The 47578-nt window shown below is 72.6% G+C and carries 25 protein-coding genes (1 of these 25 cut by a window edge); 13 read left to right on the top strand and 12 right to left on the bottom strand.

Translation table 11 applies throughout. From position 1 onward, the window contains the following. A partial coding sequence (locus tag AB0D32_RS14530) for a type I polyketide synthase (protein ID WP_357089496.1) occupies window positions 1-5114 on the bottom strand: 5114 nt, incomplete at its 3' end. Between the two features lie 178 nt (window positions 5115-5292). Here AB0D32_RS14530 and AB0D32_RS14525 point away from each other — a divergent pair. Together AB0D32_RS14525 and AB0D32_RS14520 are read left to right on the top strand one after the other, a co-directional pair. Further along, window positions 5293-6936, top strand: a complete 1644-nt coding sequence (locus tag AB0D32_RS14525; RefSeq protein ID WP_357089493.1) for a fatty acyl-AMP ligase — start codon at window positions 5293-5295, stop codon at window positions 6934-6936. Window positions 6937-6959: 23 nt separating this feature from the next. After that, entirely contained in the window at window positions 6960-9317 is a 2358-nt protein-coding gene (locus tag AB0D32_RS14520; RefSeq protein ID WP_357089489.1) for an acyl-CoA dehydrogenase family protein, read from the top strand. A 93-nt stretch (window positions 9318-9410) separates the two neighbouring features. Here AB0D32_RS14520 and AB0D32_RS14515 read toward each other — a convergent pair whose 3' ends face one another. The 10 genes from AB0D32_RS14515 to AB0D32_RS14470 all read right to left on the bottom strand — a co-directional run bounded on the left by AB0D32_RS14515 (window position 9411) and on the right by AB0D32_RS14470 (window position 21038). Further along, window positions 9411-11564: an MMPL family transporter gene (locus AB0D32_RS14515; RefSeq protein WP_357089486.1), complete on the bottom strand. Its 2154-nt coding sequence runs from the start codon at window positions 11562-11564 to the stop codon at window positions 9411-9413. A gap of 95 nt (window positions 11565-11659) precedes the next feature. After that, a complete protein-coding gene (locus AB0D32_RS14510; protein WP_357089483.1) occupies window positions 11660-13243 on the bottom strand; it encodes a class I adenylate-forming enzyme family protein in 1584 nt (527 codons plus the stop codon). A gap of 455 nt (window positions 13244-13698) precedes the next feature. Further along, on the bottom strand, window positions 13699-14187 hold the full coding sequence (locus AB0D32_RS14505; protein WP_357089480.1) for a hypothetical protein: 489 nt from the start codon (window positions 14185-14187) through the stop codon (window positions 13699-13701). A 178-nt stretch (window positions 14188-14365) separates the two neighbouring features. Further along, window positions 14366-14575, bottom strand: a complete 210-nt coding sequence (locus tag AB0D32_RS14500) for an MbtH family NRPS accessory protein (protein ID WP_357089477.1) — start codon at window positions 14573-14575, stop codon at window positions 14366-14368. A 173-nt stretch (window positions 14576-14748) separates the two neighbouring features. Continuing rightward, window positions 14749-15285 (bottom strand): flavin reductase family protein, encoded by a 537-nt coding sequence (locus AB0D32_RS14495; protein ID WP_357089474.1) that lies wholly within the window; start codon window positions 15283-15285, stop codon window positions 14749-14751. 68 nt (window positions 15286-15353) lie between these two features. Continuing rightward, window positions 15354-16835 (bottom strand): aldehyde dehydrogenase family protein, encoded by a 1482-nt coding sequence (locus AB0D32_RS14490; RefSeq protein WP_357089471.1) that lies wholly within the window; start codon window positions 16833-16835, stop codon window positions 15354-15356. Further along, window positions 16832-18379: a GMC family oxidoreductase N-terminal domain-containing protein gene (locus tag AB0D32_RS14485; protein ID WP_357089469.1), complete on the bottom strand. Its 1548-nt coding sequence runs from the start codon at window positions 18377-18379 to the stop codon at window positions 16832-16834. The genes AB0D32_RS14490 and AB0D32_RS14485 overlap by 4 nt, the downstream gene beginning before the upstream one ends. Window positions 18380-18430: 51 nt before the next feature. Then, the gene (locus tag AB0D32_RS14480; RefSeq protein WP_357089466.1) at window positions 18431-19645 is read right to left on the bottom strand and encodes a beta-ketoacyl-[acyl-carrier-protein] synthase family protein; all 1215 of its coding nucleotides are present in this window, start codon (window positions 19643-19645) and stop codon (window positions 18431-18433) included. Continuing rightward, window positions 19642-19884, bottom strand: a complete 243-nt coding sequence (locus AB0D32_RS14475; protein WP_350927386.1) for a phosphopantetheine-binding protein — start codon at window positions 19882-19884, stop codon at window positions 19642-19644. The genes AB0D32_RS14480 and AB0D32_RS14475 overlap by 4 nt, the downstream gene beginning before the upstream one ends. Before the next feature lie 26 nt (window positions 19885-19910). Continuing rightward, complete coding sequence (locus tag AB0D32_RS14470) at window positions 19911-21038, bottom strand: beta-ketoacyl-ACP synthase III (protein ID WP_357089462.1); 1128 nt, start codon at window positions 21036-21038, stop codon at window positions 19911-19913. A 212-nt stretch (window positions 21039-21250) separates the two neighbouring features. Here AB0D32_RS14470 and AB0D32_RS14465 point away from each other — a divergent pair, with 212 nt between their 5' ends. The 6 genes from AB0D32_RS14465 (at window position 21251) to AB0D32_RS14440 (ending at window position 38883) form a co-directional block, all read left to right on the top strand. Next, window positions 21251-22147 (top strand): DUF5829 family protein, encoded by an 897-nt coding sequence (locus tag AB0D32_RS14465; RefSeq protein WP_357089459.1) that lies wholly within the window; start codon window positions 21251-21253, stop codon window positions 22145-22147. 8 nt (window positions 22148-22155) lie between these two features. Further along, complete coding sequence (locus tag AB0D32_RS14460) at window positions 22156-27282, top strand: amino acid adenylation domain-containing protein (protein WP_357089457.1); 5127 nt, start codon at window positions 22156-22158, stop codon at window positions 27280-27282. Continuing rightward, entirely contained in the window at window positions 27279-31679 is a 4401-nt protein-coding gene (locus AB0D32_RS14455) for a MupA/Atu3671 family FMN-dependent luciferase-like monooxygenase (RefSeq protein WP_357089454.1), read from the top strand. Before AB0D32_RS14460 ends, AB0D32_RS14455 begins: the two co-directional genes overlap by 4 nt. A gap of 6 nt (window positions 31680-31685) precedes the next feature. After that, complete coding sequence (locus AB0D32_RS14450) at window positions 31686-36008, top strand: thioester reductase domain-containing protein (protein ID WP_357089452.1); 4323 nt, start codon at window positions 31686-31688, stop codon at window positions 36006-36008. After that, window positions 36005-37237, top strand: coding sequence for an amidohydrolase family protein (locus tag AB0D32_RS14445; protein WP_357089449.1), 1233 nt, complete (start codon window positions 36005-36007; stop codon window positions 37235-37237). Before AB0D32_RS14450 ends, AB0D32_RS14445 begins: the two co-directional genes overlap by 4 nt. An 86-nt stretch (window positions 37238-37323) precedes the next feature. Further along, complete coding sequence (locus AB0D32_RS14440) at window positions 37324-38883, top strand: acyl-CoA carboxylase subunit beta (protein WP_357089526.1); 1560 nt, start codon at window positions 37324-37326, stop codon at window positions 38881-38883. A 47-nt stretch (window positions 38884-38930) separates the two neighbouring features. Here AB0D32_RS14440 and AB0D32_RS14435 read toward each other — a convergent pair whose 3' ends face one another. Beyond that, window positions 38931-41771: an AAA family ATPase gene (locus tag AB0D32_RS14435; protein ID WP_357089446.1), complete on the bottom strand. Its 2841-nt coding sequence runs from the start codon at window positions 41769-41771 to the stop codon at window positions 38931-38933. A gap of 285 nt (window positions 41772-42056) precedes the next feature. On the opposite strand from AB0D32_RS14435, the gene AB0D32_RS14430 reads away from it, so the two are divergent. The 5 genes from AB0D32_RS14430 to AB0D32_RS14410 all read left to right on the top strand — a co-directional run. Next, entirely contained in the window at window positions 42057-43139 is a 1083-nt protein-coding gene (locus AB0D32_RS14430) for a ferritin-like domain-containing protein (RefSeq protein WP_357089442.1), read from the top strand. Window positions 43140-43177: 38 nt separating this feature from the next. Beyond that, the gene (locus tag AB0D32_RS14425; RefSeq protein WP_357089439.1) at window positions 43178-44740 is read left to right on the top strand and encodes an AMP-binding protein; all 1563 of its coding nucleotides are present in this window, start codon (window positions 43178-43180) and stop codon (window positions 44738-44740) included. A gap of 2 nt (window positions 44741-44742) precedes the next feature. Continuing rightward, window positions 44743-45999, top strand: coding sequence for an MFS transporter (locus AB0D32_RS14420; protein WP_357089436.1), 1257 nt, complete (start codon window positions 44743-44745; stop codon window positions 45997-45999). Between the two features lie 157 nt (window positions 46000-46156). Further along, a complete protein-coding gene (locus AB0D32_RS14415; RefSeq protein WP_357089433.1) occupies window positions 46157-47119 on the top strand; it encodes a GNAT family N-acetyltransferase in 963 nt (320 codons plus the stop codon). 286 nt (window positions 47120-47405) lie between these two features. Next, on the top strand, window positions 47406-47578 hold the 5' end (the start) of the coding sequence (locus AB0D32_RS14410) for an AfsR/SARP family transcriptional regulator (RefSeq protein WP_357089430.1). Its footprint extends 619 nt past the window's final position; 173 of the gene's 792 nt are visible here — the first part of the coding sequence; the start codon lies at window positions 47406-47408; its stop codon lies off the right edge, out of view.

Genomic DNA, 47578 nt, shown 5'->3' with positions numbered 1-47578 from the left:
GAGCCCCCGCGGGTCGCCGGGTCTCCCGCGGCGGTGACCGGCGGCGCCTGGCCGGCGAGGTACGCGCCGGCCAGGCCGTCCGCGGCCATCAGGTCGTGCAGCACCGGCGGCACCGACCGCCGGTCGTGCCCGTCGAGCAGGGTGCCGTCCACGTCGACGAGGACCGGCGTCGCGGCGTCCGAGTCGAGCGCCCGATCCAGCAGGGCCAGTCCGCGTCCCGGCGACAACGGCGTCAGCCCGATCCCGCGCATGCGACGCAGGCCGTTGGCGCTGACCTGCTCGGCCATCCCGTCCGGCAGCTCCCACAGGCCCCACGCCAGCGACTGCCCCGGCAGCCCCTGTGCGCGCCGCTGCTCGGCGAGGGCGTCGAGGTAGGCGTTGGCGGCGGCGTAACCCGACTGTCCGGGCGAGCCGAGCAGGCCGGCGGCGGAGGAGAAGAGCACGAACGCGGCCAGGTCGCACTCGCGGGTCTGCTCGTGCAACTGCCGTGCGCCGTCCGCCTTCGGCCGCAGCACCGCGGCCACCCGCTGCGGGGTCTGCGACTCGACGACCCCGTCGTCCAGCACACCGGCCAAGTGCAGCACGGCGGTGAGCGGATGCTCGGCGGGGATGGACCTCAGCAGGTCGGTCAGGGCCGCCGGGTCGGCGACGTCGCAGGCGACGACGCGCACCGACTCCGCGCCGAGCGCGGACAGCTCGCCGACCAGGTCGGCGGCGCCGGGGGCGTCGGTTCCCCGCCGGGAGGTGAGCACCAGGTGCCGCGTTCCGCGCCGCTCGACCAGGTACCGTGCCACGAGCCGGCCGACGGCGCCGGTCGCACCGGTGACCAGGACGGTGCCCTGCGGAGCCCACGGCCTCGGTCCGCCGGGCACGACGGCCCCGATATCGGTAGGGGGCCCGGCGGCCGACGGATGCAGCCGAGGCACCAGCAGTTGGCCGGCGCGGACGGCGACCTGCGGTTCCCCGGCGACGCCGGCTGCGGGAAGCGCCTGCCGCGACGCGGGGTCGTCGTCCAGATCGATCAGCGCGAACCGGCCGGGGTGCTCGGACTGCGCCGAGCGCAGCAGCCCCCACACCGCCGCCTGAGCCAGGTCCCGCGACTGGTCGCCGACGGCTCGCCGGGTCACCACCGCCAACCGGGCGGCGCCGTACCGCGGGTCGGCCAGCCAGCGGTGTGCCAGGTCGAGCGCGGCGGCGACGGTGGGGTGGGGGTCGTCACCGCCCGGCGGCAGTTCGGTGAAGACGAGGTCGGGAACCTGGTCGCCGGCCGTCAGCTCGTCGAGCCAGGCCACCGGCTGGTCGGAGCGGAGCGGAGCCGCCGGTACCCAGCGCAGCTCGTACCCACCGGCAGACCCGGACGGCCCGAGGGCGAGCCGGTCGGGCGTGATCGGCCGCAGCGCCACGTGCCGGACCGAGGCGACCGGCGCACCGGACGGGTCGGCGAGGACGACGTCGACACCGTCGCCGTCGCGGGTCAGCCGGACCCGCAGCGCCGTGGCGCCTCGGGCGTGCACCTGTAGGCCCGTCCAGGAGAACGGCAGCGCGATCCCGTCGTTTGCGCCGGCGCCGTCGAGCAGGCCGAGCGCGTGCAGCGAAGCGTCGAGCAGCGCCGGGTGCAGCAGGAAGTCCTCGGTCGCGCCGGCGACGTCGGCGGGCAGCGTCACGTCGGCGAAGATCTCGTCGCCCCGCTTCCACGCCCGACCGACGCCCTGGAACACCGGGCCGTAGTCGTAGCCGGCGGCACGCAGGCGGTCGTAGAAGCCGTCCGTGTCCAACGGCGTCGCGCCCGGCGGCGGCCACAGCCTCAACCGGGTGGCGTCGCTGCTCCGCACCGGGGCGACGGTTCCCGTCGCGTGTGGCGTCCACGTTCCGCCGGGTGGGCGCGCGTGGATCGTCAGCGGGCGGGTCGGATCGCCTTCCGTCCCGGCGACGACCACCCGCGTCTGGACGACGCCGGTCTCGGGGAGCACCAGCGGCGCCCGCAGCAGGAGCTCCACCACCTCGGGGCAGCCCGCGTGCGCACCCGCGCGTGCCGCCAACTCCGCCAGCAGCGCTCCCGGTACGACGACCGTTCCGCCCACGCGGTGCTGGGCGAGCCACGGCTGGGCGGCGATCGACAGTTCGCCGGTCGACAGCGCGGCGTCCAGCGTCTCGACCGGCTCGCCGGGCAGCGGCCGGACCGGTGGGGTCAACCAGTACCGCCGGTGCTGGAACGGATAGGTGGGCAGCTCCGCGGGCGGGACGTCCCGGCCGACCAGGGCGGGCCAGTCGACGTCCACGCCGCAGGCGAACAGGCGGGCCACCGCGTCCCAGGCGGAGTTCCGTTCGTCGCGCCCGTCGCGCAGCAGCGGCACGGCGATCATCGTGTCACCCGTGCCGGCGTCCAGGTCGCCGACGGAGTCGAGGACCATGGCCGACAGCACGCCGCCGGGCCCGACCTCCAGGAACCGGCTCACCCCCTGCTCGCGCAGCCGGCGTACGCTCTGCGCGAACCGCACCGGTTGCCGCGCGTGCCGGCTCCAGTGCCCCGGTGTGATCATGTCCACCGGCAGGCCCGTCTCGTTGGAGACCAGCGGGATCTCCGGTGCCCGGTAATCGAGGTCCGCCTCCAGCTTGGCGAGGTCCGCGAGCATCGGCTCCATCAACGGGGAGTGGAACGCGTGGCTGACGCGCAGCCGGGTGGTCCTGCGGCCCCGCGCGGCGAACGCGTCGGCGACGCTCTGCACCGCGTCCTGCGGGCCGGCGATGACGACCGACGTCGGGCCGTTGACGGCGGCGAGCCCGACCTGCGCCGCAGGATCGGCGATCAGCGGCTCGACCTCCTGCGGGGTGGCCTGGATCGCGGCCATCGCGCCGCCGTCGGGCAGCGCCTGCATCAGCCGTCCGCGGGTGACGACGAGGCGGGCGGCGTCGTCCAACGACAGCGCTCCGGCCACGTGGGCGGCGGTGATCTCCCCGATCGAGTGGCCGAGGACGAAGTCCGGCCGGACGCCCCAGTGGCACAGCAGCCGGTAGAGCGCCACCTCCACGGCGAACAGTGCCGGCTGGGTGTATTCGGTCTGGTCCAGCAGGTCCGGGTCGCCGTCGACGACCGCGCGGATGGGACGGTCCAGGTGCCGGTCCAGGGCGGCACAGACCTCGTCCAGGGCGGCGGCGAACCGCGGTTCGGCCGCGGCGAGATCCCGCCCCATCCCGGGCCGCTGCGCCCCCTGCCCGGGGAAGACCAGGGCCAGCCTGCCCTCGCTCGCCGTGCCGGTGACCACCGCCGGGGTGTCCTGCCCGGCGGCGAGCGCCGCGAGGGCGTCGCGGTGGAGCACGACGGCGCGCTGTTCGAACGCCGTACGCCGGGCTGCCGCGACCGCCGCCGCGCGGGCCGGCAGGTCGGGGTGGGCGTCGAGGAAGGCGTCGAGGCGGCGGGCCTGTTCGCGCAGCGCGGGGACGGTCCGCGCGGAGAGCACCAGCGGCGCGGGCGCGACCGGACTGTCGGTCGCGGCAACGGGCTCGTCCTGCGGCGCCTCCTCGACGATGACGTGCGCGTTGGTGCCGCTGATCCCGAACGACGACACCGCCGCGCGGCGCGGCCGGACGCCGGCCGGCCAGGGCTGCTCGTCGGTGAGCAGCCGCAGCGTCCCGGCGGACCAGTCCACGTACGGGGTGGGTTCGTCGACGTGCAGCGTGCGGGGCAGCCGCCCGTGCCGCAGCGCCACCACCATCTTGATGACGCCCGCCACGCCGGCCGCCGCCTGGGCGTGTCCGATGTTCGACTTGACCGATCCGAGCCACAGCGGACGCTGCCGGCCGGAGCCGTACGCGGCGATGAGCGCCTGGGCCTCGATCGGGTCGCCCAGCCGGGTGCCGGTGCCGTGCGCCTCCACCACGTCCACGTCGGATGCGTCGAGTCCCGCGTCGGCGAGCGCGTCGACGATGAGGCGTTGCTGGGACGGACCGTTGGGCGCGGTGAGGCCGTTGGACGCCCCGTCGGAGTTGACCGCGCTGCCCCGCAGGACCGCCAGGACGCGCCGACCGTGGCGGCGTGCGTCGGCGAGCCGTTCGAGGACCAGCACACCGGCGCCCTCGGCCCAGCCGGTGCCGTCGGCGGACGCGGCGAACGACCGGCACCGCCCGTCCGGGGAGAGCCCGCGCTGGCGGCTGAACTCGGTGAACACCAACGGCGTCCCGATCACGGTGACCCCGCCGGCCAGTGCGAGGTCGCACTCGCCGGTACGCAGCGAGCGTGCCGCCAGGTGCAGCGCGACCAGCGACGACGAGCAGGCGGTGTCGACCGACAGCGAGGGCCCTTCCAGGCCCAACGTGTACGACACGCGGCCGGAGACGATGCTGGACGCGTTGCCGGGCATCAGGAAGCCGGCGACCTCCGGCGGGACGGCGCCGAGGCGCGGGGCGTAGTCGCTGGCGATGACGCCGGTGTAGACGCCGGTGCGGCTTCCGCGCAGCGTGCGGGGGTCGATGCCGGCGCGTTCCAGCGCCTCCCAGGAGATCTCGAGCATCAGCCGTTGCTGCGGGTCGGTGGCCAACGCCTCGCGGGGCCCCAGGCCGAAGAACCCGGCGTCGAAGTCGCCGGCGTCGTAGAGGAAGCCCCCGTGGCGGGCGTAGGTGGAGCCGGGGTGCTCGGGGTCGGGGTGGAAGACCTCCGGGTCCCAGCCCCGGTCGGTCGGGAACGGCCCGATGCCGTCGCGACCGTCGGCCAGGAGGTCCCAGAAGTCCTCGGGCGTGGCCGCTCCGCCGGGGAAGCGGCAGGCCATCGCCACGATGGCGATCGGCTCGGGCTCACCCGGCGGCGTGCCGTCCGGCTCGCCGGCCGGTGCCGGCGCGACGCGGTGCCCCCGTCCCGGGTCCGCGTCCGGAGCGCTGACCTGTCCGGCCAGGTACTCGGCCAGGGCCGCCGGGCTGGGATGGTCGAAGGCGAGGGTGCCGGACAGTTGGAGCCCGCTCGCCTCGGACAGCCGGTCGGCCAGTTCGAGCGCGGTCAGCGAGTCGAATCCCAGGTCGGCGAAGGCACCGTCCGGAGTGACGTCGCCACGCGGACGGCCGAGCACCTCGGCCGCCTGGGTGCGTACGACATCCAACCACCACTGCGTCCTGGAGTCACCCATTCAGGCGGCCGCCTTCCGCGATCGTCATCGTCAGTGCCACGGTCACCTACCGGGCAGCGGTCATCCTTCATCGGTCACGGCGGCCCGCACAATCGCCCGTATGGTCTCCACAAAGGATCTATGGTCTTTTGTCGATCACAGTGTCTAGGCTGGCCCGCATGATTCTGGCGAGGCAGAGGTGAGCCGTTTCGTCGACGTCGTCGTCGACACCGCCGAACGGTCGCCACGCGGCATGGTCACCGGCGCCCCCGTGGACCCGGTGCGGCGCAGTTGGGGGCAGTTGCACGAGGCTGCCCGGCGTACGGCGGCGGCACTGGTCGAGGGCGGGCTGGCCCCCCGACAGGCCGTCGCGGTCCTGGCCGGTGACCCGGGCGAGGTCGCGCGGGTCGCCCAGGGGACGTGGCTGGCCGGCGGCAGCGTGACCATGCTGCACCAGCCGACCCCGCGGACCGACCTGTCCGTCTGGCGCGACGACACGCTGCGTGTCCTGCGCATGATCGACGCGCGTCTGGTGCTGGTGGGCGCCCCGTTCGAGGCGATGGCCGGCGTGCTGCGCGAGCAGGGCATCCCTCACCGGATGATCGACGACCTGGACAGCGACCGGGAGTTCACCGTCGTGCCCGCCGCCGAGGACGACGCCGCGCTGCTCCAGTTGACCAGCGGCTCGACCGCCGAGCCGAAGGCGGTGCGGATCACCCACCGCAACATCCACGCCAACCTCGTCGACACCGCGGCCCACCTCGAGTGCGGCGCCGACGACGTGCTGGTCAGCTGGCTGCCCCTCTTCCACGACATGGGCATGGTCGGGTGCCTGCTGCTGCCCATGTTCACCGGCATCGACCTGGTCATGGTCACGCCCGCGGAGTTCCTCGGCCGTCCGATGGTGTGGGCGGAGCTGATGAGCCGGTACGGCGGCACGATCACCGCCGCGCCGAACTTCGCGTACGCGATCCTGACCCGGCAGCTCGCCCGCGCCGACGCCGGTTCGCTCGACCTGTCCCGGTTGAAGTCCCTGTGCAACGGCGCGGAGCCGATCGATCCGTCGACGGTGGAGGCGTTCGTCGCGGCCGGCGCGCGGTTCGGCCTGCGACCCGAGGCGGTGAACTGCTGCTACGGCGCGGCGGAGAGCGCCCTGGTCATCTCGCTGTCGGCGCTGTCGGATCCGATGCTCCTCGACACCGTCGACGCCCTGGAACTGGAGAAGAACCGGCGGGCGGTACCGGCGGGCGACGACCACCCGACCGGCGTGCGCCGGCTGCCCATGCTCGGTGCCGCCCATCCGAGCGTGGCCGTGCGGATCGTCGACGACTCCGGCGCCGAGCTGGGCGACCGCGAGGTCGGCCGGCTCCAGCTGCGGGGTGAGTCGGTGACCCGGAGCTACCTCACCGAGGCCGGTCCGGCCTCGGCCCTTGACGACGACGGCTGGTTGGACATCGGCGACGAGGGCTACCTGGTCGACGGTCAGATCGTGGTCTGCGGGCGTCGCAAGGACGTCATCATCATGGGTGGCCGCAACATCTACCCCACCGACATCGAGCGTGCGGCCGCCGGCGTCGAGGGCGTGCGGGACGGCAACGTCGCGGCGGTACGACTGATGGCCGGCGACTCGGTGGCGCGGGAGTCCTTCGCGGTGCTGGTCGAGTCACGCCTGGTCGGTGATTCGGCCGCCGAGCGGGTGCTGTCCGACGCGATCGCCAGCCGGGTCCTCGCCGACGTCGACGCCCGTCCGGCGCAGGTCGTGGTGCTGCCGCCGGGCAGCCTTCCGAAGACACCGTCGGGCAAGCTGCGCCGCGCGGCGGCCCGCTCGCTCGTCCCTCGTTGACCGTTCGCCTCCGGAGGAAATCTGTGCGCTCCCTTGATCACGCCCGCGCCCTCTGCGAGTCGTACCTGCCGGGGCTGCTCGACGGGCTGTCGAAGATCCCGTTCGAGCAGCGGGAAGCCCCCGGCGGCGGCACGCTTGCGGTGTTCCGGGCCAGCGGCGGCCCGAGCCTGGTGATCCCGAAGGAATACGGCGGGCTCGGCGCGTCCCCGTTGGACGCGGTTCGGGTCACCCGTGCGATCGGCGCCCACGCGCCGTCGTTGGCGGTCGCGACCACGATGCACCACTTCTCCGTGGCGACGCTGTTCACCTTCGCCGAGAGCATCAAGAACTCGGGCATGGAGTGGGCCCTGCTGGAGGCGATCACCAGCCGCAGCCTGCTGGTCTCCTCGGGCTTCGCCGAGGGCCGACCGGCCCAGGGGATCCTCTCCCCCACGATGACGGCGACGCCGGTGGACGGCGGCTACCGGATCAACGGGTCGAAGAAGCCGTGCAGCCTGAGCCACTCGATGGACCTGCTGACGGCCAGCGTGGCGGTGCCCGCACCGGGCGGCGGCCAGCAGACGGCCTTCCTGCTCATGCCGGCCACGCTGCGCGGCATCACCCGGCACCCGTTCTGGGGCAGCAGCGTGCTCGCCGGGGCGGAGAGCGACGAGGTCCGGCTGACCGACGTGTTCATCGAGGAGGAACTGGTCATCCCGACCGAGAACGGCCCGGACGGGATGCTCGACGACCTGCAGACCGTCGGGTTCATCTGGTTCGAGTTGCTCATCACCGCGTCGTACCTGGGCATGGCCAGCACGCTCGTCGAACGCGCGTTGGCCGACGGGCGCGGCGCGGTCACCGACCGCGCCGCGCTGGGCACGCGGCTGGAGACGGCGACGCAACTCCTGGAGGGCGCGGCCCGCGCCATGCAGGCCGGCGAGACGGACGACGACGCGCTGGCCCGTGTCCTGATGGCCCGCTACGGCGCGCAGGACGCCATCACCGACGCCGCCCGCCAGGCGGTGGAGATGCTCGGGGGCATGTCGTTCATCCGCTCCCCCGAGGTGGCCTATCTGGTCGCGGCCTGCCAGTGCGCCGCGTTCCACCCCCCGTCGCGGGCCAGCGTCGCGGCGTCGCTGGTCGACTACCTCGACGGCACCCGCCCGTTCATGATGAACGACAGCGCCCCGGCACCGGCCGCCCAGCCACCAGCGGCACCGCAGGCACCGGTGCAGCAGGCACCGATGCAGCCGTCCGTGGTGCCGCCGGCTGGCGCACCCGCGCCGGGCCCCACGATCGAGCCGGCCCCCACCCCGCCCCCCACCTCGGCGCCTGCCCGGGCCGCCGACGCGGCACCGGTCACCGTGCCCGGCCCGCGCCCGCAGCCGGTGATCACCTACAGTCCCCAGCCCGCCGCCCCACGCACCGACGAGCGGTCGGGGATGACGGCGGACGACGCCGCCGACTGGGACCAGGCGTCCTCCCTGTTCGACGGCGCGGAGGGCATCCGGTTGACCGCCCGCGACTGCGACCTGCGGTACTGGTTCGCCAACGTCCCGCAGCGCACGCTGCGCGGAAACATCCTCGGCTATTCGCCGGAGCTGGTCACCCCGGACTTCCTGCACGAGCCAGGCCCGCTGCGCGACGCACTGGTCCAGGAGGTCGCGTTCCGCGCGCTGGCCGAGGAGCGGGCGGCCCGAGCGATCGGCTACATCGTGGCGTGCGCGCCGGACTCCACGACCGCCGAGTTCTACGCCACGCAACTGATGGACGAGACCCGGCACGCGATGATCTTCCGGAACCACCTGCGGAACCTCGGCATCGACGAGCAGGACGTCGCCGCTGTCATCGCCCGGGAGACCTCGCACGACAGGGCAGCCATCCTCGATCCGTTGGAGGAGTACGGCATGCCGATCGTGCGCGAGCAACAGGACTTCGTCGGCGGCGTGGTGCTGCTGACGATCCTGGTCGAGGGCTTCCTCGCCCCGTCGTTCGAGCTCAGCGAGCGCAAGTGGCGGCCGATCGACCCGCGGATGGCGGACATGGAGAAGGGCGCCGCCATCGACGAGGTGCGCCACCTGGCCGTCGGCACGTCGATCATCCGTGAGCACCTGCAGCGGCACCCCGACGAGAAGGAACGCCTCGTCGATCTCATCCGCGACGGCATGCGGCTGTGGGAGCAGTTGCCGGTGTCCGACCAGCTCACCCGCTGGGAGAACTGGTTCCAGGAAGGCATCGAGCCGCACCTGGCCGCCATCGGTGACTACGAGGTGTGGGACGGGCGGCGACTGGCCGACACCACGCCGGAGGAACGACTCCAGAAGGCTGTCGAGGTCACGAGCATCGTGCACTCCACCCGCCTCACCGACATGGGCCTGGGCCGGGCGCTGATCTACTGACCCTCCGTACCGTGGCCTGGGGGTCGACCCCCAGGCCACGGTCGCATCTCACGACGGGCGGGCGCGGCAGGGACTTCCCCGGCGGGCGCCGCGCTACACGGCGGTGCGCTCCGCCTCCGGGTGGCTGCTCTCCCCACGGATCCCCCACCGGCTGTAGAGCGGTCGCAGCGGCCCGGGCACCCACCAGTTGAGCCGGCCGAGCAGCCGCATCGTGGCCGGCATCAACAGCGCCCGGACGATGGTGGCGTCGACGACGACGGCGAGCGCGAGCCCGATACCGATGATCTTCACGACCAGCACGCTCGCGGTCGCGAACGACACGATCACCACCACCAGCAGCAGGGCCGCGCTGGTGATGATCCGGCCGGACCGCTGCAACCCGACCGCGACCGCCTCGGTGTTGTCGCCGCTTAGGTCGTAGTGCTCGCGGATGCGCGAGAGCAGGAAGACCTCGTAGTCCATCGACAGTCCGAACGCGACGGCGAAGATCAGGATGGGTTGCACCACGTCGATGTTGCCCGTGGAGGTGAACCGCAGCAGCCCGGCGAGATTGCCGTCCTGGAAGACCCACACCACCGCGCCGAACGCCGCGGTCAGGCTCAGCACGTTCATCAGGATCGCCTTGACCGGCAGCACCAGCGAGCCGAAGGACAGGAACAACAGCACGAACGTGGTGACCACGACGAGCAGCGCCATCCACGGCAGCCGCTGCCCGAGCATGTCCATCAGGTCGGCGAACCCCGCGGCGTCGCCGCCGACCAGCACCGTGCCGGAGGGCGGCGGTTCGACGCCGCGCACCGCGTCGACCAACTCCCGTCCCTGCTCGGAGATCGGTTCCGCGTCGAACTGGACGGTGACCCGCGCGGTGTCGCCGGCCAGACCGCTGACGTCCGCCTGCCGTACGCCCGGCAGGGCGGCCACCTGCTGCACGTACGCGGCGACCTCCTCCCGGCCGGGGGAACCGGTCACCGGGCCGTCCAGCGTGACGACGGCTTCGATCGGCCGGGTGACACTGTCCGGGAACGACCGCTCGATGGTGTCCTGGACCTGCCGGCTCTCCGCCGAGGCGGGCAGCACCCGGGTGTCCAGCCAGCCGTAGGAGATGCGCAGGAACGGCAGACCGAGAACCACCAGCACGGCGATGACCGCGCCACCGACCAGCAGCGGCCGGCGCATCACCGTCCGCGCGATCCGTGCCCACGCGCCGGAGTCCGGGTCGGTGTCGACCGGCCTGCGGCGCCGCTCCCGCAGCCGCAGCCCGAACAGCGACAGCATCGCCGCCATCACGGTCATCGCGAAGAACCCCGCCAGCAGCACCGCGGCGACCCCACCGACGGCGATGGACCGGAGGAACACCTGCGGGAAGACGGCCAGGCTGGCCAGCGCCAGCGCGACGGTCACCGCGGAGATGACGATGGTCCGGCCCGCGGTGACCATGGTCCGCCGCAGCGCCTCGGGGACGTGGTGGCCCGCGCCGAGTTCCTCCCGGAACCGGCTGACCATGAACAGGCTGTAGTCCACGGCCAGCCCGAGACCGAGCAGCGTGACCACGTTGACCGCGAAGATGGAGACGTCGGTGAACTGCGCCAGCAGCCGCAGGCCGGCCATCGCGCCCACGATCGCCAGCACCCCGACCACGACCGGCAGCAGCGCCGCCAGCAGATTACGGAAGATGAGCACCAGCAGCAGGAAGAGGATCGGCAACGCCAGCGCCTCGGCGCGGGTCAGGTCCGCCTTGCTCTGGTTGTTGACGTCGTCGATCAGCGCCAGCGGCCCCCCGACGGTGACGTCGAGATCCGGACTGGTCAGGCTGTCCTTGACGGCCAGGTAGTTGGTGAGGCGTTCGTTCTCGGTGGCACCGGCGATCTGCACCGCCGCGAACGTCTCGCGCCGGTCGGTGCTGACCAGGGCGGGAACCCCGGCTCGCCAGTAGTCCGTCACGCCCTCGACCCGGTCCGCCGGCAGCCCGTCCAGCACGCGCCGGGCGGCGTCGGCGTACGCGGGGTCCTCGACCGTCCAGCGGTCGCTGCCGAACAGCACGACGACGTCCGCGTCGTTGCGCCCGAGCGCCTTCCGTTCGACCTCGTCGGCGCGGGAGCTTTCACTTTCCGCGTAGGTGAACCCGCCGACGGCCAGGTCGTCGAAGGCGCCGGCTCCCCAGCCGCCCGCAGCGACCAGGAACACCGCGGCGGCGGCGATCACCCACCAGCGCGCCCGGTGGGCGAGACGGCCGAGAAGATCCAACATCGCAGTTACCCTTCGCTCGACCGCGGTGCTCGGAAACGACGCGGCGCCGGCACAGTCAGGACCGGCGCCGCGTCGGGCTGATCAGAGGACGACGGTCAGGTCCAGCGCCCGATGCCGATCGCCTGGGCATCCGAGAGCAGGTTCTCCCGGAGCTCGACCCGGCGGATCTTCCACGTGCCGGTTCGCGGGAACTCGTCCCACTTGATCTGGATCGGCGGGGCCATCGGGCTCAGGTCGGCGACCGCCCGATCCCAGTCGGCCCTGTCCAGCGGAACGTCGTCCGCGGTGCTGACCACGGGTACCGGCAGGTCACCGGCGACCGGCAGGATGACGACCTCGGTGGTGTAGTCGATCCGGTCGAGGATGAGGTCCTCGAACTCGATCGCGCTGCCGCCGGGGATCCGGTCGATCTCCCGGTCCACGATCCGCACGGCGCCCCACTTGTTGATGATCGCGAGGTCGCCGGTGTTCCACCACCTGCCGTTGCACTTCAGGTCGTGCCGGTCCTGCTCGCCCACGTACGCGAGGCACCGTCCCGGCTGGTCGATCTCGATCATGCCGACCTGGCCGCGCGGGACCTCCTTGCCGGTCTCCGGGTCCACCGCCCGCATCTTGGCGTGGAACGGGATGGGCCAGCCGATCAGCTGCGTCGGCGGCGGCCGGTGTCCCTTGCGGCGTACGACGAAGCGGAAGAACGGCCGGATGCACAGCGCGCCGTTCTCGCTCTGGCTCCACGACTGGACCCAGATCGGGAACCGGCGCTTGGTGGCGGCCATGAAGGTGCGGATCGTGCGCGTGTGGATGGCGTCGAACGAGTTGACGTACTCCCGCACGTTGCTGAACAGCCCGGCGGGGTCGCGGGTCAGCGGCTCCCAGGCGAGGTAGATGTTCGGCAGCGCCTCCACCAGCGTCGGCTTGTGCTCGGCCAGCAGCTCCCGGACTCTCGGCGAGAGCGGGTCGGACAGGTAGATCACCCGCGGGCCGACCGCGGCCATCGCCAACTGCATGGTGGTGAGCCGCTCGTGCGTGTAGGGGTCGCAGAACGCCACCGTGTCGCTGCGCCGGAGGCCGAACCGGGGCCACCGCTCGGTCTCCACGATCGCCATCGCGTAGATGGACTCGGCGGAGTGCATGACCAGCTTGGGTATGCCGGTGGTGCCGGAGGTGTGGGTGATGACCACCGGCTCCTTGAACTCGCGCATGTTCGGCTGGACCGGCGGCGCGTCCTTGAAGTCGTCCAGGTGCAGCACGTCCGGCCGGTCCGCGACGGCGTCGATGCTGATCGTCCGTACGGTGAGCTCGGCGACCACCTCCGCGGTGATGCCGCACTTGTCGAGGTGCTTCTGGTCGGTCAACAGGAACGGCCGCTCCAGCCGCTCCAGCATCGGGATCATCGCCTCCGGACCGTAGGAGCCGGAGAACATGCAGGGGATGGCGCCGATCCGGGCGATGGCGCAGCCGAGCACGACGATGTCCAGGTGGTTCTGCTTGAGGATCGCCACCCGGTCCCACGGGCGCACGCCCGCCTTGTGCAGCCAGGCCGCGGCGCGATCGACGAGCTCCGCCCACTGGGTGTAGGTGCGGGCTTCGGCTCCGTCGGGGTCGATGTCCGGCGGGCGATCGACGATGACCAGCTCGTCCGGGGCGGTCTTCGCCGCCACGTGCCAGGTCTCGCCCATCTTGGAGTGCTTCGGTACGCGCGAAAAGGGGCTCAGCCGACGACGCCACCGGGTGGGCGTGTACTCGGTGAGAAACCGCGGGATGGGCCGCGGCTCGACATCTTCGCCGGCGACCGTCGAATCGGCGGGTGAGGCCACGAGCGCGTCCTCCTGTTCTCGGGGTTGAGGAGGTCGGCTGACGACGAATGATCATCGGCCGTCCAATTGGCCGGTAACGATATCGACATTGTCCGGCGTAGACCAGGCCTGGGTGGACGGACATCCGACCCCGAACGCACCCGACCTCCCGGCCGCCAGGCCAGTGTGGACTGATCAACGACAAGCCATAATGCCTGCCGGCGAGGGCGGGAGCCCTCGGCCCAGGTCATGGGGATCCGCTAGTCGAGATCGGTCGATGGCTGCTCGCACCACGTGCACCGGAGGGCTGCGCGATCTCGCTGGTGCTCCGGGATGGCCTAGTCGTCCACGTAGATCCAGGCGTCGTCCCCGATGTCCGTCACCTCAGGATCGCGACGGACCCGGTCAAGTTGGGCATCGGTCATTTCGGCTGCGAAGCTGGACAGAGCATGGAAGACGCCCGTCGGTGCGACTCCCAGGCGCGTCGCCACGGCAGCCGGGTCCGCGCCCTCCGCGACGCTGACGATGTAGGAACCCTCGACACGGTCGCCGGAGGTTCTCGCGTGGGGCGCGGGACGCCCTTCGGTGTCCCGCTCGACCAGGTTCACACCGGGAATGCGCCGCACCGCGGCGACCTGCTCACCGCTGAGGACGGCGCCGAACCCGGCGTACCACGACCGATAGACCTGCCCGGGCTCGATGCCCGCTTGAGCCATGACGGTCTCCGTCAAGTCCGAGGCGAAGCCCAACCAGACCAGGTGATCACCCTGGACGGGGTCTCCATCTTCCGGAACACAAGGAGCGAGAGTCGCATCTTCTGAGGTCATGAAGTCACCGTCGCACAACCGCGCCCACTGAATGCGGGCACCCGTACGCACACCGCCGCCCCGCCACCGACCGGCGGCCTTCTCGCTCGACGCAAACTCGCCGAGCAGATGGCTGTGCAGACGTGGGCACGCACTGAGCTCCTGTAGACGCGGGATCAGGGTGTCGCCGTCCTCGGGATCAGCCCTGCGTTTCCAGGTACTCCCGTAGGCTGCGCGGACGTAGGTCGGTCCAGACCTCTTCGATGTGTGCCAGGCAGGTAGCCCGGTCGCCGGTGACGCCCACCGCCCGCCATCCGGCCGGAATCTCCGATCCCTCCGACCAGATCGAATACTGTTCCTCGTCATTGACCACGACGTGGTATCGGCGCAGGTCCTCGGATTCTTCCATCGCTGCTCTCCAGGTGCGACAGTGCCCACATTGGACAGAAAGATAATAACGACCGACCAGCAGACACGTTGCCCCTTCGGCGGCCGTCACGACGTCCGGTAGATCGCCCCGCACGGAGGCGGAGCCACAAATCACATCCATCACGGTAAATTAATGTCCCCCACGTCGGCGGCTCAGGCCGCTCGCCCGGCAACCGGCTCGGGTCGCCTGGCCAGGTCCGCGTACCGACCCCGGTGGTAGAGCAGCGGCGAGTCGGCCTCGCTGTGCCGCAGCAGCTCCGGCTCGGCCAGCATGACTGCATGGTCACCCGCGACCACCCGGTCGATCACCCGGCACAGCAGCCAGGCCAGGGTGTCGTCGAGGATCGGCACCCCCTCGGGTCCGTACCGCCAGCGGGTCGGCGCCGCGAACCGGTCGATCCCGCTGGTGGCGAACCTCTGGGAAAGTTCCTGTTGCTGACGGGTGAGCAGGTGCACGCCAACGTGCCGGGCCCGGGAGACGGTGGGCCAACTCGACGAACTGAGATCCAGGCAGAACAGGACGATCGGCGGCCGCAGTGACACCGAGGTGAACGACGTGGCGGTGAAGCCGACCGCTGAGGCGCCGCGAGCGGTGACCACGGTGACGGTGCTGGCCTGGTGGCGCAGCACCGCCCGCAGGGTCTCCGGATCGGCGCGAACCGGCGGAGAGTCGTCGACAGGCTCGGTCATGGCGTTCCTCCCCGGTGCTGGGTCTTGGACGGTCGGGTCTGCCACCCGCCTGTGCTCGGGTGGCCCGGTCAGGGGTGGTCGGCGGCGGGTGTGTGCAGCCACACCCCCTTGATCTCGGTGTATGCCTCGATCGCGGCGGCGCCCATCTCGCGGCCCACCCCGCTGGCCTTGACGCCGCCCCATGGCCCGGCCGGATCCGGCTGTGGCGGCATGTTGACGAAGACCGCCCCGGCCCGGATCGCCCCGGCGAGCCGGTGAGCCGTGGCCAGGTCCCGGGTCCACACCGCGGCGGACAGGCCGTAGTCGCTGTCGTTGGCCCGATCGACGAGTTCCGCCGGGTCGTCGTACGGCAGGACGCACAGCACCGGCCCGAAGATCTCCGTCCGGGCGATGGTCATCTCGTCGGACACCCCGCTGAACACGGTCGGCTGGTAGAAGAAGCCCGCAGCAAGGGGGTCGGCGGTCATCCGCTCTCCCCCGGTGACCAGGTGGGCGCCCTCGGCGGTGCCGGTGCGCACGAGGTCGTCCACCCGCCGCAACTGCCGGGCGGAGATGAGCGGACCGAGCTGACTGTCGGGGGCCAGGCCGGGACCGACACGAACCTTCCCGGCCATGGTGGCGAGCCGCTCGGCGAACTCGTCGGCCCGCGCCCGCTGCACGTACAGCCGGGTGTACGCGGTGCAGGACTGGCCGCTGTTGACCAGCCCGCCGCTGAGGCAGCCGGTGGCGGCGGCGGCGAGGTCGGCGTCCTTGGCGATGATCACCGGTGCGTTGCCGCCGAGTTCCAGCGTCACCCGCTTGAGCTGCTCGCCGCAGACCCGCCCGATCTCCCGGCCGACAGTCGTGGAGCCGGTGAACGACACCTTGTCCACCCCAGGGTGGGCGACCAGGTCGCGGCCGGTGTCCGGCCCGCCCGTGACGAGGTTGACCACGCCGGCCGGTACGCCGGCCCGCCGACACAGCTCCACCAGGTACGCGGCGGTGAGCGGAGTCTGCTCGGCCGGTTTGAGCACGACGGTGTTGCCGCAGGCGAGGGCCGGGGCGAGTTTCCAGACCGCGATCAGCAGCGGGAAGTTCCACGGCACGATCAGGGCGCACACGCCCACCGGTTCCCGGCGGGTGTGGTGCAGCGTGTCCGGGTAGGACACCGGCACCGTGCTGCCCTCGATCCTGGTGCACCAGCCGGCGAAGTAGCGCAGGTGTTCGGCCGCGGCGGCCACGCAGCCACGGGCGGCGCGCAGCGGCTGGCCCTGGTCGCGGGTCTCCAGTTCGGCCAGGGTGTCCGCATGCTCGTCGATCAGGTCGGCGACCCGCCACAGCAGCCGGGCCCGCGCGGCGGCCGTCATCCGGGCCCAGGCGGGGGCGGTGAGCGCGGCGCGGGCCGCGGCCACCGCCGCGTCGACGTCCGCCGGGCCGGCCTGGGCGTAGCGGGCCAGCGGTTGCCCGGTCGCCGGATCCAGCGAGGTGCCGTACCCGCCCGTCGCCGTCTCGAGCCAGTCGCCGTCGATGAACAGCCGGCACACCTGGTCGATCGTCGTCGCCGGGGTCACGACTGCTCCTGCCGGGTGTGGTGGCCGGCGGTGACGAAGTCGGCCGCCAGTTCGCCGATGAGGACCGCCGGCGCATGGGTGTTGGCGGTGGTCACCGCCGGCATGATCGACGCGTCGGCGACGCGTAGTCCCCGCACACCGTGCACCCGCAGCCGGGCGTCGACCACCGCCTGGTCGTCGGCGCCCATCTTGCAGGTGCCGACCTGATGGTGGAAGGTGCCGGCGGTGGCGCGTACGTAGGCGCGCAGCTCGTCGGGGGTACGCACGGTCGGGCCCGGATAGACCTCCCGCGCACCCCACTCGCCGGCCAGGGCGGAACCGGCACCCATCTCCCGGCACAGGATCACCGCTTCGACGAGCGCGTCGACGTCCTGCGCGCAGGCCAGCGCCGCCGGGTCGATGTCGAGCCCGGCGTGCGGGTCGCCGCCGGCGAGTCTGATCCGTCCCCTGCTCACCGGGCGGACCAGGCCGGCCTGGAGCGTGAACCCGTCGGCGGGGCCGGACATCCCCGGCTGGTACATCGGGACCGGGAAGTGCAGCGCCTGCACGTCGGGAACCGGCAGGCCGGAGCGGGTACGCCAGAACAGGTGACTCTGCATCGGCGTCAGGTCGGGAGAGCGGCCGACCTGACGGGCGGTACTGAAGATGACCGGGCTGAGCAGGTGGTCGTGCAGGTTGCGGCCCACCCCGGGCAGGTGCACCCGGACGTCGATGTCATGCCGGCGCAGTTCGGCGGCGTCACCGATGCCGGAGAGCATCAGCAGCCGGGGGGACTCGACGGTGCCGGCGGAGACGATCACCTCGATGTCGGCGTGGGTGGTGTGGGTGAGCCCGTCGCGCTCCCACTCGACCCCGGTGCAGCGGTCCTGGGCGAACAGCAGCCGGCGGGCGTGCGCGCGGGTGACGACGGTGAGCCCCGGATGGTCGAGAACGGGACGCAGGTAACCGACGGCGGCGCTCTGCCGTCGGCCGTCCCGGATGGTCAGCTGGGTCTGCGACACCCCGTCGAGTTCGCCGGAGTTGTAGTCGGGGTTGATCCCGACCCCGATCTCCTGCGCCGCCTTGATGCAGGACTCGAAGATCGCATCCGGGCGGTACTGGGACATCACGTGGATCGGTCCGCCGGTGCCGCGCAGCGGGGACGCGGCGTCGAAGTCCTCCATGCGCCGGTGCACCGGTAGGACGTCCGCCCACGACCAGCCGTCGTTGCCGAGGTACGCCCAGTGGTCGTAGTCGGCGGCGGCGCCCCGTGCCCAGATCATGCCGTTGAGCGCGCTGGATCCGCCGAGAACCCGTCCGCGCGGCCAGTGCAGTCGCCGGTGCCCGGCGTGCGGCTGCGCCACGGTGTGGTACGCCCAGTCCTCCTCGGCGAACCAGAGGTGGGCCAGCCGTCCGGGCGTACCGATGTCGGGGTTGGTGTCCTCGCCGCCGGCCTCGAGTACGACCACGCGCAGTCCGCGCTCGACCAGCCGGCGGGCCAGGGCGCAGCCGGCGGATCCGGCACCGACGACGACGATGTCGGCGCCGGCAGGTGTCGCTGTCACGTGTGTTGCCCCTTTCCGCCCGGCGAGGTGCCCGCGGGGCGACGTGTGGTGTCAGGCGGCGGCCAGCACCAGGACGGCGTTCTGACCGCCGAAGCCGAACGAGTTGCTGAGGGCGACCTCGATGCGCTGCTCCCGGGCTGCCTTGGTGACCACGTCCAGGTCGACGGCGCTGTCCTGTTCGTCGAGGTTCGCGGTCGGCGGGACGAGACCGTGCTGCACCGCCAGCACGGTCAGGGCCGCCTCGATCCCACCGGCGGCACCCAGGGCGTGGCCGAGGGACCCCTTGCTCGCGGTCACCACCGGCGACGGGCCGAGCAGGCGGTGCAGTACCCGCGCCTCGGCCAGGTCACCGGCGGGTGTGCCGGTGGCGTGCGCGTTGACGTGGTCCACGTCGGCCGGTACGAGACCGGCTCCGCCCAGCGCGACCCGCACGGCCCGCTCGACACCACGGCCCTCCGGATCGGGGGTGGTGGGGTGGTACGCGTCGGCGCTGGCGCCGAAGCCGAGCAGCCGGGCCCGTACCCGGGCACCCCGGGCGGCGGCGTCCGCGGCGCGTTCCAGGACCAGCAGGCCGCACCCCTCGCCGAGGACGAAGCCGTCCCGGCCGACGTCGAACGGCCGGGACGCGGTCGGGTCGGCGCGCTTCGACAGTGCCCCCATCTGCGCGAACCCGGCGACGACGAGCGGGGTGATGCCGGCCTCGGTGCCTCCGGCCACCACCACGTCGCAGGTCCGGCTGCGCAGCAGGTCATGGGCCAGGCCGATGGCGGTGCTGCCGGAGGCGCAGGCCGTGGCGGTGACCAGGTTGGGACCGCCCGCGCCCAGGTCCATGCCGACGTGGCCGGCCGCCATGTTGGACAGCATCATCGGCAGCGTCAGCGCGGAGACCCGGTGCGGCCCCTCGGCGGCGAGCACGCCATGCTGGGCGGTCGTGGTGGACACCCCCCACATGCCGCAGCCGATCACCACGCCGACCCGGGCGCCGTCCCAGGTCGCGGGGTCGAGGCCGGCGTCGGCCACCGCCTCCCGGGCCGCCACCAACGCGAACTGCACGATCGGGTCGTACTGCCAGTGGCGGCGGCCGAGGGCGGCGCGCGGGTCGAAGTCTGGCACCCGGCAGGAGAGGTCGACGGGTACGCCGGCCAGGTGGGGGTCGCGGGTCGCCGTGGAGACCCCGGCGCAGACCGTCTGCCAGGTCCGCGCCACGCCGACCCCGCCCGGGGTGACCAGTCCCAGACCGGTGACGGCGGTCTCCATCCCGGTCACGCCGCGCGGGCCAACGAGGCTTCGATGACGCCGGCGAGCGCGCCGATGGTGGTACGCGGCGTGGCGTCCTCGTCGGCGATCCTGATGTTGAACTCCTTCTGCAGGACCAGGGCCAGTTCCACCATGAACAGCGAGTCCAGGTCCAGTTCCTCGAAGGTCACGTCCGGACCTATCTCGTCGGGCTCCGTCTCGAAGCGGGTGGTGAGGATCTCCACCATCTGCTGGTAGACGTCGGTCATGTCACACGCTCCTCGTGGTCCGTGGGTCACCGTGTGGCCGGGCCGATGATCGACGGCTCGGACGTCGGTTGATGCGGTGCCGCAGCCGGGTCCGTCCCGGCGTTGGCCGGGTCCGTCGCGGCGGCGGGTCTCGGCGGGTCCTCCGGCCGCTCGACGGGCCGCAACCGGGGCCAGACGAGTACCGTCGATCCCCAGGTCAAGCCCCCGCCGAAGGCGGTGAGCAGGACGCGGTCGCCAGCGGTGAGCACACCGGTGGCGCCGGCGTCGGCGATGGCCAGCGGGATGGAGGCGGCACCGGTGTTGCCGACCCGGTCGATGTTGGACACGATCCGCTTGCGGTCCAGATCGAGTTCGTCGGCGAGGGCGATGAGGATGCGGATGTTGGCCTGGTGGCTGACCACCCGGTCGACCTCGTCGAGCTGCCAGCCGACACGCCGCAGGACGGTGCGGGACGAGGCGGCCATCCGGATGACCGCGTTACGGAACACCTCGCGTCCGTCCATCGTGAAGTAGAAGTCGGCGGGGTCGGTGGGCCGACCGGACAGCCGCTGCCGGGCTCCACCGGCGGCCACCTGGATCAGGTCGCTTTCGCCTCCGTCGCTGCCGAGGTCGAAGGGGCCGAGTGCGCCAGGCTCGTCGCGGCCGCCCGCGCGCAGCACGACCGCCCCTGCCCCGTCGGCCAGGACCACGGCGGTGGTGCGGTCGGCCGGGTTGGTCACGCTGGAGAGCGCATCGGCGCCGATGACCAGGACCTGGTCGGCGAGTTCGGTGGCGATCAGGCCGGCCGCGGTGGCCAGGGAGTAGACGAACCCGCTACAGACCGCAGCCAGGTCGTAGGCGGGCACCCCGGTCAGCCCCAGCCGGGAGGCGACCTCGGGTGCGGTGGCCGGGCAGGACCGGTCCGGCGTCATGGTGGCGACCACGACCGCGTCGACGCCGGGCGTCCCGGCGGAGGCCAGGGCCCGCCGGGCGGCCTCGACCGCCAGGTCCGCCGTGGACATGCCGGGATCGACGAGGTGGCGTTGCGCGATTCCGGTACGCGACCGGATCCACTCGTCCGAGGTGTCCAGTTCGGCGGAGAGGTCCGCGTTGGTGACCACGCGCGGCGGCACCCAGCCACCCACCCCGGCGAGCACCGCCGACCGGGTCGTCACGGTACCCGCCGAATAGGTAGATTCATATTGAATCCCTTGCATCTCATTGAGTTCCAGCCAGTAGCCAGTTAACACCGCGGCACCCGCACCGCGCCCCCTAGGTTCTGCCCGGTGGGGTTTCCCCCAGTACTCGAAGGCCCAGCGGCGAAATTAGGCTGATCACGCCTGAATCCCGTGGTGGAGCGTCCGTAGAACGACGAGAGGAAACCGACGTGCCATTCGCGCAGGGCCATGCGCACGCCATTTCTGCCCCACTACTGGACCACGTTGTGGTATTGCTCGACGGGGCCACATTCCAAGAGATATTCGCCTGCGACATGCTTCGTGAACAATTCGCCCGGGTGAAACCGAAGAACGTCACCAGCTCGGTTGCCGGGCAGTACTCGGCACTCGGGGTGGCCGGCGAGAACACCCTGCTGGAGTTGTTCGACGGCGCGCTTCCCGGATCGCACCGCCTCACCGGTGGGCTGGTTTTCTCCTTCGAGCACCCCGGCTCCGTGCAGCGGGCCCGGGAGGTGCTGGACGCCGGCCCCGGCGGTCGCTACGAACTGGTGCACCGCAGCAGCGCCGACACCGGCGAGCCGGAGCCCTGGTACCACATGCTGCGGGTCGACCTCGGCGAGGACAGCCCGCTGCTGATGTTCCTCAACGAGGTCACCGGAGAGTACTTCGACTCGGTGTCCGCCCGCCGGGGACCGGACGGGGAGCTGCTGCGCAGCGGCTACCTCGACGCGGCCTTCGGCGCCGGGACCCACGACCGGCGGTGGCTGCGCGACATCACCGCGGTCACCCTGCGGGCCCGCCCGCAGCGGGCCGCCCGGATGGCCGACGCGCTCACCGCGATGGGCTACCGGCTCACGCCCGCCCCGCCCGGGCCCAGCGGTGACGCCGCCTCCGACACCGGCCCCACGTACCGGATCACCGGCCCGGGCGTCGACATCACCCTCGTCGGCTCGGCCACCGCCCCCGAGGGGGTCCTCGACATCACCACGGACCTGCACGAGGCACCGCGGCGGCACCAGGAGTTCGTCTTCGGTGACACCTCGCGGTTGGTCCTACGGCAGGACGGCACCGCCCACTGGACGTTCACCCCACCGGCCGGAGGATAGGTACGTCGATGCCCGGCGATTCTGTGCTGTTCCACGAGGCGGTCCTCGCACACGCCGCCCGAACCCCCGACGCGGTCGCGGTGGAGTCCACCGACCGGTCGCTGAGCTACGCCGAACTGGTCACGCACGCCCACGGCATGGCACGCCATCTGCGCCGCCACGGCGTCGGGCCCGACGTACCGGTCGGGATCGCCCTGGACCGGTCGGTCGAGTCCGTCGTCACGGTGCTCGGCGTCCTGCTGGCCGGCGGCGCCTGGGTGCCGCTCGACCCGTCCTACCCCGTCGAGCGGCTGTCCTACATGCTCGCCGACTCCGGCGTGGACCTCGTCGTCGCCGCGGCGTCCACGATGGACCGGCTGCCCGCCGGGCGGGTACGCCGCGTCGACCCGGCCGAGGCGCTGGCGGACTCCTGGCCGGCACCCGATCCGCTGCCGCGGCCCTCGACCGCTCGGCACCTCGCCTACTCGATCTACACCTCGGGGTCCACCGGGCGGCCCAAGGGGGTCCTGATCAGCCACGGTGGCCTCGCCAACCTGGTCCGAGCCCAGGCCGACGCGTTCGGGGTGCGCCCCGGCGACCGGGTCCTCCAGTTCGCCCCGTCCAGCTTCGACGCCTCCGTGTTCGAGACCACCATGGCGCTGGCCACGGGCGCCACCCTGGTCCTGGCGGACCGGGCCGCCATCGCCCCCGGGCCGGACCTGGTCGCCACCCTGCGGACGCGGCGGATCAGTCACGTCACGCTGCCCCCGTCGGTGCTGGCCGTCCTGCCGGACGAGGCCCTGCCCGACCTGGCCGTGCTGATCTGCGCCGGCGAGGCACTCCCCGCGCCACTGGTGCGGCGCTGGGCGCCCGGCCGGCGCATGTACAACGCCTACGGCCCCACCGAGGCCACCGTCTGGGCCACCCTGGCACAGGTGTACGCCGACGGCCGGCGGCCGTCCATCGGCGTACCGGTCACCGGCGTCCACGTCGCCGTGGTCGACCCCGACGGCCGTCCGGCACCCGACGGCGAGGTCGGTGAGCTGGTGATCGGCGGAGCCGGCGTCGCCCGGGGCTACCATGCCCGGCCCGCGCTGACCGCCGAGCGGTTCGTCCCCGACCCGGACGGCCCGCCCGGCGCCCGTCGGTACCGCAGCGGCGACCAGGTGCGCCGCCACCCCGACGGCGCCCTCGAGTACGTCGGTCGCATCGACCACCAGATCAAGCTACGGGGGCACCGGGTCGAACCGGACGAGGTGACGGCCGTGCTGGCCGGGCATCCCGCCGTCACCGACGCGATCGTGGTCGCTCGGGGCTCCGGCGACAGCACCCGCCTGGTCGGGTACGCCGCCAGCGACCACGACCCGACCGGGCTGCGCGCCCACCTCGCCGAACGGCTGCCCGCCTACCTCGTGCCGGACGTGGTGGTCACCCTCGACGCGCTGCCGCTGACCGTCAGCGGCAAGATCGACCGAGCCGCCCTGCCCGAACCCGACCGGGCCAGCGCCGGCCTCACCGACACCGTCACCCTTCCGCGCACCGGCACCGAGCAGCTCCTCGCCGGCTTCGTCGCCGACCTGCTCGGCCACACCAGCACCACGGACCCCACGCCGGCCGACCAGCGCCTCGGCGTACACGACGACATCTTCGCCCTCGGCGCCAACTCGCTGATGGCCGGCCGGCTCGCCGCGCGGGTCCGCGCCGAACTCGGTGGCGAACTGCCGGTCGGGGTCATCTACCGGTCCCCCACCGTCGCCGCCATGGCCGCCGCGCTCGACGACGGCGACGACACCGAGCGCGCACCCAGCCCGCCGCCGCTGCGCCCGGCCGCACCCGACGCGGTCGTGCCGCTCTCCCTGCCCCAGGAGCGGATCTGGTTCCTCGACCAACTCGACCCCGGCAACCGGGCGTACCACGCCCAGGCCACCATCCGGCTGCGCGGGCCGCTCGACCGGGCGGCACTACGGGCCGCGCTCAACGAGATCATCCGCCGCCACGACATCTTCCGTACCGGATTCGTCGCCGGTCCGGACGGTCCCGAGCAACGCACCGCGGCCCACTGCGCCATCGACCTCCCGGTGGTCGACCTGTCCGCGTACGACGAGCCGGAGCGCGGCCAGCGGGCCGAGCAGACCGTGGCCGATTATCTGCGCGAACCATTCGACCTGGCCAGCCCGCCGCTCGCCCGGTGGGCGCTGATCCGGCACGCCGACGACGACCACACCCTGGTCCACGTCGAGCACCACCTGGTCCACGACGGCTGGTCCTTCGCCGTCCTCATCGAGGAGCTCACCGCCCTCTACGGCAGCTACGCCGCCGGGCGGGAGCCGGACCTGCCGCCGGTGGTCTGCCGCTACCGCGACTTCACGCTCTGGCAGCGCGGGTGGATGCGGGGTGCGGCGCTCGACCGGCACCTGTCGCACTGGACCCGGGAACTCTCCGGCGCACCGCACGAGCTGGCGCTGCCCCTGGACCGGCCCCGCCCGCTGACCCAGAGCTTCACCGGCGCGTCGCTGCGGATCGACCTGGCCGGCGAGCTGTGTGAGCGGCTGCGCGCGTACAGCCGCCGGCACGGGGTCACCCTCTACGCCACCATGCTCGCCGGCTTCGCCGCCCTGCTGAGCCGCTACGCCCGCCAGGACGACATGATCATCGGCAGTGGCGTGGCGAACCGGCGGCTCGCCGAGACCGAACGCATGATCGGGATGGTCGTCAACACCCTGCCGCTGCGGGTCGACCTGTCCGGCCGTCCCGGCTTCACCGATCTGGTCCGCCGGGTGCACACCCGCGCCGCGCGTGCCTACGAGTGGGCCGACGTGCCGCTGGACCGGCTGGTGGAGGCCGTCGACCCGGTGCGCGACCCGTCGCGCAACCCGCTGTTCCAGGCCATGTTCAGCTTCCACGACTCCCCCATGCCGCGGCTGAACTTCGCCGGGCTGACCGGCACCGTCCTGGAACGACACAACGGCACCGCCAAGACCGACCTGAACGTCGTGGTCCTGCCCCGCGCGGAGCAGCACGCCGGGCAGGGCCACCGCGACGACACCGCGCCGATCACCCTGATCTGGGAGTACGCCACCGCCCTGTTCGACGCGTCGACCATGCGACGGATGACCGGGCACTACATCCGGCTGCTCGACGCGGCCATGACCGACCCCGACCAGCCGGTCGGCCGGTTGCCGCTGCTCGGGGCGGCGGAGCAGGACCGGATCGTCCACACGTACAACCGGACCGCCGCCGCCTTCCCGGCGGACCGCACCGTGCCGGACCTGTTCGCCGAACAGGTGGCCCGGCGACCGCACGCCCCCGCCGTCGAGTCCGCCGGGCAGACCCTCAGCTACGCCGAACTCGACGACCGCGCCGACCGGTTGGCCCGGCTGCTGCGCCGCCGGGGTGTCCGCGCCGACACCCCGGTCGGTGTCCTGTTCGAACGCGGCAGCGACCTGATCACCGCGTTCCTGGCCGTCCTCAAGGCCGGCGGCGCCTACGTCCCGCTCGACCCCGGCTACCCGGCGCAGCGGCTGCGCTGGCTGCTGGCGGACTCCGGGGCCCGCGTGGTGGTCACCCGGGCCGACCTGGCCGGTCTGCTGCCCACCGACGACGTGGACGTGGTCACCGGCGACGACCCGCAGGCCGGGACGGAGGAGCAGCTCGACGCCGTCCCGGACTCCCCCGCCGGCCCGGACAGCGCCGCCTACGTCCTCTACACCTCCGGCTCCACCGGCCGCCCCAAGGGGGTGGCCGTCGCACACCGCGCGATCCTGCGGCTGGTCTGCGGCACCGACTTCGTCCGGTTCGGCCCGCACGAACGCATCGCCCAGGTCGCCGACGCGTCCTTCGACGCGATCACCTTCGAGGTGTGGGGTGCCCTGCTGCACGGCGGCACCGTCTGCGTCATCCCCCGCGACACCATCCTGAGCCCGGGCCACCTCGGCGACGAGCTGCGCCGGTGCGCCATCACCAGCATGTTCCTCACCTCGGCCCTGTTCAACGAGGTCATGGCGCACCGGCCGGACAGCTTCGCCACCATGACCAACCTGCTGGTGGGCGGGGACGCGCTGAACCCGGTCCGCATCCGTCAGCTGCTGCGCGGCCCGCACGCCCCGGCCCGGCTGCTCAACGGCTACGGCCCCACCGAGACCACGACCTTCGCCGTGGTGCACCACATCACCGACCTGCCCGACGAGGCCACCTCCGTGCCCATCGGTCGGCCCATCGCCAACACCACGGCGTACGTGCTCGACGACGAGCTGCGCCCGGTGCCCGAGGGCGTACCCGGCCAGCTCTACCTCGGTGGTCCCGGTCTGGCCCGGGGCTATGCCGGCCGACCCGCGCTGACCGCACAGCGGTTCGTCCCCGATCCGTTTGGCGCCGACGGTTCCCGCCTCTACGACACCGGCGACGTGGTGCGCTGGCGCACCGGAGGGGTGCTGGAGTTCCTCGGTCGGATCGACAGCCAGGTCAAGATCTCCGGCTTCCGCATCGAGCCGGGCGAGGTGGAGAACACCCTGCTCGACCACCCGGCGGTGGCCGGCACGGCGGTCGTCGTCGACGGTGCGGCCGGTCGACGCCTGGTCGCCTACGTCGTTCCCGCGGCCGGCCGGGCCGAGCCGAGCGCCACGGAGCTGCGGGCCTGGCTCGCCGAGCGGCTGCCGCCCTACCTGGTGCCCGCGGCGTACGTGTCCCTGGCCGCTCTCCCCCTCACGGAGCACGGCAAACTCGACCGGGCAGCCCTGCCGGCCGCCGAGATCGAGCGCATCAGCCTGCGGGTGGCCTTCCGTCCACCACGGACCGACACCGAGCGGACCGTCGCCACGATCTGCGCCGACCTGATCGGGCTCGACCAGGTCGGCCTCGACGACGACTTCTTCGCCCTCGGTGGGCAGTCCCTGCTCGCCATGCGGCTGGTGGCCCGGGTGAACGAGACGTTCGGCACCGACGTGGCACTGGCCCGTTTCCTGCGTACCCCCACCGTCGCCGAGCTGGTCGCCGCCCTCGACACCCGTACGCCGGGCGGCGACGCGGCCGGGCCGGGCGGCATCGCAGCCGGTAACTGGCACCAGATGGAGGACCTGTTGCGGAACGTCGACCAACTCACCCCCGAGCAGGTCGACCAGTTGCTGCACGACTTCGCGGACAACGAGGCAGACCGATGAGTGACACCGACACCGACGCGCGGCGGGCCCTGCTGGCCCAACACCTGACCCGACGGCTGGCCCAACGCAGCCACCCGCTGTCCTACCCGCAGCAACGGCTGTGGTTCCTCGACCAGCTCACCCCCGACAACCCCGTCTACAACATCCCGCTGGGCTACCGCATCCGTGGCCCGCTCGACGTCGACGCCCTGCGACAGGCCCTGACCACGGTGGTACGGCGGCACGAGGTGCTGCGTACCGTGTTCCGGGCGGTGGACGGCCAGCCGCGTCAGGTCGTGCTGCCACCGGCGGAGACACCCCTCGGTGTGCTCGACGTGGCCGACGCCGCCGAGGCCGCGGCGCTGGCCGGGGCCGAGGCGCGTACCCGCTTCGACCTGGTCAACGGGCCGGTGCTGCGGGCCACCCTGTTGCGGCTGGGCCCGGAGGACCACTGGCTGTGCCTCACCGTCCACCACATCGTCTGCGACGGTTGGTCGCTTGCCATCATCGAGCGGGAACTGACCGCCGCCTACACCGGACGGCAGCTGCCCGACCTGCCCGTCCAGTACGCCGACTTCGCCGAATGGCAGAGCGGTCACCTGACCGGTGCCACCCTCGACCGCCTCGTCGCGCACTGGCGGGACCGGCTCGCCGACGTACCGCTGCTGGCCAGCCTGCCCACCGACCGGCCCCGCCCGCCCACGCAGACCTATTGCGGCGCGCACCTGGACCTGCGTCTCGACCCCGATGTCACCGGGGCGGTGACCGCGCTGGCCCGGCAGGCCGCCGCGACCCCGTTCGCGGTGCTGCTGGCCGCCTTCGCCGTCGTCGTGCAGGCCCACACCGGTACGGCGCAGGTCGTCGTCGGTTCGCCGGTGGCTGGCCGGCAACGCGCCGAGATCCAGCCGCTGGTCGGCTTCTTCGCCAACACCCTGGTCCAGCGCATCGACCTGACCGGCGCCCCGACCTTCCGGCAGCTCGTCGAGCGGACCCGCGACGAGACCCGCGACGCCCTGGCCCACCAGGACCTGCCGTTCGAGAAGCTCGTCGAGGAGTTGCACCCCAGCCGGGACCTGGCCCACAACCCGCTGTTCCAGGTGCTGTTCAGCTACCACGACACCGACGCGGCGGGGCTGGCCCTGCCCGGCTGCACGGTCACCCCGGTCCCCGGTGACACCGCCACCGCGAAGTTCGACCTCACCCTGTCCCTCACCCGGCGCGGGCCGGACCTGACCGGTCGCCTGGAGTACAGCACCGACCTGTTCGATCCCGACAGCGCAGAACGGATGGCCGCCCGCTTCCGTCAGGTCCTCGCCGCGGCCCTGGCCCGTCCGGACACCCCGGTCCGCCAGCTCGACGTCCTGACCCCGGACGAGCGCCACCGGCTGCTCACCGAGTGGAACGCCACCGGCGTCGAACGCCGCACCGACGTGCTCGTCCACGACCTCGTCGCCGCGCAGACCCGGCGTACCCCCGACCGGGTCGCCGTACGGGACGCCGGCCCCGGCGACCAGCCCGGGCTGACCTACCGCGAACTCGACGAGCGCGCCGAACGCTTCGCCGCCACGTTGCGCGGCCACGGTGTCGGCGCGGACGTGCCGGTCGGTGTCCTGCTGCACCGCGGCACCGACCTGGTGGTGACCCTGCTGGCCATCCTCAAGGCCGGCGGAGCGTACCTGCCGCTGGATGCCGCCCTGCCAGCCGACCGGCTCACCTTCATGGTCGCCGACTCCGGTACCCGGGTGGTGGTCACCACCGACCACCTCGCCGGCCGGCTGGGCGGCCTGCCGGTCACCACCGTCGCCCCCGGCACCCCGCCCGCCGAACCGGCACCGACCGGCGCGGCCGGGCCGGCGCGCGCCGACGACCTGGCCTATGTCATCTACACCTCCGGTTCCACCGGACGTCCCAAGGGGGTGCTGGTCACCCACCGCAACGTGAGCACCTTCTTCGCGGGGATGGACCGCGAGTTCGGTCCGGACGCCGACGGCGGCCGGGACGAGATCGGGCCGACCTGGCTGGCGGTGACCAGCGCCTCCTTCGACATCTCCGTGCTGGAGCTGCTGTGGACCCTCACCCGTGGCTTCGAGGTCGTCGTCCGGGGTGACGAACCCACCTCCGGCGCCTCGACGGCCACCGGCGCCCCGGTGCCCGCCGAGGTGCAGGCCCGGCCGATGGACTTCAGCCTCTTCTACTTCGGCGGTGACCGGGGCGGCGCCGCCGACGACCGGTACCGGCTGCTCGTCGAGGGTGCCCGCTTCGCCGACCGGCACGGGTTCGCCGCCGTGTGGACCCCGGAACGGCACTTCCACGACTTCGGCGGGCTCTACCCGAACCCGTCGGTCACCGCCGCCGCCATCGCCACCATCACCGAACGGGTGCAGATCCGGGCCGGCAGTGTCGTCGTACCGCTGCACGACCCGCTCCGGGTCGCCGAGGAGTGGGCCGTGGTGGACAACCTCTCCGGCGGGCGGGTCGGCATGTCGGTCGCCTCCGGATGGCAACCGAACGACTTCGTTCTCGCTCCGGAGCGGTACGCCGACCGCAAGGACCTGATGCTGGCGGGCATCGACGAGGTACGCCGGCTCTGGCGGGGCGGGACGGTCAGCCGTCCGCGTCCCGGTGGCGACCACGTCAGCGTGCGCGTGTACCCGCCACCGGTGCAGCCCGAGCTGCCCGTCTGGGTCACCAGCGCGCGCAGCCCCGACACCTTCCGGATGGCCGGCGAGATCGGCGCCGGGCTGCTCACGCACCTGCTCGGCCACTCGGTCGAACAACTCAAAGAGAAGATCACCATCTACCGCAGGGCCTGGCGCGAGGCCGGTCACGCCGGTTCCGGCCACGTCACCCTGATGCTGCACACCTTCCTCGGCACCGACACCGAGCACGTGCGCGAACTGGTCCGCGCGCCGCTGTGCGGATACCTGAAGAGCTCCTTCGACCTGCTCTCCGGTCTCGGCGCGGTCTCCGGCAGCAGCAGCGACTTCCGCGCCCTGCCCGAGGAGGAACTCGACGCCCTGGTCGAGCAGGCCTTCGACCGGTTCTTCGACACCGCCGCTCTGCTGGGCACCCCCGAGGCCGCCGCGGACCTGGTGGACCGGCTCAAGGCGATCGAGGTGGACGAGGTCGCCTGCCTGATCGACTTCGGCGTCGACCACGACGCCGTGCTGGCCGCCCTGCCGCACCTGCGGGCCGCCCGGGACATCAGCGAGGACCGCCGTCGGGTGGCGCTGGCCGACGAGCCCGTCGCCGCGCAACTGCGCCGCCACCGCGTCACCCACCTGCAGTGCACCCCGTCGCTGGCCGGTGTGCTGGCCGAGGATCCCGACACCCGCGCGGCGCTGCGTGACCTGCGCCGCCTGCTCGTCGGTGGGGAGGCGCTGCCCGCCGCGCTCGGCGCCGACCTCGCCGGCCTCGTCAATGGCGGCGTGCACAACATGTACGGCCCGACCGAGGCGACCGTGTGGGCGAGCACCCAGCACGTCACCGGTGACCGGCCGGTCGCCTCGACCGTGCCGCTCGGCCGCCCCCTGGCCGACGTACGGGCCTACGTCGTCGACGCGGACCTGCGGCCCACTCCGGTCAACGTCCCCGGTGAACTGCTGCTCGGTGGCCCGGGCGTCACCCGTGGCTACCACGGCCGCCCCGCGCTGACCGCGGAACGCTTCGTTCCCGACCCGTTCGCCGCCGACGGTTCCCGCCTGTACCGCACCGGCGACCTGGCCCGTTGGCGCCCCGACGGCACGCTGGAGTTCCTCGGTCGGCTCGACCACCAAGTCAAGATCCACGGCCATCGCATCGAACTCGGCGAGGTCGAGAGCGTGCTGGCCGCCCAGCCGGACGTCCGTGCCGCCGTGGTCGTCGTACGCGGTGACGGTGCCCGCCGCAGCCTGGCCGCCTACTGCCAGCCGGCCCGCGCCGGCAACCCGGCACCCGACCCGGCCGCCCTCCGGGCCGCGCTGGCCCGCGCACTGCCGGACTACATGGTGCCGGCCACCGTCACCGTCCTCGACGAGTTGCCGCTGACCCCGAACGGCAAGATCGACCGCAACCGGCTGCCCGACCCGCACGCCGCCGGGCCCGACCGCTACCTGGCTCCGCAGACCGACGTCGAGCAGACCATCGCCGAGGTGTGGGCTCAACTGCTCGGCCGCGACCGGGTCGGTCTCGACGACAACTTCTTCCACCTCGGCGGCAACTCGCTGCTGGCGGTCCAGGCCAGGGCCCGGCTGTTGGCCCGCGACGTGGCCGGGTTGTCCCTGGTGGACCTGTTCCGCTACCCGTCGGTACGCGCGCTCGCGGCCGCCTGCGCCACCACCGGCAACCGTCCCGACGCGCTGGCCGGGACCCAGCAGGCCGCCGGGCGACGCGCCGCCGCCCTGTCCGCCGCCGTCTCACGCCGGGCGCGAAGGAGCTGACCGGCCGTGACCGCGCATTTGGAGAGCACCGGAACCGCCCCGGACGGCGGTCCGCCCGACGGGGTAGAACCGATCGCGATCATCGGCATGGCCTGCCGGGTGCCCGGTGCCGACACCGTCGCCGGCTTCTGGGCCAACATGCTCGACGGCGTCGGCTCGATCACCCGCTTCACCCCCGACGAACTTCGCGCCGCCGGCGTGGACCCGCACCTGCTCGCCGACCCCGAGTACGTTCCGGCGGGCGCGATGATCGACGACGCCGACCACTTCGACGCGGAGTTCTTCGGCTACAACGCCGCCGAGGCCGAGACGATGGATCCGCAGCAGCGGGTCTTCTGCGAGACCGCCTGGGCGGCCCTGGAGGACAGCGGCCACACCCCGGACCGCACCGACGGCGCCGTCGGCGTGTTCGCCGGCATGTTCATGAACAAGTACCTGATGGCCAACCTCGCCACCAACCCCCGCTTCCAACGTTCGGCGATGGCACCCCTGGCCCGCATCTTCAACGACAAGGACTTCCTGGCCACCCGGGTGGCGTACCTCCTCGACCTGGACGGCCCCGCCTGCACCGTGCAGACCGCCTGCTCGACCTCCCTGGTCGCCACCCATCTGGCCTGCCAGTCCCTGCTGACCTACGAGTCGGATCTGGCGCTCGCCGGCGGGGTGGCGATCAACCTGCCGCTGAAGGCCGGCTACTCGCACACCTACGGCGGGGTGTTCAGCCCCGACGGGCAGTGCCGGCCCTTCGACGCCGACGCCGAGGGGACCGTACCGGGCAACGGCGCCGTGGTCCTGGTGCTGCGCCGGCTCTCCGACGCCCTGGCCGACCGGGACCACGTCTACGCGGTGATCCGGGCCAGCGCGGTCAACAACGACGGCGCGGTCAAGGCCGGTTTCACCGCACCGAGCGTCGACGGGCAGGCCCGCGTCGTCACCGCCGCGCACGCCCTGGCAGCGGTCCCGCCCGGCAGCATCGGCTACCTGGAGGCCCACGGCACCGCCACCCAGGTGGGCGACCCGATCGAGGTCGCCGCGCTCACCCAGGCGTTCCGCGTCGGCACCGCCCGGCGGGGCTTCTGCGCCCTCGGCTCCGTCAAGGCCAACATCGGTCACCTCGACGCCGCCGCCGGAGCCGCCGGCCTGATGCGCGCCGCCCTGGCCGTACGGCACGGACGGATCCCGCCCATGCGGAACTTCCGCTCCCCCAACCCCGACCTCGACCTGGACACGTCGCCCTTCTACGTGCCGACCCGCGCCACCGAGTGGTCGGCCGGCACCGGACCACGCCGCGCCGGGGTGAGCGCCTTCGGGGTCGGCGGCACCAACGCCCACGTGGTCCTGGAACAGCCACCGCCCGTCCCCGACCCGGCCGGCACGGCACCCGCGACCGGCTGGCACCTGGTGCCGCTGTCCGCGCGCGACCGCACCGCCGTCGACGCCGCCACCCGCCGGCTGGCCGACCACCTGGAGGACCACCCGGACCTCGACCTGGCCGACGTCGCCTTCACCCTCCAGGAAGGGCGGCGCGGCTTCCCGGTACGCCGGTTCGCCGCCTGCGCCGACCTGACCGACCTGGTGGCCGTGCTGCGGGGGGAGGACCCGCACCGGCTGGTCACCCGCACCGCCCCGGTCGCCGCCCACCGGGCGGTGTTCATGTTCCCCGGCGGCGGCAACCAGCACCGGGACATGGGTGTCGACCTCTACCGCAGCCAGCCGGTGTTCCGCGAGGAGTTCGACCGCTGCGCCGCCCTGCTCCGCGACCGCCTCGACGTCGACCTCGCCGCGCTGCTGTTCCCGGGCGGCGGTGGCGGGTCGGGACGGGGGCGCGCCCTCGGCCGCGCCGAGGGACCCGGCGTGGTCACCGCGCTGTTCGCCGTGGAGTACGCGCTGGCGAAGCTGTGGATGTCCTGGGGCGTGGAGCCGGTCGCCCTGCTCGGCCACAGTCTCGGCGAGTACGTCGCCGCCTGCCTGTCCGGGGTGTTCACCCTCGGCGACGCGCTCGCCGTCACCTACGCCCGTGGTGAGTTGTTCGCCCGGATGGCCCCGGGCCGGATGCTCGCCGTACCGCTGCCCGAGGCACAGGTCGCGGAACTACTCGACGAGAGGCTGTCGATCGCGGCGGTGAACGCGCCGGAGTTGACCGTGGTGGCCGGCCCGGACGACGACGTCGCCGCCCTCGACCGGCTGCTGGCCGGCCGGGGCGTGGACTGCGGGCGGATCAACGTGCCGGCGGCGAGCCACTCCTGGCTGGTCGAACCGATGCTCGACGAGTTCACCGCCCGGGTGAAGGAGTGCGACCTGCGTCCACCGCACACCCCGTTCGTCTCCTGTGTCACCGGCACCTGGATCCGCGCCGAGGACGCCACCGACCCGCACTACTGGGCGCGTCACCTGCGGCAGCCCGTACGCTTCGCCGACGCGCTGCGGACCGTCCTGGCCACGCCCGACCGGGTGCTGCTGGAGGTCGGGCCCGGGCGCGCGCTGACCGCGCTGGTGCCCGGGCAGCGGCTCGCCCCCACCCCGACCGCGGTCGCCTCACTGGGCCACCCCCGCGACCGGCTGCCGGACACCGCGCACCTGATGGCCGCGGTCGGCCGGCTCTGGCAGGCCGGGGTGAGCGTGGACTGGCCGGCGCTGCACACCGCGCGGCCGGCCCGACGGGTCAGCCTGCCCGGCTACCCGTTCCAGCGCCGCCGGTACTGGGTGGAACCGGGGGCGACCGCCGTCGGCGCCGACCCCGGACCGGCCGCCACCTCCGACGCCTCCGTCGCGTCGACCTCGGGCGGCGTCGACCAGGACGACGCAGCGGACGACGGCTACCTCGGCCCCCGCAACGAACGGGAACGCCAGGTCGCGCGGGTGTGGTGCGACCTGCTCGGTGTGGACCGCGTCAGCGTCACCGACGACCTGTTCGACTGCGGCGCCCACTCCCTGATGATCACGCAGGCCGCCCGGGAACTACGCCGTCTCGGCGCGCCCCGGCTCACCGCCCGCGACGTCCTGGCCAACCCCACCGTCGCCGGCCTGGCCGCCCGGATCGAGGCCGCCGTGACCGGGCGACCCCTGATCGAGGTGCACGGCAGCGGCCCCGACCTCGCCGCCGAGGTCGTCCTCGACCCGGCGATCGCCCCCGACGCGGCCGCGCCGGCCCGCACCGGGCCTCCTCGGGTGGTGCTGCTCACCGGCGCCACCGGGTTCGTCGGCGCGTTCCTCTGCGCCGAACTGGCCCGGCAGACCAGCGCCGAGATCGTCTGCCTGGTCCGGGCCGCCAACCCCGAGGAGGGCACCGAACGCCTGCACGCCGCCCTGACCTCCTACGGCCTGCCGACACCACCCGCGCACCGGCTGCGCGTCGTCCCCGCCGACCTGGCCAGGCCCCGACTCGGCCTGACGCCGGCCGACTTCGACACCCTCGCCGACGAGGTCGACGCGATCTACCACTGTGGCGCCTGGGTCAACTTCGTGCGCCCCTACCGGTCCCTCAAGGCCACGAACGTGCGTGGCACCGAGGAGGTACTGCGGCTGTCCACCCGGGGCCGGCCGACGCCGGTGCACCACATCTCCACCCTGGCCGTGCTCGCCGGAGCCGTCGCCGCCGGCGTCGGGCAGATCCACGAGGACGACCCGCTGCCGCCGCCGGTGGGCCACGACACCGCCTACAGCCAGAGCAAGTGGGTCGCCGAGGGTCTCGTCGGCATCGCCCGGGAACGGGGCGTGCCCGTGTCGGTCTACCGGGCCGGTGCCGTGCTCGGAGACAGCCGCACCGGCGCGACCAACCGGGAGGACTACGTCACCAAGGTCATCCAGGGCTGCCTCGACCTCGGTCTGGCCCCCGAGCGCCGGTACGCCTTCGCCGCCGCCAGCGTCGACTACGTCGCGCGCACCGTGGTCGCCCTGTCCCTGCGACCGGAGACCCTCGGCGGCACCTTCCACACCGTCAACCCCGACCCGCTGGACTGGAACGACATGTTCACCCACCTGCGGGCCTGCGGCTACCGGGTGCCGAGCGTCGACTGGCAGCGCTGGCACCACCAGCTCACCGAACAGATCGAGGCCGACGAGACGTCGAACAACCTCGCCCCGCTGATGGCGATGCTCGGCGACACCCCGGACCGGGACATGCCCCGGATGCGCTGCGACAACGTCTGGTCGGCGCTGCCGGCCGACCTGGCCCGCCCACCGGAGCTGGACGCCGCGTTGTTCGCGCGGATGCTGGGTTTCCTCGCCCGGGGCGGGGTCCTGCCCGCGCCGCCGGACGCCGGTCCGGACCGTCCCGGCACGACGCCGGCCGTTTCCCCCGACACCGCGCAGGAGGACCTGCTCACATGACCATGCTCTTGACCGGCGCCACCCTCATCGACGGGCTCGGCGACGAGCCGGTGACCAACCAGGCCGTACGGATCGAAGCCGACCGGATCACACAGGTGGGGACGCGGGTCCAGGCCGACGGCGCCGACCTGGTCGACCTGAGCGGGTTGACCCTGCTGCCGGGGCTGATCGACGCGCACACCCACGTGGGCTACTCCAGCGACGTCCGCGCGATGCTCGGTGGGCAGCTGTCGGTGGCCGAACGGGCCGCCGACATCTTCCGCAACCTGCGCGAGACCGTGGACGCCGGGTTCACCACGATCCGTGACTGCGGTGGCCTCGACCTCGGGGTGCTGCGTACGGTGCGACGTGGGCTGGTACCCGGCCCCCGGATCTGGGCCGCCGCCGTGGCGCTGTCCCAGACCGGCGGTCACGGCCGGCTGGGTTCTCCGCTGGCCCCGGCGGGCCCGTCGCCCCTGTCGGTACGCGGCCTGACCGGGATGACCCCCAACGCCGACGGCGTCGAGGAGGTCCGCCGAGCTGCCCGCGAGTGCTTCCGTCAGGGCGCGTCGTTCCTGAAGATGGCCGTCACCGGCGGGGTCATCTCGGTGTCCGACTCGTTGGAGGACACCCAGTACACCGTCGAGGAGATCGCGGTGGCCGTCGCCGAGGCCCGCGCCCGCAACACCTACGTCACCGTGCACGCCCACAACGACGCCGGCATCCACAACGCCGTCCGGGCGGGTGTCGGCTGCGTCGAACACGGTACCGGCCTCGGCGAGGCCACCGCCGCGATGATGGGTGCCCACGGCGTGCACCTGGTGCCCACCCTGGCCATCGCCGAGACGATGCGTACCGACGCCGCGCGGCAGGGACTCGCTCCCGGCTTCCGGGACCGGGTCGGCGACACCGCGCAGCGCATGATCGACGCCATGTTGCTGGCCCGCGAGGCCGGCGTGCTGGTCGGCTCCGGCTCCGACCTGATCGGACCGGACCAGAACCACCGCGGACTGGAGCTCGTGCTCAAGGCCCGCGTCCTGGGGCCCATGGCGGCGATCGTCTCCGCCACCTCGGTCAACGCCCGCATCATGCGGGTCGCCGACCGGGTCGGGTCGGTCGAGGTGGGCAAGCTGGCCGATCTCGTCGCGGTGGACTTCGACCCGCTCAGCGAGCCGCACCTGTTCGAGGACCCGGACCGGGTCGTCCTCGTCGTCCGCGACGGCGAGATCGTCAAGGACACCCGCAAGTGACCCCGGCGCCGCGCGGACACCCGCCGACGATCGCCGCCGTGGGGCCGGCCCGGGCCAACGGCCGGCCGGCCGGCGCCGTCGCCGACCTGCGCGCCCCGACCACCGCCGAGAAGGTGACCGAGCTGCGCCGCCGACGCGCCGAGGCGGAGCAGCCCGGCTCCCCGCGGGCCGCCCGCCGGCTGGCCGCCCGGGGCCGGATGACCGCCCGGGAGCGGATCCTGGCGCTGCTCGACCCCGACTCGTTCGTGGAGACCGACCGGCTGGCCCGCCGGGACGTCGGGGGGTACGCCGGGCCGCAGCCGCCCGGTGACGGTGTCGTCACCGGTTTCGGCACGGTCGACGGCCGCCAGGTGTGTGTCTACGCGCACGACGCGACCCACCGGGGCGGTAGCGCGGGGGCGGTCTTCGGCGCCAAGGTCTGCAAGATCCTCGACCACGCCATGCGCGTCGGCTGCCCGGTGGTCGGCATCAACGACTCCAGCGGCGCCCGGGTGGAGGAGGGGGTGCTGGCCCTGGCCGCGTACGGCGAGGTGGCCCGTCGGATGGTGACCGCCTCCGGGGTGATCCCGCAGATCTCCCTCGTCATGGGGGTCTGCGCGGGCGGTGCCGTCTACACCCCGGCGTTCACCGACTTCGTGGTCATGGTGGAGAACACCTCGCACATGTTCGTCACGGGCCCGGACGTCATCCGGGCGGTGACCGGGGAACAGGTCAGCATGGAGGCCCTGGGCGGCGCCACGGTGCACGCCACCCGGAGCGGTAACGCCCACTATGCCGCCGCGAGCGAGGCCGAGGCCATCGACTACGTCCGGGACCTGTTGTCCTACCTGCCGGCCAACAACCTCGACCCGGCCCCGGTCTGGCCGTCGGCGTCCCTGCTGGAGCCCACCGGCGCCGACCGGGAACTCGACACGCTCGTGCCCGATCGGGCCACCACCCCGTTCGACATGCACGAGGTGGTCAGGCGGATCGTCGACGACGGCGACCTGCTGCCGGTGCACCCCGACTTCGCTCCCAACATCATCTGCGGCTTGGCCCGCGTCGACGGTGTCACCGTGGGGGTGGTCGCCAACCAGCCGTTGCACCTGGCCGGTGCCATCGACATCGACGCCGCGGAGAAGGCCGCGCGGTTCGTCCGCTTCTGCGACTCGTTCAACATCCCCCTGCTCACCCTCGTCGACGTACCCGGTTACCTGCCCGGTACCGCCCAGGAGCACCAGGGCATCATCCGCAGGGGTGCGAAACTCGCGTTCGCGTACATCGAGGCGACCGTACCGAAGATCACCGTCGTGGTACGGCGGGCCTTCGGTGGCGGGTACGCGGTCATGGGATCCAGGGAGCTGGGCGCCGACCTGTGCTTCGCCTGGCCGACCGCGCAGATCGGCGTGATGGGCGCGGCGGGCGGGGTCGCCCTGCTGCACCACCGTACCCTCGCCCAGGCCGACGACCCCGCGCTGTTGCGTCAGGTCCTCGTCCACGAGTACGAGGACCGGTTGCTCACGCCCTACCGGGCCGCCGAGCACGGCTGCGTCGACGACCTGATCCTGCCGTCGGAGACCCGGCCCACGGTCGTCCGCGCACTGCGTGCCCTGGTCGACAAGCGGGTCATCGGTCCGGCCAAGAAGCACGGCAACATCCCGCTGTGACCCGACCGTCCCCGGCGCCGGGGGTGCCTGCCAACCGCGCCGGGGACTCAGTTCGCCGCCGCCTCCCCGGCCGGCACCGCCGCACCGACCGGCTGCCCGGTGGCCCCGATGAGGCGGGCGACCACCGCTCGGGAGGACACGCCGAGCTTGGCGAAGATGTTCGCCAGGTGCATCTCCACCGTCTTCTCGGTCACGAACAGCTCCTGCGCCACGCGCCGGTTCGTCAGTCCCTGGCTGACCAGCACGGCGACCTGCCGTTCCCGACGGGTGAGCAGGTTCAGGCCCGCCGTCTCCTCGCGTTCGTCCGGGCCCGTACGGCGCGACGACCGCGCCGCCAGGCGACGCCGCTCCAACACGGCCTGCCGGGCCAGCCGGTGCGCGCCCCATCCCTCGAACGCGGCCTGCACCGCCTTTATCTCCCGGTAGCTGTCGTCGACCAGGCCGAGTGCGGCCAGCGGTCCGACGGCGACCATCCGGGCCCGGGCAGCGTCCACCACCATGCCGGCGGAGGCCAGTTCCCGCGCCGCCACCTGAGCGGCGGCCACCGCCCGTGCCGGGTCGTCGGCGGCCAGCACCTGTGCCCTGGCGAGCAGGGCCAGCCCGGTGTGGCCTGGCAGGTCGAGCACGGCGGCGGCCGCATCGGCGCGGTCGGCCCAGTGCGCCGCGAGTTCGGTCCGACCGGCGGCCAGTTCCGCCCGCGTCATCGCCTCGCACCAACCGGCCTGCGAGCACAGGTCGGAGGCGGACGGGCCGGAGTTGTCACCGAGCTGCGTTCGGGTCAGGTACGCGGCCACGTTCCCGCCGGCCAGCCCGATCTCCACCAGCAACCGGCGGACCAACAGCGAGTACGGTCCGTCGGACAGCACCGGCAGGGCATCCACCTCCGGGTAGGTCTCCGCCGTCGTCCGTACCTGGCTGTCCATCCATGCCCGCAGGACGCGGGCCACGGCGATCTCCCGTTCGCCGCCGACCGCGGTGGCCACCTCCGCCGCCCGCTGCGCGCACTCCTGTGCCTGCGGCAGCCTTCCTTTGACCTGCAACGTCACCGCCAGAGCCACGTGGAGCCGGGCCAGCAGCAACAGCTGCCCGCTGTGCTGGGCACCGGAGACCGCCCGGTCCAGGTGGCGTAGCGCGTCGTCGAAGCGCTCGTGCAGGATCTCCGCCTCGATCACCCATTTGGCGGCCCGCAGACTGCGGACGAACTCGCCGTCGAGCATCGCGTCGAGCAGGTCGACCGCCTGATCCAGGCGGCGACGCGCGGCCGGCATGTCCAGCGCGGCGGTGTCCGCCACCGCCAGCAGGGCGAGCGTGGTGGCCTCCGCCGAGCGGGCCTGATGGCGCTGGGCTGCCGTGTACGCCACGGCGGCCAGTTCCCGGGCGACGTCGGCGCGGCCCGCGGCCAACTCCAGACAGGCGAGTTCGAAGCTGAGCATGGCCCGTCCGATGCTCTGGGCGGCGGGCAACGCGGCCAGCTCCGCCCGGGCCAACGCGCCCGCCTCGGCACGTCGGGACAGCGACAGCTCCACCATGACGCAGAGGGCCACCGCATGGGCGCGACGGGTCGTCGGGCGACGTTGCCGCATCTTGAGCGCCTCGTGCAGCGCGTTACGGCTCGCCACCAGGTCACCGACGACGGCGGCCAACTGGGCGAGGCGGACCAGCAGCACGACGCGTCGCAGGTCGTGGTCGGGTCGATGCGGCAGCAGCCGCAGGGCCACACGGAGCCAGTGCGCCGCGGTGACCGGGGCGTGGTGCTGCGCCGCCATGGCGGCCCGGTGCAGTATCGACACCGCAGTCAGGTCGCCGGGGCGGGCGGTGCGGGCGACGTGCGGGGCCAGCGCCTCGGGCGGGGCGCCGCGCCGGCACAGCGCGGCCGCCGCCCGGTCGTGCGCGGCCAACTGCCAGCCCGGGCTGACCGCGTCGTAGACGGCCCGCCACAGCACGGCGTGCCGGAAGCTGATCAGCCGGCCACCGGCGACCGGGCGGACGATGTCCAGTTCGGCCAGTTCGTCCAACGCGCGGTGCACCTCGGCGTCGCGGCACTGGCCGATCTGCGCGACCAGCGCCGGCTCGAACACCTCTCCCGCCACCGCCGCCGCGTCGAGGACGATGCGGCTCAGCGGGGAGGCGGCTTCCAGCTCCCCGACCAGCCTCATCCGCAGCGTGACGGGCAGCTCGCCGACGACCACCGAGGCGGTGCTGCACAGCCCGGTGGCGGCGGCGGCCAGCGCGTGCAGGTGCAACGGGTTGCCGCCACTGTGTCGGTAGAGGGCCCACTGCCACGGCGTCCTGCACTGTGGACCGAGCAGGGTCTGCGCGTCCTGCTCGGTGATCGGCCCGAGCGGTACTTCCCGCACCCACTCGTCGCCCGGTGCGCCGACCAGCGCGGTGTGCAGGCGTACCGGGGCCTGGCGGGGCCGGTAGGCCAGCACGACCAGCAGTGGCACCGGCGACGGGGTACGCACGAGCTGGGTCAGCAGGGCGATGGTCGTCTCGTCGGCCCAGTGCATGTCGTCGACGATGACGACCAGGTTGTTGGCGTCCGCGTCGCCCGTCCGGTTGACGAGATCGCGCACCAGTTGGACCGAGGCGGTGGCCCCCGTCGGCGCCTCACCCGGGTCGGTCTTCCGATTCGCGCAGCGGTCGCAGTCGACCAGCGCGTCGAGCAGCGGGGCCAACGGTTGTGACCGCCGGCCCCGGGTGGCCGAACTGGACACCACCCGGGCTCCCCGGCGACGGGCGTGCTCACCGAACTCGCTGAGCAGCCGGGTCTTCCCGATGCCGGGATCGCCGGTCACCGCCACGACCCGGACGCCGGCTCGGCCTGTCGTCTCCAGGGCGCTCCGCAGGACTGCCAGTTCGGGGTCACGACCCACGAACGGAGGCATCAGCACCACTGTCCCGACGCATACCCGCTGCCACCGTCTGGTTTCCACCGAACCCCGGGACCGGCCATTCTAGATCGACTCCCGTCTTCGACGATACGCCGCCATACGCCAATAGGACATTAGCAGGATTGGATTGGTTTTTGCGAGATGGCTCTCGACGCAAAAGCCGCACCACGCAGCAGACCCGGACCTACGGAGGCCCCCGATCCTAGGGAACTCCCCAGTGCCCGACAAACAACCACAAGTCCATAATCGACGTTAGCCATTTATGAGGCGGAGGCATCATTGAGCACCCGGCTGTACGCCCTCCCTGTCGACCAGACGGGCTGGCACATCAAGGCAGGGAACACCACCGTATTCGACTGGGACTACGACGAGAGCCGGGACAAACTGCTCACCCTTTACGAAAAGGGCAAACAGCGGCAGTGGAACGCGGCGGAACGACTCGACTGGACGATCGAGATCGATCATGACGACCCGATGGGCATACCGGAAGAGTCGGTGGCCATCTACGGGTCGCGCACCTGGCAGTCACTGAACCGCAGAGAAAAGGCCAATGTCCGGCTGCACATGAACTCGTGGCAGTTCTCCCAATTCCTCCACGGCGAACAGGGCGCACTCATCTGCTCCGCCAAGATCGTGCAGACCGTACCGGACATCGACTCCAAGTTCTACGCCGCGACCCAGGTCGTCGACGAGGCCCGCCACGTCGAGGCGTACTCCCGCTACCTGAGGGAGAAGATCGGCTTCGCCTATCCCATCAATCCGCACTTCAAGGACCTGCTCAACGACATCATCTCGGACTCCCGCTGGGACATGACCTACCTGGGCATGCAGGTCCTCATCGAGGGTCTCGCCCTGGCCGCGTTCGGGCAGATCCGCGACTACTCCAAGGAACCGCTCGCCCAGGCGCTCAACGCCTACGTCATGCAGGACGAGGCACGTCACGTGGCCTTCGGTCGGCTGGCCCTGCGCGACTACTACCCCGAGCTGACCCAGGCCGAGCGCGACGAACGTGAGGAGTTCTGCATCGAGGCCTGCCACATGCTCCAGCAACGCTTCGTCGGCGAGGAGGTCTGGACCGCCCTCGACCTGGACGCCGCCGAGTGCATGGCCTTCATGCGCGACTCCGAGCACTACCAGTACTTCCGGTCCAAGCTGTTCTCCCGGATCGTGCCCACCCTCAAGGACATCGGCCTGTTCGGCCCGAAACTCCAGCGGGCCTTCGCCGACATGGGAGTGCTCAGCTACCAGGACGCCAACCTCGACCGGTTGATGACCGAGGACGAGAACGTCGCCGACGAGGTCGACAGGCTGCGCCGCGAGCAGGTCGCGCGGGCGATCCGGCTCGGCTCAGAGTCGTCCTGACCCCCCACACCGAGCTTCCGGCCCGAGGAGATCGCCCCGTGGACACTCCAACCGCTGCACCCGCCAACTACGTCCCGCAGGCGTTGGCGCTGTTCGAGAAGTACGGTCCGGCGGAGGCGATCGTGTACCAGGGCCGCCGGCTGACCTACGCCGAGCTGCGGCACGGCGTCCTGCACCTGGCCGAGGCCCTGCGCGGGCAGGGAATGGTCGCGGGCCGGGCGGTGGCGGTGGTCGCCAACAACCACCCGGACGTGGTCATGTTGCACTTCGCCCTGCACCTGCTGGGCTGCCGGTCCGTCTGGGTGGCCCACGCGCCCCTGGAACACCAGTTGGACTTCCTCGGCCAGGCCCGCCCGGACGCGCTGGTGTACGACCCCCGCACCCACGCCGAGGCCGGCGTCGAACTGGCCCGACGGTCGGCTACCCCGGCCGTGTTCACCCTCGGCCCCGCCGCCCTGGGCACCGACCTGTGGCAGGCACCCCGGCGGGCGCTGGACCCGGCCGACACCACGGGCGAACCCGCGTCGGTGTTCCAGACCAGCGGTACGACCGGGCGCCCCAAACTGGTCCACCACCGCAACGTGCTGTTCCAGACGATCCTGGAACTCGCCACCAGGTGGGCGGGCGAGGGCCGCCCGACGCGCCACCTCTACTACGGCGTCTTCTGGCACGTCAGCTCGCAACTGGGCGTCATGGGCATGCTGTTCGCCGGCGGGACGCAGGTGATGTGCGACTCCTTCGACGCCAGGCAGTTCTTCACGCTCATCGAGCAGGAGCGCATCACCAGCACGAACGCCGCCTCACCCCGCCTGTACGAGCTGCTGGACTGCCCGCTGCTCGGCCGGACCGACCTGAGCAGCCTGGAGATGATCACCCTGGGCGGCTCGACCGTCGCCCCTGCCCGGCTGACCCAGGCACTCGAACGCTTCGGGCCCATCGTGCGCGTGGCGTACGGGATGAGCGAGGCGCCCCTGATCACCGAACTCAACGGCGACGAGCACGACCCGAGCCGGCCGCACCTGCTGCGCTCCTGCGGACGCGCCTACGGTGACGTACGCATCGCCATCCGGGACGAGGCCGGACGGGAGTTGCCGCCCGGTCAGCACGGTCAGGTGTGGATCACCGGTTCGCTGGTGATGGCCGGGTACTGGGGGCAGCCCGAGCTGACCGCCGGGACACTGGTCGACGGCTGGCTGCACACCGGGGACACCGGACACCTCGACGAGGACGGCTACCTCTACCTGGTGGGACGCGACCAGGAGCTCATCGTCACCGGTCCCGGCGCCGTCAACGTCTACCCGGGGCCGGTCGAGGATGTCCTGACCGCCCACCCCGACGTCCACGACGCGGCCGTCGTCGCCGTACCCGACGACGCCTACGGTGAGGCGCCGTACGCCTTCGTCGTGCCCGCACCGGGGGCCACCGTCACCGCCGAGCAGCTCCGCGACCTGGTCACCGAGCGCCTCGACACCAACTGGACCCCGCGCGACGTGGAGTTCGTCGACGCGTTGCCCATGATCGGTTACGGGAAGGTCGACAAACGCGCACTGCGCGACCGCTATCTCGCCCGTACCTGTGCGGCAGTCGGTTCACCGGAGTGACGGTGTCCACCCGGTCCCGGGCCGCCCTCGTCGGACTGCTCACCGCCGGAACGATCTCCGACACCGGCACCCGGGTGTCCACGGTGACGCTGCCCTGGCTGGTCCTGGTCACCACCGGCAGCCCCACCCGGATGGGCCTGGTCGTCGCGGCCGAGATGCTGCCCTACGTGCTGACCAGCGCGCTGGGCCCACCGCTGGTGGACCGGCTCGGTGCCCGTCGGGTCTCCATCACGGCCGACCTGGCCAGTGCCGCCGGCATGGTGCTGCTGGCCGTCACCTACCAGTTCGGCTTCGCCACGCTGCTCGGTCTCGTCGCCGTCATCGGTGTCCTCCGGGGCCTCGGCGACAACGCCAAGCGGGCGATGGCGCACGCCACCATCGCCGCGGCGGGTGCTTCGATGGCCCGGGTCAGTGCCATCGACGACGGCCTGCACCGGATGAGCATCCTCGTCGGCGCACCGGTCGCCGGTCTGATCATCGCCTGGTTCGGCATCACCCAGGCCATCCTCATCGACGCGGCGACCTTCGCCGTGGCCGCCGCCGTCGTGACGGCGCTGATCCCGGCATCCATCGGACGACCCACCAGCGCCGCCACGACGGAGCGGGAACCGTACCTGAAGGCACTGGGCATCGGGCTGCGTCACCTGCGACAGGACCAGGTCGCCGTCGGGATCTTCGCGGTCATGTTCATCATCAACCTGTTCAACCAGGCCAGCGTCGCCGTCTACATCCCGCTCTGGGTCGACGACGTGCTCGACGACCCGGCCGCGCTGGGCGCGGTCAGCGGCGCGCTCGCCCTCGGCGCGATCGTCGGCAACATCGGCTTCTCCATCGCCGCCACGCGGCTGCCCCGCTACGTCACCTTCACGATCGGGCTGCTCGTCGGCGGGGCCCCGCGCTTCCTGGTCATGGCGTTCAGCCACGACCTGCTGGTGGTGGTCGCCATCACCTTCCTCTGCGGCCTGGCGCTGTCCTCCGTCAACCCGATCATCGCCGCGACCATCCTGGAGCGCACCCCGCCACCGTTGCAGGCCCGGATGTTCGGTCTGGCCACCGCGTTCTCCTGGGCCAGCATCCCGATCGGCGGCGTGCTCGGCGGCTGGGCCGCGTCCGCCCTCGGGTTGACCGCCGCGATCGCCCTGAGCGGACTGCTGTACCTGATGGTGGCGCTCACCCTGGTGCTACGCCCCGCCCGGTGGCGCCGCCTGGACGAACCACCGCCCACCATGGCGGACACCACCGAACCGGTCCGGACGTGAACGACACCGCGACGGCCCGATCGGCACCGTTCCCGTCGCCCCGGCCGTGCCGCCCGGCACGGCGCGCCTCGCCCGGCCCGGCGAGGTGCCGGCAACCCCCGACAGTCCCCTTTCCCGATCCACCCGTAACCGGTCAGCACTGCGGAAGGTGCCCACGATGCACGTTCGAGACGACTACGGGCTTCCCATCGCCGAGGCGGACGCGCACGAGGCACTCGCCGCCCACCGCGCCGGCGACCTGCCCCCGGTCGCCCTCATCCGGGTTCCCGAACCGCCCCGCGACACGTGGGCGGACCTCGCCCGTGCCGGGTTCATCCGTAAGCCGATCTGGCTGAGCTGGCGGGCGCCCACCCCACGCTCGGTCGACGACTACGCCGCCCGGCTCGCCCGCAAGGCCCGCCAGGACCTCCGCCGGGCCATCGACCGGGCGGCCGACGCCGACGTGCACATCGAGGTGCACCAGACGCTCGGCGCCGACCAACTCGACCCGTTCCTCACCCTGTACGAGAGCCGGGTCAACGGCATGGCCTTCGGCCTCTCGCTCGCCGGCCCGATGCGCACCGGCATGATCGACAATCCGACGACCTTCGGCGTGTTCGCCTACGAGAAGGGTGAGTTGGTCGGCGGCTGCGTGTGCCGGGAGTTCCCGCAGGACGATTCGGTGTGGCTGCTCTTCTCCGCCGTCGAGGCCCGCTGGCGGGAACACAGCCTCGCCCGGGTGATCTACCTGCACGCCTTCGAGGAGACCCGCAGGCGTGGCTATCCCGAGGTGACCATGGGCAACGACCCCAACCTCTACGGACACGTCGCCAAGCCCGGTCTGTTCCTGTTCAAGACCCGCCTCGGTTTCGAACCCGTACCCGCCAAGCCCGTCGGCCGGGCCCCGGCGGGCGACTTCGCCGACCTGCTGCTGTCGGTCGAGGCACTGACCACACCCGTGGTCATCCTGGGCTACGCCGACGGCGACTCCCACGCCGACGCCAGCACCCCACGCCTGACCAGCCACGTCTTCGGCGCCGGGCCGGAGATCGACATCAACCGGTACACCACCCGCACCGTCGACACGGCCAGCCGCGTCGCCCTGCCGGCACGGGTGACCCGTGCCACCGCCTGTCCCTGAGTCGCAGTCCTGCTCCACCGCCGTACCCACTGGCCGCTTCCGGATGTGACCCACGGAAAAAAACCAGTGCCGCACAGCCACCGATTGTGAGGGCGGAAATGGTCTGTTCGCTCGTCTGCGCCTGCGCGTCCGCCGGGGCGACGCACGCGACCCGTCGTCGGATCCTGATCTCGCCATGAACACGGACCTCGGTCAGGAAAGATCCACACCCGCCCGTCGGTCCGGGTCGGCATCGACGAGGATCTCCGTCCTCGGGCCGTTGCGTCTCGAGCGCCTCGATCACACCGTGCAACTCGGGCCGAAGGTCTCCGGTCTCCTCTCGGCACTGGTACTCCACGCCGGCCGGCCGGCCGACGCGGGCCAACTCGTCGACCTGCTGTGGGGAAAGTCCGCTTCCGCGGCAGCCGAGACGACTCTCCGCAGCCACGTCTCACACCTGCGCCAGAAGCTCGGACGCCC

Source organism: Micromonospora sp. NPDC048170, from assembly GCF_040652795.1.
Classification (GTDB): domain Bacteria; phylum Actinomycetota; class Actinomycetes; order Mycobacteriales; family Micromonosporaceae; genus Micromonospora.
The sequence above is the reverse complement of the archived record's forward strand: the minus strand, read 5'-3'. Positions and strand labels throughout refer to the sequence as shown.

Coding starts and splice junctions, on each gene's coding strand:
- AB0D32_RS14500 (WP_357089477.1), bottom strand. CDS start 14,575: ATGGAAGAATCCGAGGACCTGCGCCGATACCACGTCGTGGTCAATGAC.
- AB0D32_RS14505 (WP_357089480.1), bottom strand. CDS start 14,187: ATGACCTCAGAAGATGCGACTCTCGCTCCTTGTGTTCCGGAAGATGGA.
- AB0D32_RS14435 (WP_357089446.1), bottom strand. CDS start 41,771: ATGCCTCCGTTCGTGGGTCGTGACCCCGAACTGGCAGTCCTGCGGAGC.
- AB0D32_RS14455 (WP_357089454.1), top strand. CDS start 27,279: ATGAGTGACACCGACACCGACGCGCGGCGGGCCCTGCTGGCCCAACAC.
- AB0D32_RS14475 (WP_350927386.1), bottom strand. CDS start 19,884: ATGACCGACGTCTACCAGCAGATGGTGGAGATCCTCACCACCCGCTTC.
- AB0D32_RS14445 (WP_357089449.1), top strand. CDS start 36,005: ATGACCATGCTCTTGACCGGCGCCACCCTCATCGACGGGCTCGGCGAC.
- AB0D32_RS14460 (WP_357089457.1), top strand. CDS start 22,156: ATGCCCGGCGATTCTGTGCTGTTCCACGAGGCGGTCCTCGCACACGCC.
- AB0D32_RS14495 (WP_357089474.1), bottom strand. CDS start 15,285: ATGACCGAGCCTGTCGACGACTCTCCGCCGGTTCGCGCCGATCCGGAG.
- AB0D32_RS14415 (WP_357089433.1), top strand. CDS start 46,157: ATGCACGTTCGAGACGACTACGGGCTTCCCATCGCCGAGGCGGACGCG.
- AB0D32_RS14510 (WP_357089483.1), bottom strand. CDS start 13,243: ATGGGCGAGACCTGGCACGTGGCGGCGAAGACCGCCCCGGACGAGCTG.
- AB0D32_RS14515 (WP_357089486.1), bottom strand. CDS start 11,564: ATGTTGGATCTTCTCGGCCGTCTCGCCCACCGGGCGCGCTGGTGGGTG.